The organism is Streptomyces flavofungini (assembly GCF_014650815.1).
Taxonomy (GTDB): Bacteria; Actinomycetota; Actinomycetes; order Streptomycetales; family Streptomycetaceae; genus Streptomyces; species Streptomyces flavofungini.
Genome location: NZ_BMVR01000005.1, coordinates 503,484 through 561,154, shown reverse-complemented (window position 1 = coordinate 561,154; position 57,671 = coordinate 503,484). Strand labels below are relative to the sequence as shown.

Genomic DNA, 57,671 nt, shown 5'->3' with positions numbered 1-57,671 from the left:
CAGCCGTCCGACGGGGGGCCAGCTGTCGGCCGGGGCCGGGCCGGGGATGGCGGCGGTGTGGACGGTGACGTCACCCGCGATGGTGCCGGCCTGGATCACCGGGCCCGCCGAGTCGCCGATGACGGTGTTCCGCGTCACGGTCTGCAGCGGTACGGCAAGCGGATGCCCGGACGGATGCGGTCCGGTGGCCGGGCGGTTGAACGCCGGCACGTTGATGTCGTAGCCGCACTCCGTGCAGAGGTTGTCGTCGTCCGACTCCTCTCGGCACTCCGGGCAGTACACCGTCGCCTCCTCGGGCCGCAACTCCCGCTCAGCGGGGCCGGATTCGGCTGCGCGAGCGAGCCCGGAACGCCCCCAGGAAGCAACCGTACTAGGGCGTGTCCGATGGTTCGGCGTGGAGGAAGGAGCCGGACAGGCCCTAAGCCCCGGGCGCCTCCACCGCGCGTACCGCGTCCCGATACGCGCGGGCCGCCGCCCGCAGTGCCGCCTCCGGGTCCGTGCCCTCGGCCTCCGCGCGGACGGCCATCGCGAGCAGTTCGTACCCCACGCCCTCCCCCGTGGGCAGCGGGACGTCGAGGCCTGCCGTGCGGACGCGGGAGGACAGCTTCGCGGCGAGGGCCAGGCCGGGCTGGCCCAGGGGGATGCCCTCGGTGACGGAGTCGCGTTGTTTCTCTATCGCCTTGGTGCGCAGCCAGTGCGCCTTGACCTCTTCCGGCGTGGTCGCCGTTTCGTCGCCGAAGACATGGGGGTGGCGGTGGATCAGCTTGTCCACGATGGTGCCCACCACGTCGTCCACGGAGAACGGCTCGTCCTCGTCCTCCTCGGCGATCCGCGCGTGGAAGACCACCTGGAGCAGGACGTCGCCCAGCTCCTCGCGGAGCTCGTCCCTGTCGCCCTCCTCGATGGCCTCGACCAGTTCGTACGCCTCCTCGATGCCGTACTTCGCGAGGCTCTGGTGGGTCTGCCGCGACGACCAGGGGCAGTCGGCGCGGATGCGGTCCATGACCTGGACGAGGTCGAGGAGGCGGGCGCCCGGCAGGTCGTACGAACCGGGGAGCAGTTCCAGGTCCGGCATCTGCACCCGGCCCGAGCCCGCGAGCCGTGCCAGGCCGTCCGTGAGCGGGCGGTCGCCCTCGGCCGTGGCGATGACCAGGACCGTGCGGCCGCCGGCGCACGCCCGCACCAGTTCCTCGGCGGTCGGCGACGCCTGCTTGACCTCGACGCCCGCCTCCCGCAGGTACGGAAGCTGCGGGTGGGTCGCGTCGGCGCACAGGACCTCGTCCGCGTCGTGCAGCAGCCGCCAGGCCGCCCAGGACAGCAGGCCGGGGGCGACACGGTGACTGGTGGTGAGCAGCACCACTCGGCCGGGCTCGGTCTCGATCTCGTTCACGTCCCGAACGTAACCCAACCCACTGACATTGCCGCCGTTGCCGCCAACGCCGACAGCGCTGTCGGTCGCTACGCCGCTGCCCGTGCCGTCCCGCCGCCCGACACCTCGCGCACCCACGGCGTCCGGAGGTCCGCGCGCTTGCTGGTCTTGACGTCCCAGGTGCCGTAGCGCGGGTTCAGGTCGACGTCGAGCTTCTTGGAGGTCTTGGACAGGGTGGCCCAGAAGGCGTTCTGGCCGTCCTGGGCGTTCATGTCCGCGCCCAGTTCGCGGGCGAGCTTCTGGGCCTCGATCTCGGTGCGGATGCTGTCGTCGAGGTGCTTGGGCGCGACGCTGTACTGCTGCAGCCAGCCCGCCTCCAGGGCCTTCCTGCCGCCCGCCTGCTGTTCCAGTTGCCCGCGCATGGTCTGGATCTCCTTGCGCGTGACGCTCACCCCGGCGTCCCGCGCGGCCCGGTGCAGGACCTTGTCGAGGACCATGGTGTGCAGGGTGCTGCGGGTCAGGCCGCCGGTCTTGGCGATGACCTGCTCGTACTGCTTGTCGTCCGGCAGGGCGTCCCGCTGTGCGGAGCGCACCTCGTTCACCCGGTTCTCCAGTTGCGCGACCGTGATGCGCTGGTCGCCGACGACGGCGGCGGCACCGGGGTGCGCGTCGTTGCCGCAGGCGGTCAGGAGCGGGGCCGCGACGAGGGCTGCGGCGGAGAGGACGAGCGCGGAGCGACGGCGGCGGTGCAAGTGGGCCTCCCGGTGGAGAGATTGTGCTTCGCTGCACAAAGTCTTGCGGTGATCGATGGTAGGCAGTGGTGGTCGGCTCGGCCACCCATTCGACCAACGATTCGCAAGGAGTTGGGGCACCGGCTGGGGACCGATCCACCGGACGGGTCCCGGATGCCGCCGTCACCCGGCAGGACCCGGCCCGCCCGCGAGCGACCCGACCTACCCCCGCACCTGCCCCAGCCACTGCAGCGTCCGCCGGATCTCCGCCGGAAACGGGTGGCCGATGCCGTGCACCCGCTCGGCGTCGAGGACGAGGCGGCCCAGGGTGTCGTGCGCGGCGGAGCGGTCGCCGAGGGCGAGCAGGAGCTGGCCGATGCGGCGGCGGATCTCCAGGGACTGGCGGATGTCGTCGGTGGCGTACTGGTTCTCGTAATAGGGGAGCAGCGTGCGGTACTCGGCGAGGGCCGCCGCCGGTTCGCCGAGCTGTTCCAGGCACTGGGCGGCCTCGTAGCGGAACTGGAGGGACTGCGGGTCGGCGTGGCCGGACTCGGCGGCGCGCTGGTCGGCGAGGCGGCGCAGCTCGGGCAGGGCGCGGCGGTACTGGCCGTCGTCCATGAGCGTGGCCGCGTACTGCTTGCGCAGGGTGCGCACGACCGGGGAGTGCTCGCCGTGCTGGGCGGCGGCGGCCGGCAGGATCGCGCCGAGGGTGTCGACGGCCTGGGTGATGCGGCCCTCGCCGAGGAGGCGCTTGACCTCGTCGACGGCGGCGGCGACGTCCTGGCCGCGGGCGGGGCCCGGCGGCTGCGGCTGCGGGGCGGGCGCGGGGGTCGCGGCGCGGTCGGGCCAGGGGGCGTGGGGGCGCAGGAACGGGCGGGTCGGGTCGAGGGGGCGGCCGGTCGGCACGGAGCGGCCGGGCAACAGCGGCACCAGGTCCTCGTACACGTCCTGGGCGCTGGCGGGGCGGTGTTGCGGGTCCTTGGCGAGCATCCGCAGGACGAGGGATTCGAGGGCTTCGGGGACCTCGGGGCGCAGCCTGCGCACCGGCAGGGGCGGCTCGTAGAGGTGGCGGTGGAGCACGCCGAGCGCGGTGGAGCCGGAGAACGGCACGTCGCCGCTGAGGAGTTCGTGCAGCAGCACGCCGAGCGCGTACAGGTCGGTGTACGGGCCGACGGCGCCGCCCATGGCCTGCTCCGGCGCCATGTACGAGGGGCTGCCGATCGGGGACCCGGTGTGGGTGAGGCGGGTGGTGTCGGTGTCCAGGACGGCGGCGATGCCGAGGTCGAGGATGCAGAGGGTGCCGTCCTGGCGGACCATCACGTTCCGCGGCTTCAGGTCGCGGTGCACGATCGGCACGGCGTGCACGGCGGAGAGCACGGCGCACAGTTGGGCGGCGACGGCGACGGCCCACTGCCAGGGGTAGGGGGTGTGCTCGGCGAGGTGGTCGCCGAGGTCCGCGCCGTCGACGTACTGCATGACCAGGTACAGGTCCTCGTCCTCGGTGCCCGCGTCGTGCACGGTGACCAGGCCGGGGTGGTCGACCTGCGCGGTGACGCGGCACTCGCGCAGGAAGCGGCGGCGCAGTTCGTCGGCCTCGGCGCCCGCGACCTTGTCCGGGCGGAGCAGCTTGACCGCGACCCGGCGGTCCAGGCGCTGGTCGTAGGCCGTCCACACCTGGCCCATGCCGCCCTGGCCGATGAGCGTGGAGAGTCCGTAGCGACCTGCGATCAGGCGGTGGTCCGTCCCCCCTGCCACGGTCAGTTGCCGCCTTCCTGCTTGCGCAGGTAGTCACTCAGCTCGTCCAGCTCCGCGCGGACCTGGTGGATGCGGGCGGGGGCGGGGCGCGACGGCGGCGGGGGCGTGTGGGCCGGCGGCGCGGTGTGCGCGGGCGGGGACGGCAGCGGGCCGGGGTGCGGGGCGGCGGGGCCGGGGTGCGGGACGGGGCCGGTCTGCTGCGGGTAGCCGTACGCCTGCTGAGGGCCGGTGGCGTAGCCCATGGCCTGCGCCTGGTGGTACCTCATCCGGGCCTGCGCGTCGGCCCGCTGGAAGTGGCGGATCTCCAGGATCAGGTAGTACGTCACGGCGGCCACGAGGGTGCCGAGGAGCAGGCCCACGCCCAGCTCGCCGCGCCAGGTGGTGATCTCCTCGCCCGGGTCGTTGGCGACGAGGGCGACGGCCGCGACGTCGAGCGTGACGACGGCGCCGAACGCCGCCCAGTCCCGCGTCCTGCGGGTCACGAGCGCGAGCCGCAGGATCGGCGCCGCCGCGAGGAAGCCGCAGGTCACGACCGAGAGCACCACGAACATGACGCGCAGCGTCACCGTCGGTCCGCCGGAGGGGGCCGACGGGTGCTGCGGCCCGTAGCCGTGGCCGTGCATGGCTGCTCCTGATACCTGACGCGGCCGTACGCGGGCACCGGGGCGGCGCCCTGGGCGCGCCCCGGAAACGTACGGCCGACAAACGAACGAGTGCAGAATCGAGCGTATAGGCCGACCCGGACAACCGGTCCCGGGTTGTACCGAACCGTTGTCGTACTGGTCATGTCACTACAGCGCCACGCGTCCCTTCACTCCGGGGACCGGCTCCCCTTCACTGCGGCGCCACGCTTCCGTCGGTCTGCGGCGCCATGTTCCCGTCGGTCAACGGCGCCACGTTCCCACCGGCCTACGGCGCCACGCTCCCGTCCGTCAGGCCGTCGTGCATGCCGCGCACCAGTCGCTCGCCGAGGCGGCCCGCGAGGCGCAGCGCGTCCTCGAAGGCGGCGAGGGCCCGGAACCGCTCGCCGTAGCCGCGCTGTTGGGCGGGCGGAAGCCGGGGCAGTTGCAGGCGGCGCACATCGAGCCGGGCAGAGGTGGAGGCGTAGCTGCTGGCCTGCCGGTTGTTGGCGGTGCCGCGCAGGAATCCGGCGAGGAACCAGGGGTCGAGGGCGTCCTGGTCGGGGCGGAGCAGGTCACCCCGCAGAGACCGCCTCACCTCACAGGGCGTGCCGCACCCACACGTTCGGCTCCACGTACACCGCGTAGCCGCGCCCGGGCTCGCAGTGCACCGGCACCAGCGCCCCCGGCACCTCGACGAGCCCCTCCTCGTCCAGCGGCAGGCCCGTCCACTCCCGCCACCGCTCCAGCGTGCCCGACACCGTCATCGACGCCGGGGCCACCTTCTCGATGACGCCGCCCGCGCGGACGTGGACGCGCAGCCACGGGTCGTGCGGCAGGCCGTCCGGCCGCGTGCGCCGCGCGTACTCCTCGATCGGCGTCGCGGGCTCCAGGTGCTTGGCGTTGGGCCGCACCGGGGCGACGACCTCGGCGAAGCCGCGCCCGCGCGCGTTCTCCCGCAGGGCCGCGAGTACCTGCCCCGAGACGCCGTGCCCCTGCGCGTCCGGGGCGACCGTGATCTCGATGGCGCTGACGGTGTCGGGCTCCCGGCCCCGCTTGAGGTCCGAGAACGCCCACAGCATGACCGCGTCCCAGCCGCCGCCGGGCAGTTCCCCGCGCCCTTCGGCCCTCAGCGCGAACGGCACACTGAACGCCCGCGCCACGACCTTCCCCCCGGCGTCGGTCGCGACCAGGACGTGCTCCGGCCACTCCACCGGGATCCTCGTCATCAGCGACCAGGCGACGGGGTCGTACTGCACGAACTCGGCCCAGGTGTCGTCCATCGCCCACATCGGGTCGGTGAGTTCGGGCCGCTCGGCGAGCGAGGTGATCTTCAGGTCCATGCGCGCACGCTAACGGCCGGGGCGCGGCCCGGAAACCGAATTAGCCCGCGGCCGCCCGGAGTCCGGCCGACGCACCGCCGCACGGGCGAAGCCGCAGGTCACGGCGACCGAGCCACGGGGCACGGCCGGCCGAGCCGCACCTCACCGCACCCCGCCCCCTCACCGGGCCCGGAACCGCTCCGGCGCCGCCGTCGGGTTCCCGCCGCCCGGCAGCTTCTCCTGCGGGCAGCGCGCGAGCACCTTCCGCATCGCGTCGCGCTCGGCGGCGGTCACCCACAGCCCGTACTTCTTCTTCACGGCGACCTGCCGGGCCACATACGCGCAGCGGTACGACTTGTTCGCGGGCAGCCACGTCGCCGTATCGCCGTCGCCCTTGCCGCGGTTGGGGCCCGCGTCGACGGCGAGGAGGTTCAACGGGTCGTTGGCCAGGGCGATGCGCTTGCTCGGGCGCCAGCTCCCCGCGCCCTTCTGCCAGGCGTCGGAGAGGGCGACGACGTGATCGATGTCGACACGGCTGCGCCCGCGGGTGAACGCCACGTCCTTGCCCGTGTACGGGTCCGGGGCGAGGGTGCCCGACACCACCGTGCAGTCGCCGCCCCGGAACTTCGTCCCGTCCAGGTCCCGCTTGAGTATGTCGTCGCGGGTGCCGCAGCCGTTGGAGTCGGTGTCGGCCCAGGGGCTCCCGAACCGGGCGCGGTCGTAACCGGTCTTCGGGGCGCGGCCCTTGACGGCGAGCGAGTCCACGGCGGCGAGCGCGGGGCCGCCCCGGGCGCCGGAACCAGGCGCCCCGCCCTCGCCCTCGCCGCTCCCGTCACAGGCCGTCAGACCGCCGAGCACGGCGACGAGTACGACACCACAGCCCAGCGCACGCCGCCTGGGGACCCCGAGCATCACGCAGTTCCCTCCCCTGCCCGGCGCACACCGCCGGACGTCCGGTCGGCCGCCACCACGACGGCCAAGTGGTCCAGACCATACCGTCCGCCAGCGGGCAAGCCGACCAAACCAGACGTATCGTCGGCCTTGAATCCCTCCCCCACCCCCCTGAAGGGGCCCCACCGTGGGCATCCTCGACCGTTTCAAGGGCCGGGCCAAGGACGTCTCCGTCGTCCGCGGCCTGGGCGCCCGGGACTTGGAGCAGGAGGCGCTACCCCCGCAGACGCGGGGACCACGGCGGACGGCCCGGAGTTCGCAGCTCTGGGCCGGGGCCGCCCCGGAGCACGGGGACCACATGCCGCGCGCGTACACCCACTTGATCACGAAGGGGTCATCCCCGCACGCGCGGGGACCACTACCCCTCGCCGCGCTCCAGGTGGTGCAGCCGGGGACCACCCCCGCACCCACGGGGACGAGCGACCTCCAGCCACCTCCCGAGAAACCGGCAACCTGGTGCAGGCCACGCGCTCCCTCACCTGCCGTCGCAGCGCCTGCACGGCACCCTAGCAACGCCCTTACAGCACCCAGGTGTTGCCAACGTGCGCGCCCGCACCGCCCGCCATTACCCGCAAAGTAATCGACGCCCCACCTCCTCCCCCGGCATCCTCAAGAACGTCTGCAGGGCCCCGCGCACAAGCAGGGCCAGCCGTACGTAAACGAGGGAGTCGTCCATGTTCACGGAGTCCACGGAAACCGCCGAGACCGCCGCGTCCACCACCGTCGAGGACGCCACCCGGGCGACCGCCGACGCCTTCCTCGCCGCTACCGCCGCGCGCGACTCCGCCCGTCTCGCGGAGCTGTTCGCCGACGACGTCGACTGGCTGCTCGCCGAGAACCCGGCCTGCCCCTGGATCCGCCCACGCGCCACCGGCGCCGAGTGCGCCACCCAGGCCGAGGACCTGGCGCGGTACACCGTCGCGGAGGACGCCCGCGCCAGCGTGGACACGTACCTGGTGACCGGGCAGGACGCCATCATCATGGGGCACCTGTCCGGGACCGTGCGGGCCACGGGGAAGTCCTTCGAGGGCCCGTTCGCGCTGCGGCTGACCGTCGAGGGCGGGCGGATCACGCGGCACCACCTCTACGAGAACAGCCTCTCGGTCGCGGCGGCCTGCACCCCCTGACATCTTGCCGCCCGGCGCGGTGCCGACCCGCCCCCGGGAATAGCCGGAGCCCGACTCCGCTTGAGGGCAGTGACCTTGCCGGAGGCTCCGGACGGGACACGGAAAATGGGGGCGGGACACATGACGGGACGCATCAGGTCCAAGGGTTCGGCGCGCCGCACGGGCGCCGCGTTGCTCGCGACGGCCACGCTGGCCGCACTGCCCGTCGTCGGCGCGCAGGGGCTGACCGGCTCCTCCGGCGCCGCGGCGGCCGAGGCGACCGGGGCGACCGGGGCGACCGGGGCGACCGGGGCGACCGGGAAAGCCGGGCACGACACCACCACGTACAGGAGCAGACACGACGCCCCCAAGGTCGGTGCCTGGCAGGGCGGTTGGGCCGCCTCTCCGCAGGCGCCGACCGAGATCTTCGCGCCGAACTGGTCCCAGCAGGGCTTCGCGCAGCACACCGTCCGGCAGGTCGTCCGGGTCAGCAAGGGCGGCACCAAGGCCCGCATCGAGCTGTCCAACCGGTACGGCAGGACGCCGCTGCGCATCACCGGCGCGACCATCGCCCGCACGGCCGAGGGCGCCGCGGTCGAGGGCGGTTCGGTGCGGAGGCTCGCCTTCGGCAAGGACGGGTCGGTGACGATCCCGGCGGGCGGCAAGGTCCACAGCGACGGCGTCCCGTTCTCCGTCAAGGCGTTGGAGTCCCTGACCGTCACGCTGTACCTGGCGGAGCCGACCGGACCCACCACCTTCCACATGCAGTCCTCCGCCACCAGCTACCGCGCCCAGGGCGACCACACCGCCGACCGCGACGGCGCCGCGTTCACGGAGACCAGCGACTCCTGGTACTACCTCTCCGGCGTCGAGGTCAGCGGCAAGGGGACCGCGCGCCGCGACTCCGTGGTGGCCTTCGGCGACTCCATCACCGACGGCACCGGCTCCACCGTGAACACCGACAACCGCTACCCCGACGAGCTGGCCGAGCGCTTCGCCGCCGCGGGCAGGCCGCGCAGCGTCCTCAACCACGGGATAGCCGGCAACCAGGTCACCAACGACACCACCTGGGCCGGTGAGAAGGGCGTCGTCCGCTTCAAGAAGGACGTCCTGAGCGAGCCGAACGTCGGCACCGTCATCGTCCTCGAAGGCATCAACGACATCGGCGGCAGCGGCCCGGGCTACCCCGGCGGCCCCACCCCCGAGGTGTCGGTCCGGGCGCTCATCGACGGCCACCGCGCCCTGATCCGCCAGGCCCACGCCCGCGGCATCAAGGTGGTCGGCGCCACGCTGACCCCCGTCAAGGGCTCCTTCTACGACACCCCGGCCAACGAGGCCAAGCGCGACGCGGTCAACGACTGGATCCGCACCTCCGGCGCGTACGACGAGGTCGTCGACCTCGACCGCGCCCTCGCCGACCCCGCCGACCCGGACCGCATCGCGCCCGCCTACGACTCCGGCGACGCCCTGCACCCGAACGACGCCGGATACCGGGCGATGGCCGCCGCCGTGGACCTGCGCACCTTCTGAGCCCGTCGGGCCCGGCCGGGTCCCGCCGGACTCCGCCGGGCCGCGCGCCCTACCCCAGTACGGACGTCAGGAACTCCCCCACCCAGGCAAGGAGTTCGCGCCCGACCAGCGGCTTGCCGCCGACCTTCGCGGTCTTCGGGCGCGGCACCAGGACCTGGTGGGTGGCGGGCTTGATGACCGTGCCGGGGTAGAGGCGCTTGAGGCGCAGCTCCTGGGACTCCGCCAGCTCCACGGGCGCGAAGCGGATGTTGGTGCCCTGCAGGACGATCTCGCCGACACCGCACGCCCGGGCCAGCATCCGCAGGCCCGCCACCAGGAGCAGGTTCTCCACCGGCTCCGGCAGCTTGCCGTAGCGGTCGGTGAGCTCCTCGCGCACCGCCTTGATGTCCGCCTCCGTGTTGGCGGAGGCGATCGCGCGGTACGCCTGGAGGCGAAGGCGCTCGCCGGGGGCGTAGTCGTGCGGGACGTGCGCGTCGACCGGCAGCTCGATCTTGACCTCCAGCGGCGGCTCCTCCTCCGCCCCGCCTTCGAGGGACGCGCGGTAGTCGGCGACGGCCTCGCCCACCATGCGGACGTAGAGGTCGAAGCCGACGCCCGCGATGTGGCCGGACTGCTCGCCGCCGAGGAGGTTTCCGGCGCCGCGGATCTCCAGGTCCTTCATCGCCACGTACATGCCCGCGCCCATCTCCGTGTGCTGGGCGATCGTCGCGAGCCGCTCGTGGGCGGTCTCGGTCAGCGGCTTCTCCGGCGGGTACAGGAAGTACGCGTACCCGCGCTCGCGGCCACGCCCGACGCGGCCGCGCAGCTGGTGCAGCTGGCTCAGACCGAAGTTGTCGCCGCGCTCCACGATGAGGGTGTTGGCGTTGGAGATGTCGATGCCGGACTCGACGATCGTCGTCGAGACGAGCACGTCGAACTTCTTCTCCCAGAAGTCCACGACGACCTGCTCCAGGGCCTGTTCGGACATCTGGCCGTGGGCGGTCGCGATGCGCGCCTCCGGCACGATGTCGCGCAGCCGGGCCGCCGCCCGGTCGATGGACTCGACCCGGTTGTGGATGTAGAAGACCTGGCCCTCGCGCAGGAGTTCGCGCCGGATGGCCGCGCCGATCTGCTTCTCCTCGTACGGCCCGACGAAGGTCAGCACCGGGTGCCGCTCCTCCGGCGGGGTCGTGATCGTCGACATCTCGCGGATGCCGGTCACGGCCATTTCGAGCGTACGGGGGATGGGCGTCGCCGACATCGTCAGGACGTCGACGTTCGCGCGCAGCTTCTTCAGCTGTTCCTTGTGCTCGACGCCGAACCGCTGCTCCTCGTCGACGATGACCAGGCCCAGGTCCTTGAACTTGGTCTCGGAGGAGAACAGGCGGTGGGTGCCGATGACGATGTCGACGGCGCCGTCCTTCAGGCCCGCCAGGGTCGCCTTGGACTCGGTGTCGCTCTGGAAGCGGCTCAGCGCCCGTACGTTCACCGGGAATTGCGAGTACCGCTCGGAGAACGTGCCGAAGTGCTGCTGCACCAGGAGCGTCGTGGGCACGAGCACCGCGACCTGCTTGCCGTCCTGCACCGCCTTGAAGGCCGCGCGGACCGCGATCTCCGTCTTGCCGTAGCCCACGTCGCCGCAGATCAGCCGGTCCATCGGGACCGACTTCTCCATGTCCTCCTTGACCTCGGCGATGGTGGTGAGCTGGTCGGGCGTCTCCGCGTACGGGAAGGCGTCCTCCAGCTCGCGCTGCCAGGGCGTGTCCGGGCCGAAGGTGTGGCCGGGGGCCGCCATCCGCGCGCTGTACAGCTTGATCAGGTCGGCGGCGATCTCCTTGACCGCCTTCTTCGCGCGCGCCTTGGTCTTCGTCCAGTCGGCGCCGCCGAGGCGGTGCAGGGTCGGGGCCTCGCCGCCCACGTACTTGGTGATCTGCTCCAGCTGGTCGGTGGGGATGTACAGGCGGTCGCCGGGCTGGCCGCGCTTGGCGGGGGCGTACTCCACGACCAGGTACTCACGGGTCGCGCCCTGGACCGTGCGCTGCACCATCTCGATGTAGCGGCCGACGCCGTGCTGCTCGTGGACGATGTAGTCGCCCGGCTCCAGGGTCAGCGGGTCGATGGTCTTGCGGCGCCGGGCGGGCATGCGCTGCCCGTCCTTGCCCGCCGCCTTCTGGCCGGTGAGGTCGGTCTCCGTCAGGACGGCCAGCTTCAACGCCGGGTCGACGAAGCCGTAGTCGATGGAGCCGCACGCCACGTGCACCACGGACGGGGTGAGCTCGGTGAGGTCGGCGTCCAGGCGGGCCGCGATGCCCTCACCGCCCAGGACCTCGGCGGTGCGGGCGGCCGGGCCGTGGCCCTCCGTCACGTACACCGTGCGCCAGCCGTCGGCGAGCCAGCCCTTGGTGTCGGCGAGGGCCTTCGCGGTGTCCCCGCGGTACGTCTCCGGGGCGTGCATGCCGAGCTTCAGGGTGTCGGCGTCCGCCAGGTCCTGCGGATCGGGCGTCTCGTCGGCGGCGAACGGGCTCACCGACCACCACATCATGCCCAGCTCGCGGGCCCGGTCCCGGACGTCCGCGATGCCCCACAGCGAGGCCGCGCCCACGTCGATCGGGGCCTCACCGCCGCCGGCCGTCGCGGCCCAGCTCGCCTGCAGGAACTCCTGGCTGGTCGCCACCAGGTCCGCGGCCCGCGTCCGTACCCGCTCCGGGTCGCAGACCAGCGCCATCGAGCCCTTCGGCAGCACGTCGAGCAGCAGCTCCATGTCGTCCACCAGGACCGGTGCCAGGGACTCCATGCCCTCCACGGCGATGCCCTCGGCGATCTTCCCGAGCAGCTCGCCGAGCTCCGGGTGCTGCTCCGCCAGTGCCGCGGCCCGTCCCCTGACCTCCTCGGTGAGCAGCAGCTCGCGGCACGGCGGCGCCCACAGGCCGTGCTCCGCGATCTCCAGGGAGCGCTGGTCGGCGACCTTGAAGTAGCGGATCTCCTCGATGTCGTCGCCCCAGAACTCCACCCGCAAGGGGTGCTCCTCGGTGGGCGGGAAGACATCGAGGATGCCTCCGCGGACGGCGAACTCGCCGCGCTTCTCGACCAGCTCCACGCGCGCGTACGCCGCCGCGGCCAGGGCCTGGACCGTCTCGTTCAGGTCCGCCGACTCGCCCGTGCGCAGCGCCACCGGCTCCAGGTCCCCGAGCCCCTTGACCTGCGGCTGCAGTACGGAGCGCACCGGCGCCACCACCACCGACACGGGGCCCGTCTCCGGGTCCGCCGCGTCGTCCAGGCGCGGGTGCGCCAGGCGGCGCAGGACCGCGAGACGGCGGCCCACCGTGTCCGAGCGCGGGGACAGCCGCTCGTGCGGCAGCGTCTCCCACGACGGGTACTCCACGACCCCCTCCGGCGGCAGCACCGTCCGCAGCGCCGCGGCCAGGTCCTCCGCCTCGCGGCCCGTGGCCGTCACCGCGAGGACCGTCCGGCGGGCCTCCCGGGCGAGCGCCGCCACGGCGAAGGGGCGGGCGGCCGGGGGGCCGACGAGGTCGATGTGATGCCGGTTGCCGTCGGCCGCGGCCTTCACCGCTTCGGTGAGGGCCGCGTCCTCGACGACGACGTCCAGCAGTCCGTGCAGGCTCATGAAGGGGCATCCAGTCCGGGGCAGAGAACGATGCGAACAACGCGAACAGCCCGACTCGTCGCACGGGCCGGGGGTGTCCAGGGTACGTCGGCGCGGGGGCGATCACCTTTCCGAACGACCGGCTCGGGATGGGCCCTGCCCGGGGCTCCCCGATCCCGCCCCTTCCCGAAACCAGAGGGCTGCCGCCCCCCGGGCCCGCCAAACGCCGCTCCGCGGCTCCCGGAGGGCCGATGAGGCAGGGGAAAGGGGCGCAGCCCCCTATGCCGAGGGCCGGGGTCAGGGGGAATGTTCCCCCTGACCCCGGCCCTCCCCCGTTCCCCCGTTCCCCCGTCGCAGTGGCTATTCGGTGGCGATCGCGTTCAGGACGTTCATCCGGCCCGCCCGGAACGCGGGCACCAGCGCGGCGAACAGGCCCACGAAGGCCGAGCCGATGAAGACCGTGATGATCGTCGTCCAGGGGATCTCCAGGACCTTCAGGCCCTCCAGGGCGAGCAGCTTCTGGGCCGTCGCGCCCCAGCCCATGCCCAGGCCGAGGCCGAGGAGGGCACCGAAGAGGGCGATGACCACCGACTCCAGTCGGATCATGCGGCGCAGCTGGCGGCGGGAGAGCCCGATGGCCCGCATCAGCCCGATCTCGCGGGTCCGCTCGACCACCGAGAGGGCCAGGGTGTTCACGACTCCCAGGATGGCGACGATGATCGCGAGGCCGAGGAGGCCGTAGACCATGTTCAGCATCTGGCCGACCTGGTCCTTCAGGCTCTGCTTGAAGTCGGTCTGGTCCTGCACCTTGTACTGCGGGTAGGTCTTCAGGGTGTCCTTGAGGGCCTGGTAGGCCTGCTCCTGCTTGCCGTCGACGGCCTTGGCGAAGGCGATCTCGGTCAGCGGCATCCGGTTGGCGGGCACGTACTGCTCGACCGTGGCGATGTTCACGTACATCGCGCCCTTGTCGAACGACCCGTCCTCCGACGTGATCGCGGCGAGCTTCAGCTCGGCGGTGCGGCCGTGGTCGAAGTCGACCTTCAGCTTGTCGCCGACCTTCAGGTGGTGCTTCTTGGCGAAGTCCTCGCCCACCGACATCGCGCCCTTGCCGTAGGCGGCGGACTGCTCACCGGCGACGGTGTCGCGGCGCAGGTCCTTCGCGTACGTCGGGTCGGCGGCGCTGAGCTCCGCGTCCTTGCTGGTCTTGCCGTCCGGCAGGGTGAGGTCGGCGTTGATCTCCTTGTTGCGGGTGAAGTGCGAGATGTACGGAGTCTTCTTCAGCTTGTCCTCGGCCTTGGCCGTGAGGCTCTGCGAGCCGGCCTGGATGATGAAGTCCGCGCCCACCGACTTGTCCAGCTCGTCCGTGGCCGAGGCGACCATCGAGGAACCGACCACGGAGAGGCAGGCCACCAGGGCGAGGCCGATCATCAGGGCGGCGCCCGTGGCACCCGTACGACGCGGGTTGCGCAGCGCGTTCCGCTCGGCCATGCGGCCGACGGGGCCGAACATCCGCAGGATCAGCGCGCTGATCACCCGGACCACGAAGGAGGCGAGGACCGGGCCGATGACCACGAAGCCGATGAGGCTGAGGACGACGCCGCCGCCCAGGAGCAGGGAGCCCTCGCTGGCCTTGTCCGCCTGCCCGGCGGTGTAGAGGGCGAAGCCTCCGGCGCCGGTGAGGACGAGTCCGATCAGGGCCCGCAGCGCGCTGGCCTTGCCGTCGGCCGGCGTACCGGCGTCGCGCAGCGCGGCCATCGGGGAGACCTTGCCTGCCCGGCGGGCCGGGAGATACGCGGCGAGGACGGTGACGATGATGCCGAGCGCCAGGCCCACCACGGGGGTCGTCCAGGCGATGGTGAGGTCCTTCGTGGACAGCTCCATGCCCACGCCGGACATCAGCTTCATCAGGCCGACCGCGAGGCCGATGCCCGCGCCGACGCCGAGGATCGAGCCGACCACGCCCAGGAGCAGCGCCTCGACCAGGACCGAGCGGTTGACCTGCTTGCGGCTGGAGCCGATGGCCCGCATCAGGCCGATCTCGCGGGTGCGCTGGGCGACCAGCATCGAGAAGGTGTTGATGATGAGGAAGATGCCGACGAGGAAGGCGATCCCGGCGAAGCCGAGCATCGCGTACTTCATCACGTCCAGGAAGCCGCCGACGGACTTGCGGTCGTCGTCCGCGCTCTCCTTCTGCGTCTTGACCTTGTACGCGGCGGCGTCACCGGCGAGCGTCCTGGTGACGTTGTCCTTCACCTGCTGGTCGCTGAAGCCGCTCGCGGCGTTGATGCTCAGGTGGGTGAACCGGCCGGTGGCGCCGAGCAGTTCGCGCTGGGCGGTCTCGGTGTCGAAGTAGAAGACGGCCGCGCCCGGGTTGGTCACCTTGAAGGTGGCGATGCCTGAGATCTTCGCCTTGAAGTCACCGGCGGCGGTGATGGTGCGCAGCTCGTCGCCGATCTTGAGGTCGTGCTTGTCGGCGGTGTCGGCGTCGACCATCACCTGGGTGGGTCCGCGCGGGGCGTGCCCGGAGGTGATCTCCATGGAACGCAGGTCGTTCTTCGTCCAGTTGCCCGCGAGGGTGGGGGCGCCGCTGGACGGGCCCATGTTCTTGTTCCTGGAGTCGGCGACTGTGACGCTGTCGCTGGTGATGCCGCCCTCGACGGACTTCACGCCGTCGGCCTTCTTGACCTGGGCGATCACGGAGGCGGGCAGCGTCTCGGGCTTGCCGGTCTTCGGCCCCTCGTCGCCGCCGTCCCCGGCGTCCTTGGGCTTGACGGTGACGTCGGAGGACGTCGCCGCGAAGAGCTTGTCGAAGGTGGTGCTCATCGTGTCCGAGAAGACGAGCGTGCCGCACACGAAGGCCACCGAGAGGACGACGGCGACCGCGGAGAGCGCCATGCGTCCCTTGTGCGCGAGGAAGTTGCGCATCGAGGTCTTGAGGACGGTCATGACGTGCGCCCCCGGGCGTCGAAGTGCTTCATGCGGTCCAGGACCTGGTCCGCGGTGGGGTTGTACATCTCGTCGACGATGCGGCCGTCCGCGAGATACAGCACCCGGTCCGCGTACGACGCGGCGACCGGGTCGTGCGTGACCATCACGATGGTCTGGCCCAGCTCGGTCACCGAGCGGCGCAGGAAGCCGAGGACCTCGGCGCCCGCGCGGGAGTCCAGGTTTCCGGTCGGCTCGTCGCCGAAGATGATCTCCGGGCGGGACGCCAGGGCGCGGGCCACGGCGACGCGCTGCTGCTGGCCGCCGGACAGCTCGGTCGGGCGGTGCTTGAGGCGTCCGGCGAGGCCGACGGTCTCGACGACCTGGTCCAGCCAGCCGCGGTCGGGCTTGCGGCCCGCTATGTCCATCGGGAGCGTGATGTTCTCGATGGCGTTGAGCGTCGGCAGCAGGTTGAACGCCTGGAAGATGAAGCCGATCCGGTCCCGGCGCAGTTGCGTGAGCTTCTTGTCCTTCAGGCCGGTGATCTCGGTCTCGTCCAGATAGATCTGCCCGGAGGAGACGGTGTCGAGGCCCGCGAGGCAGTGCATCAGCGTGGACTTGCCGGACCCGGACGGGCCCATGATCGCGGTGAACTGCCCGCGGGCGATGTCCACGTCGATGTGGTCGAGGGCCACGACGCGGGTCTCGCCGGTGCCATACGCCTTGACGACCTGGCGTGCCCGAGCCGCCACGGCCGTACGCCCTCCAGTACCCCCGTGCCTGGGAGTGGTCACAGCCGTTGTCACGGTAAGTCTCCTATGTCGGTGATGAGATGAGCCCGGTGCCGCACTGCCTGCTGCGCTTGCCCGACCGCCCGCCGGGCCGCCGGTCGTACCCCTTGCTCACGTGGATCAGTCTGGTCCGCGGGGGTACTCCGACGCCCTGGTGCAGAGCGCAGTCTTTTGCTGGGGAAAACCCCACCCCCGAAGCTGAGGTTCGTCTCAGTGCTCGGGGCCCGTGCTCCGGCCCCGCGGCATAAAGCCAATCTAAGGACCAGGTCAGACGCTCTCGTCCTCCGCCGGTACCAACGTCTCCCTGTCCGTAGTACGGAGGTCCCCCTAGGGGATCTCCACCCGGCGGTGGAGCGCTTCTCAGGGTCGCTCCACCCTCTCGCCGACCGGGATCCCCTCCTGTCTGCCGAGAGAACCTCCACCCTCCCCTCAGGGGCCCGACCGGTGAGAAGGTGACCCGAGGCAATAGGTGCAGGGGGAAGGAATCTTGGGATGCCGCAGGACGAGGCGGGGACACCCGGGCCGGACCACGTGCACGACCGCCGCCCGGACCGGCGCGGAGCCGTCGTCGCCGCGCTCATGCTCGTCATGGCGCTCGCCGCCCTCGACGCCACCATCGTCTCGACGGCCGTCCCGCAGATCGTCGGCACCCTCGGCGGCTTCTCCGTCTTCTCCTGGCTGTTCTCCGGCTATCTGCTCGCCGCGACGGTCACCCTGCCGGTGTACGGCAAGCTCTCCGACACCTTCGGCCGCAAGCCCGTCCTGATCGCGGGCTGCGTCCTGTTCCTGCTCGGCTCGGCCCTGTGCGCGCTCGCCTGGAACATGGGCGCCCTGATCGCCTTCCGCGTCGTCCAGGGCCTCGGCGGCGGCGCCCTCCAGGGCACCGTCCAGACCCTCGCCGCCGACCTGTACCCGCTCAAGGAGCGCCCGAAGATACAGGCCAGGCTGTCGACGGTGTGGGCCACTTCGGCGGTCGCGGGCCCCGCGGTGGGCGGCCTCATCACCGCGTACACGGACTGGCGCTGGATTTTCCTGATCAACCTGCCGATCGGTGCGCTCGCACTGTGGCTGATCGTTCGCCACCTGCACGAACCCGCCCGTACGGCCGGGGCGCCCGGGTCGCGCGGCGAGGTGTGGAAACGTATCGACTGGCCCGGAGCGCTCGCCGTCTTCGCCGCCGGGGGCGTGCTGTTGACCGCGCTCGTGCAGGGTGGGGTCGCCTGGGGCTGGCTGTCCGCGCCGTCGCTCGCGCTGTTCGCGGGCGGGCTGTCGTGCGTCGTGGCCGTCGTCGTCATCGAGCGGCGCGCGGCCGACCCGATCATCCCGGGCTGGGTGTGGCGGCGCCGCCCCATCGCCGCCGTGAACCTCGCGCTCGGCTCGCTCGGCCTGGTGATGGTGGCGCCCACGGTCTTCCTGCCGACGTACGCCCAGTCGGTGCTCCAACTCGCGCCCATGGCCGCCGGTTTCGTGCTCTCCGTGATGACCCTGAGCTGGCCGGTGTCGGCGGCGCTCAGCCAGCACGTGTACCGGCGCATCGGCTTCCGCAACACCGCGATGCTCGGCATCGGCGCCGCCGCGTGCGTCCTGTTCGCCTTCCCGCTCCTTCCCTACCCCGGCTCGGCCTGGCAGCCCGCCCTGCTCATGCTGCTGCTCGGCGCGGCGCTCGGCCTCTTCCAACTCCCGCTGATCGTCGGCGTCCAGTCGACCGTCGGCTGGGCGGAGCGCGGCACGACCACCGCCTCCGTCCTGTTCTGCCGCCAGATCGGCCAGACGGTCGGCGCCGCGCTGTTCGGCGCGGTCGCCAACGGGGTGCTCAGCGCGAAGCTCGGCGGCGCGGGCTCGCTGGACGCGGTGGCGAAGGCGCTGGACGACCCGGACTCGGTGGCGGACGCGGACCGGCTGCGGCGCGCGGTCGACGCGGCCGTCGACGCCGTGTACGTGGGCGCGGCGTGCGCGGCGGTGGTGTGCCTGCTGGTGCTGCTGTTCGTGGCGCCGCGACGGTTCCCCGTCATCCAGGAGGCACCGGCGGAGTCGGGGGCACCGGAGGGGCCCGGCGCGCCCAGCACGCCCAGCGCCCCCGGCACGTCCAGCGCCCCCGGCACGACCGATACACCCGGCACACCCGGCTGAAACTCGGTGCCCCTGACACTCAACACCCGTCCCAAAAGCCCTGGTTGACCCATTCGCCGCCCGCCGAGACCCCCACCGAACCCATACCGACCGACCAGTATGGCGAAAACCCCGCGCGCCCCCTCTACCAGCAAGTAGCGTTCTCGCCCCTCGCTCCCTCGCGGTCCGCACCGGACCGAAGCCGCGCTTGGAGAGGAGAACCGGGATGACCCGCCCTCCGCACGACTCGTCCCCGTCGTACGCCACCTACCCCTGGCAGCCCGTCCCCCCACCGCCACCACCCCCACCCCGCTCCGCACCCCGCCACCCCGCGCTCGGCAACCACCGTGACCTGCGCGTCCTGCGCACCGCCTACCGCCGCCAGCGCCGCGTCGCCACCCTCACCGCGCTCGGCTACTTCACCCTCTTCCTCACCCTGTCCGGCTGCGCGCCGTCGCTCATGAACAGCGAGGTCTCCGGCGGCCTGACGACGGGGCTGCTGCTCGGCCTCGTACAACTGCCGGTGATGTGCGCCGCCATAGCGCTGTACGAGTTCACGGCGCGGCGACGGCTCGACCAACTCGCCGCGCGCCTGCGCAAGCTGGCGGAACTGGAGGCGAGCCGTGACGAGCGCCGCTGACACCGCGCAGAGCATGTCCCTGGTGGCCTTCACCGCCGTCGTCACGCTGACGCTGCTGCTGTGCGTGATGACGGGCCCGGACCGCGACGGGCTCGGCGAGTTCTACACCGGGTACGGCAGCCTCACGCCGCTGCGCAACGGCCTGGCCATCGCGGGCGACTACATCTCCGCCGCGTCCGTGCTCGGCACGACCGGCGTGATCGCGCTGCTCGGCTACGACGGCGTGGTCCTGGCCCTGAGCACGTCGCTCTCCCTGATGCTCCTGATGTTCCTGCTGGCCGAACCGCTCAGGAACGCGGGCAGGTTCACGATGGGGGACGTACTGGCGCGCCGGATGCCGGGCCGGGTGGTGCGCGCCACCGCCTGCGCGGCGACGCTGGCCGCCCTGCTCCCCCTCATGCTGGTCCAACTGGCGGGCGCGGGCGATCTGCTGGCGTTCATCCTGGGGTTCTCGAGCCCCGGCCTGAAGACCGGGTGCGTGATCGCGCTCGGGGCGCTGATGATCAGCTACGCGGCGATCGGGGGCATGAAGGGCACCGCGCTCATCCAGATCCTCAAGATCGTGATCCTGCTGGGCTCCGGCACGGTCGTCGCCGTACTGATCCTGCGCCGCTTCGACTGGGACCCCGGGGCGCTGCTCGCCGCCGCGCAGCGCGGCAGCGAACTGGGGCCCGCGTACCTCCGGTCGGGGCTGCAGTTCGACGGCGGGGCGGCGCCACGCCTGGACATGATCAGCTCCGAGCTGACGGTGGTGCTCGGCGGGGCGTGCCTGCCGCACATCACGATGCGCATGTACACGGCCCGCAGCGCCCCCGAGATACGGCGCTCCTTGTCCTGGGCGGTGTCGTCGGTCGCCCTCTTCGTCCTGATCATCACGGTGATCGGTTTCGGTACGACGGCGATGCTCGGGCGGGCGGCGGTGTCGGCGCACGACGCGCAGGGGAACACGGCCTATCTCCTGGGTACGCGGGCGGTGTTCGGCCCGGACGCGTCGACCGCGGAAACCCTCCTCTTCACCACAGTGGCCACCGCGATCTTCCTCACCCTGCTCGCCTCGGTGGCCGGCATGATCCTGGCCTGCGCCAACTCCCTCGCACACGACGTGTTCGCGGCCTGCCGCCGCGACCTGCCGCCCCGCAAGGAGATGACGCTCGCCCGCGGCTGCGCCCTGGCCGTGGGCGCCCTGGCGATCACCCTCGCCGTCCTCATCCAGGACCGCAGCCTCCAGCCGCTGGTGACCCTGTCGTTCTGCCTGGGCGCGTCGGTACTGGCCCCCGCCCTGATCTACACCCTGTTCTGGCGCCGCTTCACCCGGGCGGGCCTCCTGTGGACCCTCATCGGCGGCACCGTCGGCTGCGTCGTCCTCATGACCGGCACCAACCTGGTCTCCGGCTCCCCCAACGCCGCCTTCCCCGCCCACGACTTCAACTGGTTCCCCTTCACCACCACCGGCCTCGCCTCCATCCCCCTCGGCTTCCTCCTGGGCTGGCTCGGCACCGTCACGTCCCGCCCCCCGGTCCAGCGCGAGCAACGGGCCCGCTACGAGGCGGTGGAGCCGTTCATCCTGGCGGGGGCTCGCGGGGCGCGTGGACGGTAGGCGGTGACCACGGGCCCGGGTCAGGAGTCCGTGCCGGAGGCGGGGCCCGGGACCGTGCCCGGGCCGTCGTCCGGGGTGCGGTCGGGGTCGTCCTGGGGGCCACGGCCGGTCAGGGCGGCGAGGCTGCTGCGCACGTTGTCCATGTGGGCGCGGGCCTCGTCCCGGCGTTCACCGTGTTCGCGGAGGGTGCGTTCGGTCTCGCGGACGATGCGTTCCTCGCGCATGCGGGCGCGGGCGAGCAGGTCCGCGGCGCGGGCCTCGGCATTCTCCTGGCCGTGCCGGGTGGCCTCCTCGGCCTGTGCCTTGGCCCGTTCGGCGGCGGCGAGGCGGGCCTCGGCGGCGGCGACGAGGGAGGCCTCGTGGGCCTCGGCCTCGGCTTCCCGCTCGGCGATCTCGCGTTCGGCGGCCTCCCAGCGTTCGGTGTGCTCCTTCTCCAGGTCGGCGAGGAGCCCGCTGGTGCGCTGCCGCATGTCGCGCAGCGCGGCAAGCGCCTCGCCGCGCCACTCCTTGGCATCCGTACGGGCGCCGAGCCGCACCTCGTCGGCGGTGGCGCCGTCCGCGAGCAGCCGCTGCCGGGCCCGTTCGTCCGCCTCGCCGCACACCGAGTCGGCGTACGCCCGCGCGGACTCGGCGAGCGCCGCCGCCCCGGCCGCCGCGGCCTCCTCGGTCTCGCGCGCCGCGGCCGCCGCCGCGTCCCGTACGGCCGCACCCTCCTCCTCGGTCAGCACGAGGAGGTACTGCGCGCGCTGCCCCAGCGTCTCGTACGTCTGCGGAGCGAGCCGCGCGACGACCTCGCGCATGCGCGCGGCCTCCGCGTCCATGTCCCTGGCGAGGACGGTGAGGCGGGCGGCCCGCTCCCACGCCGCGTCGCGGTCCTGGGACAGCGCGTCGGCGTAGACCTCCACCTGCCCGGGACGGTAGCCGCGCCCGCGCACGGCGACGAAGCCATGAGGTGATACCGACACACCGCTGCCGCTCATCCTTGATCCCCTCTTTCGCCCACACAGACTCTCGCCGTCGCGCCGACCGCGTACAACGCGATTGGCGCACATCTTGATGGATCAAGCGGAAGTGGTCATAACGCGACACTCCGCCCATCCCATCCGGTCAAGGATGCGTCAATTGGCGCCAGAAGTCGGAATCGGGTTGTCGTCAAGCAGTACGACGAAGCTCTGAGCGAGCTCGGCGAGCCACCCGCGTACGCGAGCGCGCACGAGCGAGGCGCCCGACCTGTTCCCCAGGTCGGGCGCCTCGTTCAGCTGTTTTCCCGTGCCTCGTACGGGTTACGGGAGCCGGCTCGGGCGGATCACAGGAGTCCGTCCCACATCTGCTCCAGGAGCACCGACCACCAGCTCTCCGGCGAGGCGAGCGCGGCCGGGTCGAGCGCGGCGAGCTGCGTCTGGAAGTCGACGGTCCAGCGGCCCGCCTGCTCCTGGTTGAGCCCGTAGCGCAGCCGCCACATCCGGCCGAGCAGCCCGAGGCAGCGGACGAACTCGGGCAGGCCGGTGTTCACGAACTGCGGCGGCACCGGCGCACCGCCGGGGCCCGCCTCGACCGGCACGGCCACGATGTTCGCGGTGCCGTACTGGACGCAGATCGCCCGCCCGAAGTCACTGCCCATGACGAGGTACGAACCGGAGTCCGACGCGGGCTGCACACCCCGCTCCTGCGCCATCTCGGCCAGCGTGGGCACCGGACGGCCCGGCTGGGCCTGCGCCCAGAAGAACGGCCCGAAGTCGACGGGAAGACCCGCCACGACGAGCGTGTGCGCCACCACGTCCGGCACGCCCTGGCGGGACACCGACCGCTGGTCGAACCGGAAGACCCCCGGGCCGAACGCCCCGGCCAGCTCCTGGGCCACACCCTCCGGCGGCACCGCGGGCGCGGGCGGCACCTGCGGCAGCGGCGCGCGCACCGGCGCGGGGCGCGCCGGGCCGTCCGCGACCTGGTGCAGCTCGCCCTGGTGCGCGAGCAGTTGGTGCATGCCCCCCTGCCGCGAGGCGTGGTCCTTGCCGTACGGCGCGATCGAGGTGATGCGCGCCTGCGGCCAGGTCTCCCGGATCATCCGCGCGCAGTACGCGCCCGGCAGATCGCAGGACTCCAGCTCGGTGTGCAGCTCCAGGACCTGGTCCGGCGGGATGTTCATGGAGCGCAGCTCGTGGAAGATCTGCCACTCCGGGTGCGGCGTACCGGGCGCCGAACGCCGGATGACCTGCTGCTCGGACCCGTCGGGCGCGCGGTAGCGCAACACGGCCTGGTAGCCGGGGCCGACGGTGGGCTGACCGGTCGGCGGCTGAGGGTAGCCGTACGGCTGGCCGGGGGCCATGCCCTGGGCGGGCGGGGGCATGCCGGGGGCACCCGGGCCTCCGGGTACGCCGGGGGGCAGGGGGGCGCCGGGCATACCGGGGGCGCCGGGAGCGCCGGGCGGCATGGGTGCGCCGGGGCCGCCGACGGCCGGGCCCGCGAGCATGGTGGCGGCGTGGTGGACGCCGCCACCCGGGGCTCCGGGGGCGCCGGGAGCGCCAGGCGCACCGGGGGCTTGCGGGGCACCGGGCGCACCAGGGGCTCCGGGCGGGCCGGGGGGCTGCGGGGCGCCGGGCGCGCCAGGGGCGCCAGGCGGCTTCAGGCCACCGCCCAGGCTCGGGTCGGCCAACATCGTCGCCGCGTGATGCACAGCACCGGGGGGCGTACCCGGCGCACCGGGAGCACCGGGAGGCTGCGGGGCGCCAGGGGCGCCAGGCGGACCGGGAGGCTGCGGGGCCCCGGGGGCACCAGGAGCACCCGGCGCGCCCGGCGGCTTCACGCCGCCACCCAGGCTCGGGTCGGCCAACATCGTCGCCGCGTGATGCACACCACCGGGGGGCGTACCCGGCGCACCGGGAGCACCCGGAGGCTGCGGGGCGCCGGGAGCCGCGGGCGCGGCAGGCGCACCAGGAGCCCCAGGGGCACCCGGAGCCTGGCCGTCCGGCCCGAGCGGCGACATCAGCTGCGTCGGTACGTATCCACCCGCGGGCGCACCCGCACCCGGAGCAGCCGGAGCACCGGGAGCACCCGGAGCACCCGGAGCACCCGGAACAGGCTGGGCACCCGGAGGCGGCGTACTCCCGGCGGGAACGCCAGGCGCACCACCCGGGACACCCGGCGCACCCGCGCCGGACGCGTCCGGACCCTGCGGATACCCGTACGGAGACGGAGCGCCCGCCCCCGAACCACCGGGCGGCGGCGGCAGGTGGGGACCGCCCACCGCCGAACCAGCCGGAGGCGGCGGCATGGTGGCCCCGCCGACCGGAGACCCGGCGGGCGTGTACCCCGCGGGCGGCGGCAGGTCGGAACCGGGCACCGCGGCACCCGCGGGCGGCGGCGGCAGGTCCGGACCCGGCGCACCGGTCCTGGGCTCGTCCAGGGCGGGCGCGATCGCCGTCCTCGGGAGCTGGCTGCCGCCGGACATCAGCGCGGTCTTGGCCTCCGGGGGCACCGAGGGCGGCTGCTCCTCGTTGCCGTCGCCGCCGTCGAACGTCAGCGGCGGCGAGAACACCGTCGCGGGCAGCGGCACCGCCACGTCGTCGGCGTCCGTGTTCGTGTCCGTACCGGCCCACGGCGTCGCCGACGCGGGCACCCCGGGCGCCGCCGCCCCGGCACCGGCGCCGGAGCCCGACGCGCCACCCGGCGCCCCGGCCGAGGGCCACGGCGTACCGCCGTCGGGCACACCGGGGGCGGCCTGCGCGGCCGGAGCCTCGGGCGCGGCCGCCGGACCCGGCCCGGCCATGGTCGGAAGCGGCTCGCCCACCGACGGCCCGGAAGCCCCCGCAGCGGCAGCGACGCCGGCACCCGCACCGGAACCGGCGCCAACTCCCGTACCGGAACCGGCATCGGCAGAATCACCAGCACCGGCCCCAGCACCACCTTGGGCGCCCCCACCAGTGTCCCCACCGGATCCCCGACGATCCGGAATCCCCAGCTTGTCCGCCGCCTCCTGGAGCCACTCCGGGGGGCTCAACAGGAACGACGTCTGGTTCAGGTCCATGCGCTGGGGCGGCTCGGGAGCCGGATCGGGTGCCGACTCCGGCACGCCGTACTCCTCTTCGTAGCGGCGGATCACCTCGCCCACCGGCAGGGCGGGCCACAGGGTCGCCTCGCCGCTGTCGCGGGCGATGACGAGCCGCTGGTGGCCGCCGTCCGAGCGGGGGCCGCCCTCGCGGTCCTCCGCCCACACGACGAAGCCGAGCTCGAACTCCCGCACCCGCACCTCGCGGTGGCCGGGCGCGGCCACGTCACCGTTGATCCATTCCTCGGCGCGCTCCTGCGCCTGCGCGAAGGTCACCATTCGGAGCTCACTCCCCCACCGGGACGGCGCGCGCGAAGCCGCCGTCCACCATCAGGTTCGCCACGGTCTCCAGCTCGGGCGGGCTGCCCGCGAGCCGGGAGAGGAAGGCGTCGAAGTCGTCGCCGCACGGCAGCAGCAGCCGCTGCACGCGCTCGGCGGGCGCCCAGGAGGCGTCCACGTCCCGTACGTCGTCGTACGCGCAGAACCACACCGAACCGATCCGGTCGCCCTTGACCTTCACGGCGAGCAGGCCGCCCTGGACGAAGCCCACGCCCAGGTAGTCCTTGGTGAGGTGGTCGCGCAGGCACTTGTTGACGTACAGGATGTCGTTGATCGCGGCCTCGTCGCGGACCGTGAAGAACGGCTGGTCGACGAGGAGCCCCAGCTCCGCGTCGAGGGCCGTGCCGACCGGGGCGCAGCCGCCGGCCGCCTTCAGGAAGGAGCGGTAGGCGCCGGGCAGGCGGTAGCCGAGGTCCTCCTCGACACCCGCGATCTGGCCCTCGGTGACGGCGACGGCCGTCTTCGGCAGGGCCAGGTGCGCGGGCCGGGTCTCCTGCAGCGGGCGGGTGCCGCGCTTGTCCTGGTCGACGGGCGCCGTGGCGATGCCGCCGTGGTGCCGGAGCAGCGCCTTGACCTCGACCGGGACCAGCTGCAGGCGGCGGCTGTCGCGCGCGTGGTGCCAGGTCCAGCCGTGCGGGGTGGCCACCGCGGGGATGGTGTCCCACAGCTCGTGGCCGGACGCGGCGAGCGCCGCGTTCGCCGAGACGTAGTCCGTCAGCCGCAGCTCGTCCACGCCGAAGCCCGCGGGCGGCTCGGCGATCTCGGCCGCGGCGCGCGCGTACGGCGCGAAGTCCGGGAAGCCGTCACCGTCCACCCGCACCCCTCTGGGGTGCCGGGCGGCCCGCACCGGGTCCGGGAAGTGGACCACCTGCCCGGCGTAGGCCGCGTTCGGCGGCGCGGCTTGCTGCCCGAGCCGACCTGGCCCACCTTGCGTCATGGCGGATGCCCTCCTGCGGCACTGTGAGGTTCACGGACAGCGACAGCCTAAGCGTAAGAACGGCACCGGTCACCGGGCCCCGGATCCGTGACCACCCGCCACGAACCCGTCACCCAGAGGCGAAACCCAGGCGTGTCGTACAGCCCCAGCTTCCGCACCACGCGCCCCATTTGGCAGTCTGTTCCCGCAACGCGGGGGCGTGGCACCGGCGGCTGACACCGCGGGCACGGGGAGGGAAACACCACATGCACACGGCACCAACCGGCATGTCCAACGCGAACGGCACACCTGTCACCAGCTCCGGAACCACCCGCACGACACCCGGCCCGGCGCCCGGCTCGACCGCCACCGCCGACCCCGGCGACCCGCGCGTCGGCTGGAGCAGCGAGCCCGTCGGGGCCCCGGTCCTGCACCACCGCCGCGACGGCATCCTGCCCACCGTGGCCGCCGCCCTTTCGGTCCGCGGCACCACCCTGACCAGCACCCCGAGGCGCGGCGAGGACCTGCCCGACCTGCATCCGCTCGTCCAGGACTTCCTCGACGCCCTCACCAGCGGCCAGCGCGAGCGCTTCACGGGGCGCTGCGCGGAGGCCGTCCTCATCTCCCGGCACCTGACCACCGCCGACGCCGGGCGTTCCAAACGGGCCTCGCGCAAGCCGATGACCAACGGCGAAGCGCGCAAGGCCCTCAAGCACGCCAAGCTCACCACCCGCCGCATCCGCGAGGACGGCGACCCCCTGCACGGCGCCTTCGCCCGCCCGTGCCGCTCCTGCACCGCCCTCACCGCGCACTTCGGCGTCCGCGTCGTCGACCCGACCGCGCCCGACGCGTGACGCGGGCCGCCAGCCCGCTGACGACCCCCGGTGCCGCGCGCACCGGCCGCCGCCATCCGCACCCGCACCCGCACCACGAGGGCAATGCCATGCACACCGAGAACTCCACCCGCTTCCCCGTGCCCGTCGACGCCGCCCTGCGCACCGCCGGCTGGCGCCCGGGCCGCTGGGACATCAAGCAGGCCGAGATCTGGGCCGACGTCCTGCGCCGGCACACCTCGCCCGCGGGCCACCAGCACGCCGTGTTCCCGGCGGCCGTGGAGGCCTGGGCGGAGTTCGGCGGGCTGCACGTCACGCCGCAGGGGCCCGGCCGCCAGATAGCCCCGGCGACCCTCCACCTGGACCCGATGTACGGCCTGCACATGGCCCGCACCCTCGGCGACCTGGGGCGCGCGCTCGGCACGGAGGTCTGTCCGATCGGCGAGGAGACCCAGACACAGGCGCTGCTCGCCATGGACGCGGAGGGCCGGGTCTACAGCCTCGACCACAGCGGCGACTGGTTCCTGGGCCGCCACCTCGACCAGGCGCTCACCACGCTGGTGGCGGGCACACAGCCGGTACGGCTCACGACGGGCTGACGCCCCGCCCCCGCACCCGTATGAGGAAGATCACTGACCGGCCGACGCCGGCAGCACCGCCGACACCTTGAACCCGCCCGCGTCCGTCGGCCCCGACACGAACACGCCACCGAGCGCGGTCACCCGCTCCTTCATGCCGACCAGGCCGTTGCCGCCGCTGGGCAGCAGCACCTCGGCCGGGCCGGCCTCCGGGGGCGGGCCGTTCTCCACCTGCATGGCGATCTCGGCGTCGCGGTGCGCGAGCCGCACATAGGTCTTCGCACCCGCGGCGTGCTTGTGGACGTTGGTGAGGGCTTCCTGGACGACGCGGTACGCGGTCTCCTCCACGTCGGCCGCATAAGCCCGGGTGTCGCCGTCCACGGACAGGTCGACGGCCATGCCCGCGGCCCGCGACTGGTCCACGAGCTCGTCCAGCTCGGCCAGGCACGGGCCTTCGGGAAGCTCGGGGGCGGCGGCGCCGGGGCCCGCGACGGGCCCGGCGCGCGAGGCGGCCCGGTCGGCGGCCTCACCGACGGCGGCCAGCGGGACGGGCGCGGGGGCGGGCGCCGGTTTCGGCGGGGTGTCACCGGCCCGCAGCACGCCCAGCATCTGGCGCAGCTCGGTCAGGGCCTGGCGGCCCATGTCGCCGACCAGGGCGGCGTTCTTCACGGCCTTCTCCGGGTCCTTGCGGGCCACGGCCTGCAGCGCCGCCGCGTGCACGACCATCAGGCTCACCCGGTGCGCGACCACGTCGTGCATGTCGCGGGCGATCCGGGTGCGTTCCTCGCCGCGGGCCCACTCCGCGCGCTCCTCGGCGCGCTCCGCGAGCAGTTGCAGCTCCCGCTCCAGGCTGTCGGCGCGCTCGCGCAGGGACTCCATGAGGCGGCGGCGCGCGCCCACGTACAGACCGAGGAGGACCGGCGGGGCGGTGACGCCGAGGGAGGTGCTGATGGCGATGAACGGTATGAAGCCCTCGCCGATGGTCAGGTCGCCGTTGGCCATGTCCTGGTTGGTGCGCACGAACGTGACGATCAGCGTGCCCGCGAGGGACATGCCCGCGAGGGCGCCGATGATGCGGCGCGGCAGCTCGGAGGCGGCGAGGGTGTAGAGGCCGACGATGGCCATCAGGATGCCCATGCGGGCGGGCGTGATCGCGACGGAGATCAGCACGACCGCGATCGGCCAGCGGCGCCGCAGCACGAGGGCGGACCCGGCGAGCACCCCGAAGGTCACGCCGACCGCGACCGGGATGCCCGCGTCGTCGGCGAACTGCACGCCCTCGACACCGCACTCGGACGCGGACGCGAGGCCGAGCCCCACGTCCAGGACGGCACTGCGCCGCCTCTCCCACCACCACGGCCCGGTCCTGGCCGCGGTGTCGCTTTCCCCCGTCGTGGTCATGCCTTCCAGCGTACGGGCGTCGGCGTCGCGTTTTCCGGTGAGTTTCGGGCCCGGCGGCCCCGGGCTGCGCGGGGACGCACCGGACGGCGCGGGGATGCACCGGGTCGCGCGCCGAGTGGTGCACCGGGCCCAGGGCGCCGACTCGTACCGTCGCACCGGAGGCAGGCCGTACGGCATAGTGTTAGCCGCACGCCGAGCCGGTGATCCCACCGGGGCGGCGCGCGGCCCATTCCCGGGTCGTCTAATGGCAGGACAAATGGTTTTGGTCCATTGAATGAGGGTTCGATTCCTTCCCCGGGAGCAGTACGCCGAGCGGGTCCCCACCATCACGGTGGGGACCCGCTTCGCGTGTGCGGGCCCGCGCGCGGGTCGGCGTTCCCCGGGCGGCTGGTCCGGGCTTGCCCCGGGGCATGCGGCCGCCCCACTACGCCCCGGTATCCTGCGGATGACCACTCCCCAAGCATCCGAAGCCGAAGGGCACCCCTGTGAGCGCCAATCGCCCGGCAGCCGTCGTCGTCCTCGCAGCGGGTGAGGGCACCCGTATGAAGTCGGCCGTGCCGAAGGTCCTGCACGAGATCTGCGGCCGTTCCCTCGTCGGACACGTGCTCGCCGCCGCCCGCGAGCTGTCCCCCGAGCGCCTGGTCGCCGTCGTCGGGCACGAGAGCGAGCGCGTGATCGCGCACCTCGCCGGGATCGACCCCGAGGTCCGCACCGCCTTCCAGGCCCAGCAGAACGGCACGGGCCACGCCGTGCGGATGGGCCTGGAGGAGCTGGGCGGCGCCCCCGGCAGCATCGACGGCACCGTCGTCGTGGTCTGCGGCGACACCCCGCTGCTGACCGGCGCGACGCTCACGAGCCTGGCCGCCACGCACTCCGCCGACGGCAACGCCGTGACCGTTCTGACCGCCGAGGTGCCCGACGCGACGGGCTACGGCCGCATCGTGCGCGACGGCGCGTCCGGCGCCGTGACGGCGATCGTCGAGCACAAGGACGCGACGGACTCGCAGCGCGCCATCCGCGAGATCAACTCCGGTGTGTTCGCCTTCGACGGGCAGCTCCTCGCCGACGCCCTCGGCAAGGTCCGCACCGACAACAGCCAGGGCGAGGAGTACCTGACGGACGTCCTCGGCATCCTGCGCGAGGCCGGGCACCGCGTCGGCGCCTGCGTCGCCGGGGACCACCGCGAGATCGCGGGCATCAACAACCGCGTCCAACTCGCCGACGCCCGCCGGGTCCTGAACGACCGGCTGCTCACCGAGGCGATGCTCGCGGGCGTCACCGTCGTCGACCCGGCCTCCACCTGGATCGACGCGGGCGTCACCGTCGAGCGCGACGCCGTGGTGCACCCGGGCACCCAGCTCCAGGGCCGCACGCACCTGGGCGAGGGCTGCGAGGTCGGCCCCAACACCCGGCTGAAGGACACCACGGTGGGTGCGGGCGCCCGCGTGGACAACACCGTCGCGGACAACGCCGAGGTGGGCGAGCAGGCGAGCGTCGGCCCGTTCGCGTATCTGCGGCCGGGCACCCGGCTCGGTCTCAAGGCCAAGGCGGGTACGTACGTGGAGATGAAGAACGCGACGATCGGCGAGGGCACCAAGGTCCCGCACCTGAGTTACGTGGGCGACGCGACGATCGGCGAGTACTCCAACATCGGTGCCGCGAGCGTGTTCGTGAACTACGACGGTGAGGCCAAGCACCACACGACGGTGGGAGCGCACTGCAAGACGGGTTCGGACAACATGTTTGTGGCGCCTGTCACGATCGGCGACGGCGCCTACACCGCCGCGGGTTCCGTGATCACGAAGGACGTGCCGGCCGGTTCGCTGGCCGTCGCCCGTGGCCAGCAACGGAATATCGAGGGTTGGGTGGCCCGCAAGCGGCCGGGCAGCGCGGCGGCGCGGGCCGCCGAGGCAGCCGCCCGAACCCCTGAGACCCCGGCCGGCGAAAGCTGACCGGAAACAGGTGCGCCTGACACCGCGTACCGTGATAGGTGCACAAAGCTGATAGGTGCACGAAATCGGCTGGTTCGCGCGAGTACACCTCGCGACCAGGGAACACGTCTGAGGAGACTGTGCTGTGAGCGGGATCAAGACGACCGGCGAGAAGAAGATGATGTTCTTCTCCGGCCGCGCCCACCCCGAACTGGCCGAGGAGGTCGCGCATCAGCTGGGCATCGGCGTCGTGCCGACCAAGGCCTTCGACTTCGCCAACGGCGAGATCTACGTGCGGTACCAGGAGTCGGCGCGCGGCGCCGACTGCTTCCTGATCCAGAGCCACACGGCTCCGATCAATAAGTGGATCATGGAGCAGCTGATCATGATCGACGCTCTGAAGCGGGCCTCCGCGCGGAGCATCACCGTGATCGTGCCGTTCTACGGCTACGCCCGCCAGGACAAGAAGCACCGCGGCCGCGAGCCCATCTCGGCCCGCCTGGTCGCCGACCTGATGCAGGCAGCGGGCGCCGACCGCATCGTCACCGTCGACCTGCACACCGATCAGATCGTCGGCTTCTTCGACGGCCCCGTCGACCACCTCTTCGCGCTGCCGATCCTCGCGGACTACGTGGGCGCCAAGGTCGACAAGGACAAGCTCACGGTCGTCTCCCCGGACGCCGGGCGCGTGCGCGTCGCCGACCGCTGGTGCGACCGCCTGGGCGCCCCGCTCGCGATCGTGCACAAGCGCCGCGACAAGGACGTGGCCAACCAGGTCACCGTGCACGAGGTCGTCGGCAACGTCGAGGGCCGCGTCTGCGTCCTGGTGGACGACATGATCGACACCGGTGGCACGATCTGCGCCGCCGCCGACGCGCTGTTCGCGCACGGCGCCGAGGACGTCATCGTGACGGCCACGCACGGCGTGCTGTCCGGCCCGGCCGCGGACCGCTTGAAGAACTCCAAGGTCAGCGAGTTCGTGTTCACCAACACGCTGCCGACGCCGAACGAGCTGGAGCTCGACAAGATCACGGTCCTGTCGATCGCCCCGACGATCGCCAACGCGGTCCGGGAGATCTTCGAGGACGGCTCGGTGACCAGCCTCTTCGAGGAGCAGAGCGGTCCCGCGTAGCCGTTCCGCCCGGTCCTCCCGGGCGCCCCGCAAGATCCTTTTGGGTGCGGCCTTCCTTCCGAGTAGACTGTGTGAGTTGCTCGGCGAGGGAGGCCGCATTCGCGTTCGTAGGAACGCAGTCTGCGGCGGTCCGTTATCGACGCGCTCTTCGTAGCAGGCCAGTCGTGGCCGGGTGACCACATCAGTTCACCTTTTCTACGAGGAGTGCACCATGTCTGAGGTCAAGCTCAGCGCCGAGATCCGCACCGAGTTCGGCAAGGGCGCCGCCCGCCGCGTCCGCCGCGAGGACAAGGTCCCCGGCGTCCTGTACGGCCACGGCACCGACCCGGTCCACATCACCCTGCCCGGCCACGCCCTGCTCATGGCCCTGCGCACCTCCAACGTCCTGATCTCCCTGGACATCGAGGGCAAGACCGAGCTCGCCATCCCGAAGGCCGTCCAGCGCGACGCCCTCCGTCAGGGCATCCTCAAGCACGTCGACCTGCTCATCGTGAAGCGCGGCGAGAAGGTCAACGTCGAGATCCCCGTGGTCGCCGAGGGCGAGCTCGCCCCGGGCGCCAACCTCCTGGAGCACGTCCTCAACGCGCTTCCGGTCGAGGCCGAGGCCACCCACATCCCCGAGTCCCTGAGCGTCTCCATCGCGGGCCTGGAGGCCGGTGCCTCCGTCCTCGCCAAGGACATCACGCTGCCCTCGGGCGTCTCCCTGGCCGTCGAGGACGACACCGTCGTCCTGCAGGTCCTGGCCGCGCAGGCCGAGGAGGCCCCGGCCGAGTCCGCGGACGACGCGGCCGCCGAGGCCTGATCCTCAAGACCGGCAGTACCGACCGCCGCTCAGCGCCCTGGCGCTGGGCGGCGGTTGCGCTATGAAGGTGCCATGAAGGAGACACACAGATGACGACGGACCCCAGCGCACCCTGGCTGATCGTGGGTCTCGGCAACCCCGGCCCCGGCTACGCCATGAACCGCCACAACGTCGGCTTCATGGTCGCCGACCTGCTCGCCGACCGGATCGGCGGCAGCTTCAAGCGGGCCGCCAAGGCGCAGGCGCACGTCCTGGAGGGCCGCATCGGCCCGATGGGCCCCGGCAGCCGCCGCGTCGTCCTCGCCAAGCCCGCGTCGTACATGAACCTGTCGGGCGGCCCCGTCACCGGGCTGCGCGACTTCTACAAGGTGCCGACGGCCAACATCGTCGCCGTCCACGACGAACTCGACATCGACTACGGCGTGCTGCGCCTGAAGCTGGGCGGCGGCGACAACGGCCACAACGGTCTGAAGTCGATGACGAAGGCGATGGGCGCCGACTACCACCGGGTCCGCTTCGGCATCGGCCGCCCGCCGGGCCGGATGCAGGTCGCCGACTTCGTCCTCAAGGACTTCTCGTCCGCCGAGCGCAAGGAACTCGACTACTTCGTGGACCGCGCCGCGGACGCGGTGGAGTGCCTGGTGACCGAGGGCCTGGAGCGGGCGCAGAGCGCGTACAACTCCTGACGCGCGGCGCCGCCCGGCGCGCGCGTTTGCGACGTTCGCGGACGTACGCGGGTGAATCAACGGCCCGCATCCCGGCCGGTGTTGACTGACTGCAGTGCTTTCCCCAAGGATCGCCGCCATGCCCGCCTACCTGCTGCGGGCCGCGGCGACGCTCCTCGCGGCCCTGATCCTGACCGCCGGTGTCTGGGCGTCGTGGGGGACGGCGCGGCACGTGATGGTGCCCGAGGACGGGCAGCAGCGGGGCATGCTGTCGCTCGCCCGCTGCGGCGGCGACGAGTGCACCGGCCCGTACGCGCCCGCGTCCGGCGGCAGACCCCGGGACCGCGTCGTCATCGACAAGTCGGTCGCGACCCACAAGGGCGAGCGCATCCCGGTCGTCGTCAAGCCCGACTCCGACGAGGCCGTCCGCACCGGCGGCCCCGGCTTCCTGCACGCCTGGCTGCCGCTGGGCGGCTCGCTGCTGCTCGCCGCGGTGGTGGTGGCCGGGGGCCTGCGGCTGAACCGGGTGGCGGCGGTCCTGGCGCTGGCGGGCGGGATCCAGCTGACGGCGGCGTTCGCGGCGCTGACGCTCTGACTCTCCGCCACGGCCGCTGTGACGCGGCTTCCTCAGCACAGCCGAGGACCCCGCACCCGTGACACAGCCGAGGGCCCTGCATCCCTTACACGGCCGAGGGCCCCGCACCTTCTCCCGGTGCGGGGCCCTCGGCCTGAAGTGCGCGGCTGTCAGCCGGTGTTGCGCAGCCCCGCCGCGACCCCGTTGACCGTGAGCAGCAGTGCCCGCGCGAGCAGCGGGTCGGCCTCGTCGCCCGCGGCCGCCGCGTCGCGCTGCCGCTTGAGGAGCGCGACCTGGAGGTAGGAGATCGGGTCCAGGTAGGCGTCGCGGATCGAGAAGGTCTGCTGGAGCACCGGGTTGGAGTCGAGCAGCCGCTCGCCGCCGGTGACGCGCAGGACCTCGGCGACGGTGAGCGCGTGCTCGGCCTCGATGGCCTCGAAGACGTGCTTGAGGTCCTCGGGCACCAGCGTGTCCACGTAGTGCCGGGCGATGCGCAGGTCGGTCTTGGCGAGCGTCATCTCCACGTTGGAGATGAAGTTCCGGAAGAAGTGCCAGTGCTCGTGCATCTCGTCGAGGACGCCGTCTCCTCCCAAGGTGGCCGTCAGGCCCGCCTCGCGCAGCGCCTTGAGACCGGAGCCCACACCGAACCAGCCGGGCACGATCTGCCGCGACTGGGTCCAGCCGAACACCCACGGGATGGCGCGCAGGCCGTCGAGCGAGACGCCCGAGCCGGGGCGGCGGGAGGGCCGGGAGCCCAGGTGCAGGTCGGCGAGCTGGTCGACCGGCGTGGAGGCGAGGAAGTAGGTCGGCAGGTCCGGGTCCTCGACCAGCTCGCGGTACGCGGCGTGCGCGGCGTCGGACACGACGTCCATCGCGGCGTCCCAGCGGGCCAGGGCCTCGTCGGACTGTCGGGGCGCGGTGTGCAGGGCGGAGGCCTGGAGCGTGGCGGCGACCGTCAGTTCCAGGTTCTCCCGGGCCAGGGACGGCACCAGGTACTTGTCGGAGATGACCTCGCCCTGCTCGGTCACCTTGATCTCGCCCTCCAGGGTGCCCCAGGGCTGGGCGAGGATCGCGTCGTGCGAGGGGCCGCCGCCGCGGCCGACGGTGCCGCCGCGGCCGTGGAAGAGCCGCAGGCGGACGCCGTAGCGGTGCGCGACGTCGCGCAGGCGGCGCTGGGCGCGGTGGATCTCCCACTGCGAGGTGGTGATGCCGCCGAACTTGGAGGAGTCCGAGTACCCGAGCATGACCTCCTGCACGTCCCCGCGGAGCGCGACCAGCCTGCGGTACGACGGGTCGGCGAGCATCTCGTCGAGGATGACGTCGGCGGCGCGCAGCTCGTCGGTGGTCTCCAGGAGCGGCACGATGCCGATCTTCGCCCAGCCCGCGTGCAGGTCGACGAGTCCGGCCTCGCGGGCGAGGACGGCGGCGGCGAACACGTCGTCGGCGCCCTGGCACATGGAGATGATGTACGACTCGATGACCTCGGGCCCGAACACGTCCAGGGCCTTCTTGACCGTGCCGAACACCCCGAGCGTCTTCTCCCCGGCCGCGTCCAGGGGCGCGGGCGAGGGGGCCAGCGGGCGGCGCGAGCGCAGCTCCTTGGCGAGCAGCTTCTGCCGGTACTCGCGCGGCATGTCCGCGTACCGCCAGGACTCCTCGCCGAGCCGGTCGAAGAGCTGGCCGAGGGCGTGGTGGTGGGCGTCGGCGTGCTCGCGCACGTCCATGGTGGCGAGCTGCAGGCCGAAGGCGGCGAGCGTGCGGATGGTGCGGTTCATGCGGCCGTCGGAGAACAGGCCGCCCTTGTGGGCGCGCAGCGACGTCTGGATGAGCGTGAGGTCGTGCAGCAGCTCGGCCGTGCCCAGGTAGTCCCGGCCCGGCTCGTGCGCGGTGCCCTTGGCCAGGCGCTGCTTGGTGTTCTCCAGCTTCTGCCGGACGCAGGTGGCCTTGAGGCGGTAGGGCTCCTCGGCGTTGAGGCGCTTGTAGCGGGGGCTGATCTCCGGGAGCAGCTCCAGGTCGCACTGGAGGGAGTCGAGCAGTTCCTCGGTGGCTCCGGTGTAGCGGATGGAGTTGGAGAGGAAGCCGCGCAGCTCGTCGATCAGCTCCAGGGCGTCGTTGATGCCGTGCTCGTGCTGGAGGATCAGGACTTCCCAGGTGACGTCGGGCGTCACGTTCGGGTTGCCGTCGCGGTCGCCGCCGATCCAGGTGCCGAAGGTCAGCGGGCGGGTCCCGCTCGGCAGCTCCACGCCGACCCGCTCCAGCTCGGCGGTCAGGTCCTCCAGGACGTCGCCGACGGCGCCGGCGTGCAGCTCGTCCAGGTAGTAGATGGCGTTGCGGGCCTCGTCGGCGGGCTCGGGGCGGACCACGCGCAGCTCGTCGGTCTGCCAGACGAGGTCGATGTTCTCGGCCAGACGGGTGTCGTGGCGGCGCCGGTCGGACTCGATGACCGGGGTCTCCAGGAGCTCGGCGACGCGGCGCAGCTTGTTGAGCACGGAGCGGCGGGCGGCCTCCGTGGGGTGCGCGGTGAAGACGGGGCGCACGTTCAGGTGCTCGACGGTCTGGCGCAGGTGCTCGGGGTCGGCGTCCTTGAGGCGGTCCGCGGTGCGGGCGAGCAGGCCGCCCTCGGCGGCGCGCCGGGCCCGCAGCTCGCGGCCGCGGTGCACCTGCTCGGTGACGTTGGCGAGGTGGAAGTAGGTGGAGAAGGCGCGCACCAGCTTCGCGGCCGTCTCCAGCTCGGTGCCGCCGAGGAGGCGGGCGGCGGCCTCACCGTCCTCGCGGGTCAGGCTGCGGACCTTCTCCACCAGGTCGAGGAGTTCGGGGCCCTCCTGGCGTACGAGGGTCTCGCCGAGGAGGTCGCCGAGGCGACGGATGTCGGCGCGCAGCTCGCTGTTCGCACCGGCCGAGGCGGTCGTGGTGCTCGCGGTGGCGGCGGTAGCGGTCTGGTCGTCGGCACTGCTCACAGGTGCGGCTCCTTGCGGTGAATCCCGCCGGTTGGCGTGGCGGAAGACTGGGTGGGCACGTCTGGGAGGGGTCCCGGCGGTGGAACCGGGGGAGATACAGAGCGGACCGCGCTGTCCGACCGATCCAAGGATAGGTGTCGACGGTCCGGGCCGATTCGCTGCCTCTTGCCGCGATGTCGCGCACTGCGATACTTACGAGGCCGTAACCTACGGTCCCGTAGCCACGTGTGTGAGCGGGCCCTGCCATGGGCACCCGCCCGTCCGGCGCCTTCCCACCCGGCACACGTCGACACCTCCGAATCTCCCGCACGCCGAAGTTCCCGCAGTCCCCATCCCAGCAGCCCGCATCTCCCGCAGTCCCCATCCCGGCAGTCCGCATCTCCCGATTTCCCGCGGTCCGCATTTCCGCAGTCACCCTCGACCCCCCAGGGGAAGCCCCTATGACCACGAGCCCCGACGTCATCGACGAAACAAAGGGGGCGCCGGCCGGCGCCCCGCCCTCCTCCGCGACCCTGGGCGGTGAACAGAAGCGCTCCGTGGAGCAGCTCGCGCTGCTCCTGTTCATCACCGTCCCGTTCCTGGCCCTGGTGGCGGCCGTGCCGCTGGCCTGGGGCTGGGGGGTGAGCTGGCTGGACCTCGGCCTGATGGTGTTCATGTACTACCTGGGCTGCCACGGCATCACCATCGGCTTCCACCGCTACTTCACGCACGGCTCCTTCAAGGCCAAGCGCCCGCTCCGGATCGCCCTGGCGATCGCCGGGTCCATGGCCGTCGAGGGCCCGCTGGTCCGCTGGGTGGCCGACCACCGCAAGCACCACAAGTTCTCCGACGCGGACGGCGACCCGCACTCGCCGTGGCGCTTCGGCGAGACGGTCCCGGCCCTGATGAAGGGCCTGTGGTGGGCGCACATCGGCTGGCTGTTCGACGAGGAGCAGACGTCGCAGGAGAAGTACGCGCCCGACCTGATCAAGGACTCGGCGATCCGGAACGTCTCGCGTCAGTTCGTGCTGTGGACGGTCGTCTCGCTCGCGCTGCCGCCGGTGGTCGGCGGCCTGGTCACGATGTCCTGGTGGGGCGCGTGCACGGCCTTCTTCTGGGGCTCACTCGTGCGGGTGGCGCTCCTTCACCACGTGACGTGGTCCATCAACTCGATCTGCCACGCGGTGGGCAAGCGCCCCTTCAAGTCCCGCGACCGCTCCGGCAACGTGTGGTGGCTCGCGGTCCTGTCCTGTGGCGAGTCCTGGCACAACCTGCACCACGCCGACCCGACGAGCGCGCGCCACGGTGTGATGCGCGGCCAGCTCGACTCGTCCGCGCGGCTCATCCGCTGGTTCGAACAGCTCGGCTGGGCGTACGACGTGCGGTGGCCGTCACAGTCCCGCATCGACGCCCGCCGCAAGGCGCCCGAGGGAGCCGAAGGGGCCGGTGCGATTCCCGCCCCGGGCAAGCCCCAGGCCGCAGACGCGGCATGATGGACCACGTGGCGACCGACCCCAGCAATCCGAGTACGACGCGCTCCGCGCGGGCCCCGCAGGGCTCCGCGAGTTCGAACAACGACAAGCCCCGGCGGGCCCGCCGGACCCGGATGACCGGCGCCGAGCGCCGTGAGCAACTGCTGGACATCGGCCGCACCCTCTTCGCCGCCAAGGGCTTCGAAGGCACCTCGGTGGAGGAGATCGCGGCCAAGGCCGGTGTCTCCAAGCCCGTCGTCTACGAACACTTCGGCGGCAAGGAAGGCCTGTACGCGGTCGTGGTGGACCGCGAGATGCGCCAGCTCCTCGGCATGGTCACCGGCTCCCTCACCGCCGGGCACCCCCGCGAGCTCTGCGAGCAGGCCGCCTTCGCCCTCCTCGACTACATCGAGGAGTACACGGACGGCTTCCGCATCCTGGTCCGCGACTCCCCCATCCCCCAGTCCACCGGCTCCTTCGCCTCCCTCATCTCCGACATCGCCACGCAGGTCGAAGACATCCTCGGCCAGGAGTTCAAGACCCGCGGCTTCGACCCGAAACTGGCCCCCCTGTACGCCCAGGCCCTCGTCGGCAGCGTCGCCCTCACCGGCCAGTGGTGGCTCGACGTCCGCAAGCCCAAGAAGGCCGAGGTGGCCGCCCACCTGGTCAACCTCGCCTGGCACGGCCTGGACGGCCTGGAACCGAAGCCGCGCCTGATAGGGCACCGCAAGTCCTGACGGCCCCTGCCCCGGCGAGCGGGGCCGTCACGTCCGGGTGACGTCATCCCCGATGGCCAGGCCCTTGGCGGGGCCTTCGGGGATGACGGCGTCCTTGCCGTACGGGATGCGGTGCTCGTCGGTGTATTCGGCCTTCTTGGGCTCCGGTGAAGTGAGGACCGTGATGGCACCGTCGCCGTCATGGTCATCGACGACGACATACACCGGGATGCCCGCGCGGGCGTATTCGCGGCGCTTGCGGACACGGTCGCGCTCGATGTCGCGGCGGCCCGGAGAGGCGACTTCGACGATCATGGATACGCCGGACGCGTCGACACCGAGGTCGTCCTCGTCGGGAATCTCGTCGAGCTCCAACGGACCGACGAAGAGGTCCGGGATCCAGGACCTGCGGTGGTGGATGACGTCGACATCCTGATGCGCCGCGTCGTCACCGCCCGCGAGGTGCGCGTCGAGCGCCCTGCGGAACCGACTGATGAGCACGGCGTGACGACGGCGGCCGGTGGGCGACACCTCGATGGCTCCCTCGATGATCTCGGCGCGGTAGCCCTCGGGGAGCGCCATGGCCTGCCAGGTCTGCCACAGGTACTCGTCCAGGTCGAAGGACTGGTCCAAGCCCAGGGACTGGCTGCCGTCCTCTGCGGCACAAGCGACGCAAGGACCGTACGAACGTGCGTCGCCCGGCCGCAGGCATATGCCCATGGCCCGCCCGAAACGAGTGAGGTCAGTCGTCAGACGCTGCCCAGGGGCTCCAGGAACTCCAACCGGTTCCCCACCGGGTCCTCGGAGTAGAAGCGCCGGTGGCCGGGGAGGTGGTCGTCCCAGGTGACGCGCGCGCCGAGGGCGGCGACCCGGGCCGCGTACGCCTCGATGCCGCTGACGAGCAGGCCCGGGTGCGCCTTGCGGGCGGGCCGGAAGTCGGCCTCGATGCCGAGGTGCAGCCGGACGGCCCCCGCCTCGAACCAGCATCCCCCGCGCCCCGCGAGAACAGGCGGCTTCAGCACCTCGGCCATCCCGAGCACGTCCACGTAGAACGCCCGCAGCGCGCCCTCGCTGCCGGGCGGAGCGGCCAGCTGCACGTGGTCGACGGCGGCGAGCATCAGGCCGCACCGCCTTTGCGGGCCACCGCGAAGAGCCGCCGGAAGGGGAACACGGTCCCGTGCGCCCCGGCCGGATAGGCCACGCGCAGCAGGTCGCGGTACTCGCCCAGGAACGCGTCCCGAGCCTCCGGGTCGTCGGCGAGGGCGGTGAGGACGGGCCGCAGGCCGGTCCCCTTGACCCAGTCGAGGACGGGATCGGCGCCGGTGAGGAGATGCTGGTACGTGGTCGACCAGACGTCCGCCGCACAGCCGAGCCCGGTGAGCAGCTCCAGATAAGCGGTGGGCTCCAGGACGGCGTCGGCGTGCCGCAACACCCCGTCGAGCCGCCCGCGCCAGCGCGAACTCCCGCACAGCTCCCGCATCAGGGCATGGCTGGGCGCGTCGAAGTTGGCGGGCATCTGGACGGCGAGCACCCCGCCGGGCCGCAGCGCGGCCACCCAGTCGGGAAAGCGGTCGACGTGCCCCGGCACCCACTGGAGCGTCGCGTTCGACAGGATCAGGTCGTACGTCCCGGGGCCGGGCGCCCACGCGCCCGCGTCGGCGCCCGCGAACTCCAGGCGGCCACCGCCCGCCGTGGGCCCGGCGAGGGCCTGGGCCTGGCGCAGCATCTCCGGCGAGTTGTCGTAGCCGGTGATGTGCGCCTCGGGCCAGCGCTCGGCGAGCAGGAGGGTGACGTTGCCGGGCCCGCAGCCCAGGTCGGTGATGCGGGGCGCGGGGGCGGTGGGCAGCGCGGGCACCTGGGCGAGCAGGTCCCGGAAGGGGCGGGCACGGTGGCCGGAGTGACGCAGGTACTGGTCCGGGTCCCAGGTGGGCGACGCGGTGGACGGCATGGGTGCTCCTCTGCGTACCGAAGGGTTCCCCTTGCGTACCGAAGGATTTTCCTTGCGTACCGAGGGGCTCCTCTTCATCCTCGACCCCGAAGTATCTTGACGTCAAGAGACTTCATGTCGAGGGACCCCCTACACTGATCGTCATGGAGGACGAGGTCGACCGGCTGGTCGCTGCATGGCGTCGGGAGCGCCCTGACCTCGACGTGGAACCGCTCGAGGTGCTGAGCCGCGTGAGCAGGCTGGCGCGCCACCTCGATCGCGCGCGTCGACTGGCGTTCTCCGAGCACGAGCTGGAGCCCTGGGAGTTCGACGTGCTGACGTCGCTGCGGCGCGCGGGCGCGCCGTATCAGCTGTCGCCGGGCCAGCTCCTCACCCAGACCCTGGTCACATCCGGCACGATGACCAACCGCATCGACAGGCTCACGAAGAAGGGCCTGGTGGAGCGGCTGCCCGATCCGAGCGACCGCCGCGGCGTGCTGGTGCGGCTCACCGACGAGGGCCGTGACCGGGCCGACCAGGCCCTCGCGGGCCTGCTCGACCAGGAGCGGGCGATCCTCGGCGAGCTCTCGCGCGCCCAGCGCGGTGAACTGGCGGCGCTGCTACGCCAGTTGACCGCCCCGTTCGACAACGTCCCCGGCTAGGTCGGCGGGGCCGACGCCCGCCCTGCGGGCGAGGGCGACGGCGGCGAGCGTGGAGTGCACGCCGAGCTTGCCGAGGACGTTCTGCATATGGGTGCGGACGGTGTGCGGCGAGAGGAACAGCCGCTCGGCGACGGCCTTGCGGCCGAGCCCCGCCACCATGCACCGCAGCACTTCGCGCTCACGCGGGGTGAGGGACTCCACGAGCCGCTCACTCTCCGTACGGTGCTTGCGGGCCGCGGTCAACTCGCGCAGCACCCCCGTGAGCAGGGCGGGCGGCAGATGCGTCTCGTCGCGCAGCACGCCCCGGATGACCGTGAGCAGCCGCGACAGCGAGCAGTCCTTCGCCACCCAGCCGGACGCCCCGGCGCCGAGCGCGAGCGCCGCGCGCCGCGGGTCGTCCTTCTCCGCCAGCACGACCGTACGCACGGCGGGCTGGCCCGAACGCACGCCCGCCACCAGCGAGATGCCGTCCACGAGCCCGTCGGCCTGGCCGTCGTGCACCGGCACGGCGGGGCGGACGCCCTGCAGTGCCGACGCGGAGCTGCCCAGGTCGGCGTCCACGAGCAGGACGTCGTACCTGCGGCCCTCCGCGGCCGCGCGGTCCAGGCAGCGCAGGGCCGCGGGGCCACTGCCCGCGGCGGACACCTCCACATCGGGCTCCGCGGCGAGCGCTGCGGCCAGCGACTCGGCGAAGATACGGTGGTCGTCGACGACCAGGACTCGGATTCGAACCACGGAAACCCCCACAGGTCGGAGAGCGACCGACGCGGATGCGGTACCCGGAGCGGGGACCACGCAGCCGCACGGCCGCCGCCGTGCCGTGCCTGCCACCCCCACGCCGGGCGTCGCACCCGACTGTCTCGCCCCCTGATCGGCGCCGGCCCCCACCGGCGCTGCCCTTCAGAGTACGGACGGGGGCCCCGAGCGGAAGTGGATTCGCAGAACTGATTGGCCAGCGCGTTTATGGTGGGCCGTATGTTTCGTATTGAGACAGGAGTCGACAAAGAACGTCTTCGTCTGCTTCGGGGGCGGTTGCGGGACGCCAACAGGGACGCCTCGGCGGCGCTTCGCGCTCTTCAGGGCACGCCCGAGGAGCGGGAAGAGCCGCTCGGCGTCTGGGCGTTGGACGACAGGGGTGAGCTGGTCGGGGGGCTCTCGGGGTACACCTGGGGGCGGTGGCTGCATGTGAGTCTGCTGTGGGTCGCAGAGGACTGCCGGGGGGCGGGGCTCGGGGGGCGGCTCCTTGCCGAGGCCGAGCGCTTCTGTGTCGCCGAGCGCGGGTGCCTCAACTCCCGCCTGGAGACCTGGGACTTCCAGGCTCCCGCCTTCTACCGCCAACAGGGCTACGAAGTCGTGGCCGTGATCCCCGACTACCCCGAGGGCCACAAGGAGTTCACCCTGACGAAGCGCCTGGGGTGACCTTCGCGGGGCGCCCCGGTCCCGCCCCTTCCCGAAACTGGGGGCGCTGCCCCCCAGACCCCCGCTCCTCAAACGCCGGAGGGGCTGTCTCTAGCCCGTCGTGGGGGTCCCCCTGCTCCTTAAGAGCTTGGGGGAGATTGAGGACGAGGCGCGGAGCGCCGACAAGCGGGGGTCCAGGGGGCGGCAGCCCCCGGTTTCGGGGAAGGGGCGGGACCGGGGCGCCCCGCGACGGCCTACGCCTCGCCCTCCGACGCCGGGGCCGTGACCGGCCGCAACTTGAGCCAGATCAGGAAGAACAGGCCGAGGGCCAGCATGCCCAGGCCGGTCCAGAGGTTGATGTTGATGTCCTCCGCCTTCTTGAGGTCGGCGTCGGACGCGGTGATCCCGGCGATGGTGACGATGACGCCGTAGACGACGAACAGGCCGCCGATGATGCGCCGGATGTCGAAGAGACGTGCGGCCGTCGCGGACTTCCGCTCCAGCTCGGAGACTTCCTTCTGCAGGTCGGACATGATTCCTCGGGATGTGAGTAGAAGGGGCCGGTTCAGAACGAGAACGGGACGTAGCACGCGGCGGCCAGCACCACCGCGCCCCATCCGAGCAACGCGGGCTTGCGGTACCAGGCGTCGTCCCCCGCCTCGACCGCGTCGCCCTCCGCGCCCGGGGACACGGTCCCGTACACGAGCCCGGCCAGCTCGGCCTCCGGCTTGGGCGCGGTGAAGAGGGTGACCACCACCATGACGACCGCGCCGGCGACGAAGCCGACGATGGCGGAGACGAAGTTGGCGCCCTGGTCGGTGGGGATGTCGATGACGCCTTGCTTGTAGATCCAGAAGTAGTTGACCATCGCGGCGGTGGTACCGGCGAGGAGCCCCCAGACGCCGGACTTCATGGAGGCCCGCTTCCAGAACATGCCGATGATGAAGACGACGAACATCGGGACGTTGAAGAAGGAGAAGAGGGTCTGGAGGTACCCCATGATGTTGGAGAAGGACGAGGCGATGAAGGCGGTGCCGATGGAGGCGAAGACGCCGATCGCGGTGATGAGCCGCCCGAACTTCAGGTAGTACCCGTCCTCGCGGTCCTTGACGACGTACTTGGCCCAGATGTCGTACGTGAAGACGGTGTTGAAGGAGGAGACGTTGGCCGCCATGCCCGCCATGAAGGCGGCGAGGAGACCGGTCACCGCGATGCCGAGCACGCCGTTGGGCAGCAACTCCTGCATCAGGTAGGGGATCGCGTCGTTGTATGTCAGGTCCGAGCCGGAGGTGCCGATCTTCGGGACCAGGACGGCGGCGACCAGGCCGGGGATCATCACCAGGAAGACGATGAAGATCTTGGGGAAGGCGGCGATGAGCGGCGTGCGCTGGGCGGCGGAGAGGTTCTTCGCGGACAGCGCGCGCTGCACCTCGGCGAAGTTCGTCGTCCAGTAGCCGAAGGAGAGCACGAAGCCGAGGCCCAGGATGATGGTGAGCCAGTTGGCGCCGAGCGGATTGGCGTCGCCGATGCCGGTGCCGCCCCAGGCGGTCATGAAGTTGTCGCCGTGCTGCTTCTCGATGGAGCCGGTGAGCCCGTCCCAGCCGCCGACCTTCTTCATGCCGATGACGCAGATCGGGATGAGCGCGGCGAGGATGACGAAGAACTGGAGCACTTCGTTGTAGATCGCCGAGGACAGGCCGCCGATGGTGATGTAGGCGAGCACGAAGAACCCGGCGACGACGATGGCGACCCACTGCGGCCAGCCGAGCAGCGCCTCGACGACGATCGCGAGGGCGTAGAGGTTCACGCCCGCGATGAGTACGGCGGCGAAGGCGAACAGCGCCGAGCTGAGCAGATGGGCGGACTTGTCGAAGCGCTGGAGCAGGAACTCCGGCACGGAGCGGACCTTGCTGCGGTAGTAGAACGGCATCATGACCAGGCCGAGGAAGACCATGGCCGGGATGGCGCCGATCCAGTACCAGTGGACGACGGCGACGCCGTACTGCGCGCCCGTGGCCGCCATGCCGAGGATCTCGGTGGCGCCGAGGTTCGCGGCGACGAAGGCGAGGCCGGTGACCCAGGCGGGCAGGGAGCGCCCGGAGAGGAAGAAGTCGAGGCTGGTCTTCACGGAGCGCCGGGCGGCGAATCCGATGCCGAGGACGACCACGAAGTAGATCGCCAGGATCGCGTAGTCCAGCCCGTTGGTGGGCAGCCGAAGCCCTTCGGCGAGGGTGATGTGCGTAGGGGACTGCATGTGAACTCGCTTCGTCGCGCGAACTGATCAGACCGGAACCTACGCCTCGCCCTTCAGTAAGTGAACAGTTCTGTTGATGTTCTTTGTTTGATTGTGATCGAGTCCATGATCGTTTTTTGTTGCGGATCATCGGGTGAGCTGGGCGAGAGCGAGACGCCCCGGCAGGCGTCACGGGCATTGACGAGCTTGTTGGCTTGTGGTTTGTTGTGTTCGGTTCTGTTGGCGGGCGGTGTAAGGAGCCCCGAACGTGAAGAAGACCTCGACTCGTCTCGCCGACGGTCGTGAGCTCATCTACTACGACGTGCGCGACGACGCCGTCCGCACGGCGGTCGACAGCAGGCCCCTGGACCCCGTGGCCACCACCTCCGAGGTCCGCCGCGACCCCCTCCTCGGCGACCGGGTCGCCATCGCCTCGCACCGCCAGGGCCGCACCTACCACCCCCCGGCCGACGAGTGCCCCCTGTGCCCCTCCGCGGGCGGCCGCCACACCGAGGTCCCCGACTCCTCGTACGACGTCGTGGTCTTCGAGAACCGCTTCCCTTCCCTCGCGGGCGACGCGGGCCGCTGCGAGGTGGTCTGCTTCACCCCCGACCACACGGCGTCCTTCGCCGACCTCACCGAGGAGCAGGCCGCGCTCGTCCTGGAGGCGTGGACGGACCGCACCGCCGAGCTGTCGCACCTGCCGTCCGTCGAGCAGGTCTTCTGCTTCGAGAACCGGGGCGCGGAGATCGGCGTGACCCTCGGCCACCCGCACGGGCAGATCTACGCCTACCCCTTCGTCACCCCGCGCACGGCCCTGATGCTGCGCTCCCTGGCCGAACACCGGGCCAACGCCGGCGGCCGCAACCTCTTCGACGACGTCCTCGCCGAGGAGCGCGCCGGTGAGCGGGTCGTCCTGGACGCCGAGCACTGGGTGGCCTTCGTGCCGTACGCCGCGCACTGGCCCTACGAGGTGCACCTCTACCCCAAGCGCCGCGTGCCCGACCTGCTCGGCCTGGACGACGCGGCTCGCACAGAATTCCCCAAGGTGTATCTGGAACTGTTGCGACGCTTCGACCGGATCTTCGGCGAGGGTGACCGCGAGGGCGGCGGCGAGCCGCCGACGCCGTACATCGCGGCCTGGCACCAGGCCCCGTTCACGGCGCTCACGGAGTACGACGGCGTCAACCGCGACGACTTCGCGCTCCACCTAGAGCTTTTCACCATTCGCCGCACTTCCGGCAAGCTGAAGTTCCTCGCGGGTTCCGAATCCGGCATGAGTGTGTTCATCAACGATGTGCCGCCGGAGACCGCGGCCCAGCGACTGCGAGAGGTAGCGAGTTGATGAGTGGGAAGTACCTGGTCACGGGTGGCGCCGGCTATGTCGGCAGCGTGGTGGCGCAGCATCTGATCGAGGCCGGGCACGAGGTGACGGTCCTCGACAACCTCTCCACGGGCTTCCGCGAGGGCGTCCCCGCGGGCGCGGCGTTCGTCGAGGGCGACATCCGCGACGCCGCCAAATGGCTGGACTCCTCCTACGACGCGGTGCTGCACTTCGCCGCCTTCTCGCAGGTCGGCGAGTCCGTCGCCAAGCCCGAGAAGTACTGGGACAACAACGTCGGCGGCACCATGGCGCTGCTCGCCGCGATGCGCGACGCGGACGTCCGCAAGCTCGTCTTCTCCTCGACGGCCGCGACCTACGGCGAACCGGTGAACACCCCCATCACCGAGACCGACCCGACCGCCCCCACCTCCCCCTACGGCGCCTCCAAGCTCGCCGTCGACCACATGATCACCGGCGAGGCGACGGCGCACGGACTCGGTGCCGTCTCCCTTCGGTACTTCAACGTGGCGGGCGCGTACGGCAGTTGCGGCGAGCGGCACGACCCCGAGTCGCACCTCATCCCGCTCGTCCTCCAGGTCGCCCAGGGCAGGCGGGAGGCGATCTCCGTCTTCGGCGACGACTACCCGACGCCCGACGGCACCTGCGTCCGCGACTACATCCACGTCGCCGACCTCGCCGACGCCCACCTGCTCGCCCTCGACGCGGCCACCCCCGGCGAGCACCTGATCTGCAACCTGGGCAACGGCAACGGCTTCTCCGTGCGCGAGGTCATCGAGGCCGTCCGCCAGGTCACCGGACACCCCGTCCCGGAGGTCGTCGCGGGCCGCCGCGGCGGCGACCCGGCCACCCTCGTGGCCTCCGCCGCCACCGCCCGCGAGCGGCTCGGCTGGAACCCGACCCGCGCGGACCTCGCGGGCATCATCACCGACGCCTGGGCCTTCGCCCAGCAAAGGGGGTAACCCGTCCATGTCCGCCGCCACGAAGCCGGCCCCGCCGATCCGCGAGGCGTTCACCGAGCTGTACGGCCACCGGCCCGCCGGGGTCTGGGCCGCGCCCGGCCGCGTCAACCTCATCGGCGAGTACACGGACTTCAACGAAGGCTTCGTGATGCCGCTGGCGCTGCCGCACACCGCGGTCGCGGCAGTGGCCCGGCGCGACGACGGGATCCTGCGGCTGCACTCCGCCGACATCGAGGGTCCCGTCGTCGAGCTGGCGGTGGACTCCCTCACCCCGCTGTCCGACGGGGGCTGGGCCGCGTACCCGGCGGGCGTCGTCTGGGCGCTGCGCGACGCGGGGCACACCGTCGGCGGCGCGGACGTGCACCTCGCGTCCACCGTCCCGACCGGCGCCGGACTCTCCTCCTCCGCCGCCCTTGAGGTCGTCACCGCCCTCGCCCTCAACGACCTCTACGAACTCGGCCTGCCCCGGCGCGAGTTGGCCCTCCTCGCCCAGCGCGCCGAGAACGCCTTCGTCGGCGTGCCCTGCGGCGTCATGGACCAGATGGCGTCCGCCGCCTGCGCGGCCGGGCACGTCCTCCACCTCGACTGCCGCGATCTGTCCGTCCGCCAGGTCCCCTTCGACCTGGCCGGGGACGGCCTGACGCTCCTCGTCGTCGACACCCGCGTCAAGCACGCGCTCGGGGACGGGGCGTACGCGGAGCGGCGGGCCGGGTGCGAGGCCGGGGCCCGGGCCCTCGGCGTCTCCCACCTCCGTGACGTCCCGTACGCCGAACTCCCCGCCGCCCTCCCCCGGTTGGCCGACGACACCGTCCGGCGCTACGTCCGCCACGTCGTCTCCGACGACCACCGGGTCGAGCGCGTCATCGCCCTCCTCGACGCGGGCGACGTCCGCGGCATCGGGCCCGTCCTCACCGAGGGCCATGCCTCCCTCCGGGACGATCTGCGCATCTCCTGCCCGGAGTTGGACCTCGTCGTGGACACGGCCTGCGCGAGCGGGGCGCTCGGCGCCCGCATGACGGGGGGCGGCTTCGGCGGCTCCGCGATCGTCCTGGCGGAGGCGGCGGACGCCGAGTCCCTCACCAAGTCCGTCACCGAAGCCTTCGCCGCGGCGGGTCACGCGGCCCCCCGGGTGTTCCCGGCGGTGGCGTCAGCGGGGGCGCGGCGGCTGTAGGCCCTAGTGCTCCGCGGGCGCGTCCGGGGCCGGGTCGGGGCGCTCCGCGCGGTCGAGGAGGCCGGTGCGGGCGGCGAGGGCGGCGGCTTCCAGGCGGGAGCCGACGCCTAGCTTCATGAGGACACGCTGGACGTGGGTGCGCGCGGTGCTGGGCGCGATGCCCATGCCGGCGGCGATGAGCCGGGTGTCCTCGCCGTCGGCGACCCGGACCAGTACCTCCACCTCACGCGGTGTGAGCATCTGCAGCAGCCGCTGCCCCTCGTCATCGGGCTGGGCGGCGGGGTTGAGGAGTTCGCTGAAGGCGCCTTGAAGCAATTGGGGCGCGACGGCGGCCTCCCCGGCGCGCGCCTTCATGATGGCGCGCTCGACTCCTTCGATGCGCTCGTCATGACGTACGTATCCGGACGCGCCGGAGGCGAACGCCGCAGCGATGCCCCGCGGTGACGGCACCGGCCCGAGCACCACCACGGCAACCTGCGGCCGCTCCCGCTTGATCCGCACGACCGGGTCGAACATGCCCGGCTCCGCCGGTGTGGCCGTGCCGAGCAGGCACACCTCCGGCGCCCGGCTGATCACCAGGTCCGCCGCCCCGGCGGCGGGCGCCGCCGCGGCGAGCACCCGGTGCCCGCGCAGCTTCAGCGCCGAGGCGAGTGCCTCGGCGAGCAATCGATGGTCGTCGACCACCATGAGCCGCACACCCACAGCGCAACCCCCCCAAAGTCCCCCACGGATTCCCCCAATGATCCCCCCACGGATCGGGGGCCCCGGCCCTCCATCCCCCGGAAGCTACACGCTTGTTCGACATTGCGCTGCCCCTACCGTGCAGATGCAGCCCTGGATGCCGAAATCACTGCCTTTGGGGTAGCGGCAGTACGGAAGTACGGAGAGTGAACGACCCCCGGGACGGGAACGGCCCCGGACCGCACGGTCCGGGGCCGTTGGTGGCGGTGCGTGACCAGTGCCGGTGCGCATCCGCGTAGGGGAACGCCGACACAGCATCGGCCCGGCCGGGCCGCGGGCCCCTACCGCGTCACGCACTGCCGTGCCACGGGTTCCCGCAGGGATCGCGAAGGACTTAGAAGTAGGGATTCCCCACCTTCCCGGATGTCTGGCAAACCTTGTTGCTGCCCTTGACGCGGCACACCTGAACTCGAAGCGAGCGGATGCCATTCTCGTCTTCGGAGTTATAGCTGTCCGCGATCTTTTTACCCTTGCCGCTGACCTTGAGCCACGAGGACCACCTGACATTCCCTCGTCGATCGGTGGCCTGTATGCGCCCCTCCGCACGGGCGCCATCAGCGGCCGTATCGGTCACCGTAATCTTGACCCCGGCCGTGTACCTGCTCCTCCAATCGACGTTCAGCACTGCGGAGCCCCCCGAAACGTTCGCCTTGGTTCCGGCGCCCGCAGAAGCTGTTCCTGTGACAGCCACGAGCAGAGCCACGGCCCCGGCACCCACCGGTATTGAACGTGCGAACTTCATAAGCGTCCTTCCGTACACGCGAAGAGGCTTGATGCCTCAAATGATCACCCTAACAACCTGGTTTGACCACTGCACAGCGGAAAGCCTCCGACGGAAACGGCCTTTAGTAAGAGACCGCCCCGTCAGAGGCTTTGTCTATCCGCCCTTCCAACCATCCGGCCTGAACGGCTGGTTGAACGGTTCACCTACTTCAGTCGACAGTGAAGCCCAGCGCGATGAACTCCTTGTCGTCCTTGGAGTACGGCTTGCTGATCAGCTTCTTGCCGAAGAACAAGTTGCCGCCGGTGTAGAGGAGTTCGTTGGACTTCGGCACCATGCCGCTGATGGCGCGGCTGACCGATTCGGTCGCGGGCGTCTCCAGGAGCGTGGTCTCCTTCATCGACTTGCCGTCGAGCGAGACGACCTTGGCGCCCTTCTTGTAGCTGCCGCCCTTGTACGCGAGGAGGTTGCCGCCGTCCATCCGGATCGGGAACATCTCGCCGTCCTCACCGGCGTCGGCGCGGTCACCGGTGGTCTTTCCGGTGGCCAGCGAGAACGAGATGATCTCGTTGGTGAAGCCGTAGCCGGAGCCGCCCGCGTCGTGCTGGCGCGTGGGCACGTACAGCTTGTCGTTGCCGACGACGATGGCGCTGCAGCTCGCCCACTTGTTGACCTCGCAGTCGTGGGAGTACTTGCCGTCCTCCAGCTTGATGCGGGCCCGCAGCTTGCCGGCGTTGCTGAGCGAGAACACGTCCGTGGCGCCGCTCGCGGTGATCTCCTCGGTGTCCTGGCCGAAGACGATCGGGTTGGTCGAGATGATCTTGGCGTTGTCGACGCCGGCGGTCAGCGGATAGGTCCACTTGTCCTTGCCGGTCTTCGGGTCGAGGAGCTGGATCTTCAGCTTCTCGTCGCCGTAGCCGCCGCACTTGCGGACCGCGACGAGCTGGTCGCCGCCCGCGTAACCGGCGTCCTTGCACTCCTCGCCGATCTTCGGCTTCCACAGCAGCTTGCCGGAGAGGCTCCAGGCGGCACCGGTGCCGCCGGTGCCCGCGCCCGCGGCGACGGTGTCGCCGGAGATGGCGATCTCCTCGAACTCCACGGGCGAGCCGCTGCCGGAGACGCTCTCGGTCCACAGCTTCTTGCCGGACTTCAGGTCGACCGCGGAGACCTGGCTGCAGTCGGGGTACTTGTTCGCCTTGGTGGACTTGGCGTCCTTGTAGACGACCGCGGCGATGCCCTCGTCGGTGACCTCCTTGGAGACCGCGCAGGTCTCACCGGCCAGCGGGATCGTCCACTGCTGCTTGCCGGAGGCGGGGTCGTAGGCGATGAGGGCGTGGTCCTTGTCCTTGCCCACGTAGCCGCTCTTGACGTACGCGTCGTCGGTGAGCCAGGAGCCCGCGACGCTCCACACGCTGTCCTTGGGCACCTCGGGCGCCGGGACCTGGAAGCCGACCTTGGCGCTGGTGTTCCCCGGCACCTTCTCCTTGGCGGGGCCACCGGCGGCGGGCGGGCCGTCGGAGCCGCCCTTCTTGCCCTTGCCGCCCTTGCCGTCGCCGCCGTCGGCGCTGTTCTTCTTGTCGTCGTCCTTCTTCGAACCGGCGTAGATGACACCGCCGCCCACGATGAGGCCGATGGCCGCCACGGCCGCGACGATGATCAGCATCTGCTTGTTGGGCTTCTTGCCGCCGCCACCGCCCGGCTGGGACTGCATCGGCATGGTCGGCGGCTGCGGGAAGCCGTAGCCCTGCTGCGCGGCGGGCTGGCCGGGCTGGCCCGGGTAGCCGTAGCCGGGGGGCTGCTGGCCCACGGCCGGGAAGGCCGCCTGCGTCGGCTGGGCGTAGGAGGGCGGCGGGGTGCCGGGCGCAGCGGGCGGCGGGGTGCCGGGGGCGCCGGGCGCCTGCGGGTAGCCCTGGTTCGGCTGGCCCTGCGGGGGCGGCGGAGGCGTCTGCGGGGCCGCCGGAGCCGCGGGCGGCGGGGTCTGCGGGGGCTGCGGCGCCTGCGGGTAGCCGTAGCCGGGCTGCTGGGGCGGCTGGGGAGCGCCGAACCCGCCGGGCGGGGGGTCCTGGGGGGCGCCGAACCCACCCTGCGGCGGCTGGTTGGGAGGCTGGGGCGGCTGTGTCATGACGTCTTTCCTTGGGGGGACGAAAAGGGGTAACTAAGCGGTGGGGCGGGTCACTTGCCGTAGGCCAGCATCAGCTTCTCGCGGCCTTGAGCGGTGCCGGAGAGCCGGGTGGTGGAGAGGTAGAAGCGCCCGTCCACGTAGTCGACCGCCTTCGAGTAGAAGCCGTTCTCGATCTTCGACGTCCCCGCCGGGTGCTGCAGCAGTGTCGTCGGTGTGTGGGAGCCGCTGGTCCCGATGGACACGACGCGGCCGCCGGAGTCGTACGACGGCTCGACGTACGCCACCAGATCGCCGTTTTGCGTCTTCATCGGCACCATCGAGGTGTCCAGAGGGGACTTCACCCGCCAGGCCTCCTTGCCGCTGGCCAGGCTGATCGCGACGATCTGGTTGGCGCCGGACGTCTTCTTGGTCGGCAGGTAGAGGTACTTGTCGTCGGCGACGGCACCGGAGCAGGCCTGCAGGTCACCGCCGAGGCCGCCCCAGCCGCACTCCGGCGCGAAGTCCTCGTTCACCTGGACCTCGGAGCGGGTCTTGCCGCTGCCGGACTTCAGCGTGGTGATGTTCCACTGCTTCTTGTCCTCGTTGGTGGCGTAGAGGACGGTGGGGCTGGTGGAGTAGACGTGCTCAAGACGCCAGCCCTTGGGGAACTTCTTCGTCCACTGGATCTTGCCGGTCCTGGGGTTCAGCTCCACGACCTCGTCGTGCTCGGTGGGCGTGCTCGCCCCGCACGAGAACTTCATCAGCATCCGGTCGCCGCCGGTGAACCCGGCCGGGAAGCAGGTGCCCTCGTCCTTCTTCTCCGCGTCGAACAGCTTGTCACCGTCGCTGATGCTGTAGGCGGTGCCGGACTGGGAGCGGCCGACCATCAGGGTGTCGCCGGTGATGCTCAGCTCCAGGCCGGTGGTGAAGTCGAAGAAGCCTTTCTCCTTGGTCTGCTTCTGCCAGCCCTTCTTGCCCGTCTTCAGGTCGATGACCTGCAGCTGGTCACACTTGGCATCCCGCTTCAGACCGGCCTTGTACGCGACGACGACCTTGCCGTCGTCGCTGACCTGCGGGGTGGCCGCGCAGATCTCCTGCGGCAGCTTGATCGCGTCCCAGGCGGGCTTGCCGGAGTCCACGTGGTAGGCGAGGAGTTCCTTGTACGCGGCCTTGACCGCGATGCCGTCCTCGACCCACATGCCGGGGGCCTCGGCGCCCTTGCCGGGGGCCTTGGGGGCCTCCTTGTACCAGAGGACCTTGGCCTCGCCGGACTGGCGGCCCTCGTTGAGGTCCTCCTTGCCCTCGTGGCCGTCGCCGCTGCCGTCGCCCGGGTTGGCCGGGGCGGAGGACTTGGGGTTCTTGTTCTTCGACTCGGACTTCTTCTTGTCGTCGTCACCGCCGTTGAGCGCGAAGACGACGCCGCCCGCGACCAGCAGGGCGGCCACGGCCGCGGCGATGATCACGACGGTCTTGCCCCTGAAGGGGCCCTTGCCGCCGCCACCGGCGGGCGGGGTGCCCTGGGCGACGGTGGGCATCTGCTGCGGGTAGCCGTAGCCCGGCTGCTGCCCGTAGGGGCCCGGCTGGCCGGGCTGCGTGGGCTGGCCGTAGGGGCCGGGCTGCTGGGGCTGGGTGGGCTGCCCGTAGGGGCCCGGCTGCTGCCCGTAGGGACCGGGCTGGCCCGGCTGCGTGGGCTGGCCGTACGGTCCCGGCTGCTGCGGGTAGCCGTAGGGGCCTGCCTGGCCGGGCTGCTGCTGCGGGTAGCCGTAACCGGGCTGCGGGGCGGCGGGCGGCGGCGTCTGGGCCGGTCCGCCCGCGGGCGGCGGCTGCTGGCCGGGCTGCTGCGGGTGCGCGCCCTGCTGTGGATCCTGTGGAGCTCCGAAGCCGCCGTGCGGCGGCTGGTTGGGCGGCTGAGTCATCAGCGCTTCCCCCTTCACTGATTTTTCGGCACGCCAAGCGGTGCTCAGGCTGCCCTTTCTATCACTCCGATCCAGCCATCGCCGGGGCCGGTCCTGCCCCTGTTCCCAAGGGAGGACCGGCCTGTAATGCGTCTGTTACGGGAAACTCACGCATCCTCCGCGAGTTCCAGCCAACGCATCTCCAACTCCTCGCGCTCGCCGACAAGTTCGCGCAGTTGAGCGTCCCATTTCGCCACCTTTTCGAAGTCTGTGGCGTTATCGGCGATCTGCGCGTGCAGCTTGGTTTCCTTCTCGGAAATCTTGTCCAGCTGCCGTTCGATCTTCTGCAGTTCCTTCTTCGCGGCGCGCGCGTCGGCGGCCGACACGGCCTTCGTCCCGTCCGGGGCAGCGGCGGCGGGCGCCGGGGCGACCGAGGCCGCCGCGGCCTCCGCCATCCGGTTCCTGCGCTCCAGGTACTCGTCGATGCCGCGCGGCAGCATCCGCATCGTCGCGTCACCCATGAGAGCGAACACCCGGTCCGTGGTGCGCTCGACGAAGAACCGGTCGTGGGAGATCACGACCATCGATCCCGGCCACCCGTCGAGCACGTCCTCCAGCTGCGTCAGCGTCTCGATGTCGAGGTCGTTGGTGGGCTCGTCGAGGAAGAGGACGTTCGGCTCGTCCATGAGCAGGCGCAGCAGTTGCAGCCGTCGCCGTTCACCGCCGGAGAGGTCCCCGACGGGCGTCCACTGCTTCTCCTTGCTGAACCCGAACGTCTCGCAGAGCTGCCCCGCGGTCATCTCCCGGCCCTTGCCGAGGTCGACCCGCTCCCGCACCTGCTGCACGGCCTCAAGGACGCGGAGCGTCGGCTTCAGCTCGGCGACCTCCTGCGAAAGGTAGGCGAGCTTGACCGTCTTCCCCACCACCACCCGCCCCGCGGCGGGCTGCGTCTCACCGTCCGAGCGCGAGGCATCCGCCATGGCGCGCAGCAGCGAGGTCTTGCCCGCGCCGTTCACCCCCACCAGACCGATCCGGTCGCCCGGGCCGAGCTGCCAGGTCAGATGCTTCAGCAACAGCTTCGGCCCGGCCTGGACGCTCACGTCCTCCAGGTCGAAAACGGTCTTCCCGAGCCGGGTGGTCGCGAACTTCATCAGCTCGCTCGTGTCCCGGGGCGGCGGCACGTCCTTGATCAGCTCGTTGGCCGCCTCCACCCGGAACCGGGGCTTGGACGTGCGCGCCGGGGCGCCGCGGCGCAGCCACGCCAGCTCCTTGCGGACCAGGTTCTGCCGCTTGACCTCCTCGGTCGCGGCGATGCGCTCGCGCTCGGCGCGCGCGAACACGTAGTCGGAGTACCCGCCCTCGTACTCGTAGACCGTGCCCTTCTGCACGTCCCACATCCGCGTGCACACCTGGTCGAGGAACCACCGGTCGTGGGTCACGCACACCAGCGCCGAGCGGCGCTCGCGCAGGTGCCGGGCGAGCCAGGAGATGCCTTCCACGTCGAGGTGGTTGGTGGGCTCGTCGAGGACGATCAGGTCCTGCTCGGCGATCAGCAGCTGCGCGAGCGCGATCCGCCGCCGCTCACCGCCCGACAGCGGCCCGATGACGGTGTCGAGGCCCTGCGGGAAGCCGGGCAGGTCGAGCCCGCCGAACAAGCCCGTGAGCACGTCCCGGATCTTCGCGTTGCCCGCCCACTCGTGGTCGGCGAGGTCGCCGATGACCTCGTGCCGCACGGTGGCCGCCGGGTCGAGCGAGTCGTGCTGCGTGAGCACCCCGATCCGCAGCCCGCCGCTGTGCGTGACGCGCCCGGTGTCGGCCTCCTCCAGCTTGGCGAGCATGCGGATGAGGGTCGTCTTCCCGTCACCGTTGCGCCCGACCACGCCGATCCTGTCCCCCTCGGACACACCGAGCGAGACACCGTCGAGCAGCGCGCGGGTGCCGTACACCTTGCTGACTGTCTCGACATTGACCAGGTTGACGGCCATTTCTCTCCTGACGACGGAATGCGATCGATCGTCCAGCGTAGTCGGGCCCCGGGGCCTTCGGCGGCGGGAGCCCGCTGGGCGATACGCCGCCGACGCTACGGGCGCGGTTCGATCACCGTCGCGCCCGGTGCGGGCGCCTCGGCGACGCGGGCCGCGCGGCAGGTGCCCGAGGCCAGGAGGGCCTCGGCGACGCGGTGCGCCGACTCCTTGTCCTTCGTGAGGAAGGCGGTGGTGGGGCCGGAGCCGGAGACGATGGCGGCGAGGGCGCCCGCGGTCGTGCCGGTGCGGAGGGTGGCGGTGAGGGAGGGGAAGAGGGAGAGGGCCGCGGGCTGGAGGTCGTTGGCCAAGGTGTCCGCGAGCGCCGTGGCGTCGCCGGTGCGGAGGGCTTCGAGCAGGGGCTCGGACGCCTCGGGGGCCGGGGCCCGCGGGGTGAGGCGGTCGAACTCGCCGTACACCGCCGGGGTGGAGAGGCCGCCGTCGGCGACGGCGAACACCCAGTGGAAGGTGCCGCCGACCGTCAGCCCGGTCAGCCGCTCGCCCCGCCCGGTGCCGAGGGCCGCGCCGCCGACCAGACTGAACGGCACGTCGCTGCCCAACTCCGCGCAGATGTCCAGGAGTTCCGCGCGCGAAGCCCCCGTACCCCACAGCGCGTCGCACGCCACCAACGCGGCCGCGCCGTCCGCGCTGCCGCCCGCCATGCCGCCCGCCACGGGGATGTCCTTGGCGATGTGAATGTGCACGTCGGCCCGGCGGCCGTACCGCGCCGCCAGCGCCTCCGCCGCCCGCGCCGCCAGGTTCGTCCGGTCCAGGGGGACCTGGTCCGCGCCCGGCCCCTCGCACGTCACCCGCAGCTCGTCCGCCTCGGTCACCGTGACCTCGTCGTACAGGCCGACGGCCAGGAAGACGTTCGCGAGGTCGTGGAAACCGTCGGGGCGCGCGGCGCCGACGGCGAGCTGGACGTTGACCTTGGCGGGGACGCGGACGGTGATGCCGCGGGGTGCGGTGGTGCCGGGGGGTGCGGTGGTGCCGGGGGGTGCGGTGGTGCCGGGAGGCGTGGTCACTGGCGGGGGTCCTTGTTTGCCTTGTCTTCGGCTGGCTTCGGCGGTGGTTTTTGGGGGGTGGTTTTGGGGGGGGGGTGGTTTTTTTGGGGGGGGGGGGGGGTTT

Annotated in this window: 46 protein-coding genes, 1 tRNA gene and 1 pseudogene (1 of these 48 only partly in view); 20 read left to right on the top strand and 28 right to left on the bottom strand. The window is 72.0% G+C overall.

Annotated features, from left to right (window positions below):
- The 8 genes and pseudogenes from IE274_RS15920 to IE274_RS15885 all read right to left on the bottom strand — a co-directional run.
- Nucleotides 1-282: the 5' portion of a tetratricopeptide repeat protein gene (locus tag IE274_RS15920; RefSeq protein WP_190116365.1), read on the bottom strand. 1,530 nt of this gene lie to the left of the window's left edge; 282 of the gene's 1,812 nt are visible here — the first part of the coding sequence; its start codon is at nucleotides 280-282; the stop codon falls past the left edge of the window.
- A gap of 136 nt (nucleotides 283-418) precedes the next feature.
- On the bottom strand, nucleotides 419-1,390 hold the full coding sequence (locus tag IE274_RS15915) for a nucleoside triphosphate pyrophosphohydrolase (protein ID WP_190116364.1): 972 nt from the start codon (nucleotides 1,388-1,390) through the stop codon (nucleotides 419-421).
- Between the two features lie 68 nt (nucleotides 1,391-1,458).
- Nucleotides 1,459-2,121: a SurA N-terminal domain-containing protein gene (locus tag IE274_RS15910; protein ID WP_190116363.1), complete on the bottom strand. Its 663-nt coding sequence runs from the start codon at nucleotides 2,119-2,121 to the stop codon at nucleotides 1,459-1,461.
- Between the two features lie 201 nt (nucleotides 2,122-2,322).
- Nucleotides 2,323-3,861 (bottom strand): serine/threonine-protein kinase, encoded by a 1,539-nt coding sequence (locus IE274_RS15905; protein WP_190116520.1) that lies wholly within the window; start codon nucleotides 3,859-3,861, stop codon nucleotides 2,323-2,325.
- Nucleotides 3,858-4,478, bottom strand: a complete 621-nt coding sequence (locus IE274_RS15900) for a hypothetical protein (protein ID WP_190116362.1) — start codon at nucleotides 4,476-4,478, stop codon at nucleotides 3,858-3,860. Before IE274_RS15900 ends, IE274_RS15905 begins: the two co-directional genes overlap by 4 nt.
- A 286-nt stretch (nucleotides 4,479-4,764) precedes the next feature.
- A pseudogene (locus IE274_RS15895) lies at nucleotides 4,765-5,049 on the bottom strand (restriction endonuclease subunit S domain-containing protein); the annotation flags it as partial.
- A 25-nt stretch (nucleotides 5,050-5,074) separates the two neighbouring features.
- A complete protein-coding gene (locus IE274_RS15890) occupies nucleotides 5,075-5,818 on the bottom strand; it encodes a GNAT family N-acetyltransferase (RefSeq protein WP_190116361.1) in 744 nt (247 codons plus the stop codon).
- A 159-nt stretch (nucleotides 5,819-5,977) separates the two neighbouring features.
- Entirely contained in the window at nucleotides 5,978-6,709 is a 732-nt protein-coding gene (locus tag IE274_RS15885) for an HNH endonuclease family protein (protein WP_190116360.1), read from the bottom strand.
- A gap of 713 nt (nucleotides 6,710-7,422) precedes the next feature.
- On the opposite strand from IE274_RS15885, the gene IE274_RS15880 reads away from it, so the two are divergent.
- Nucleotides 7,423-7,875, top strand: coding sequence for a nuclear transport factor 2 family protein (locus IE274_RS15880; RefSeq protein WP_190116359.1), 453 nt, complete (start codon nucleotides 7,423-7,425; stop codon nucleotides 7,873-7,875).
- Nucleotides 7,876-7,995: 120 nt separating this feature from the next.
- Nucleotides 7,996-9,384, top strand: coding sequence for an SGNH/GDSL hydrolase family protein (locus IE274_RS15875; protein WP_190116358.1), 1,389 nt, complete (start codon nucleotides 7,996-7,998; stop codon nucleotides 9,382-9,384).
- A 49-nt stretch (nucleotides 9,385-9,433) separates the two neighbouring features.
- Here IE274_RS15875 and mfd read toward each other — a convergent pair whose 3' ends face one another.
- The 3 genes from mfd to IE274_RS15860 all read right to left on the bottom strand — a co-directional run bounded on the left by mfd (nucleotide 9,434) and on the right by IE274_RS15860 (nucleotide 16,698).
- Nucleotides 9,434-12,988 (bottom strand): transcription-repair coupling factor, encoded by a 3,555-nt coding sequence (gene mfd / locus IE274_RS15870; RefSeq protein ID WP_190116357.1) that lies wholly within the window; start codon nucleotides 12,986-12,988, stop codon nucleotides 9,434-9,436.
- A 339-nt stretch (nucleotides 12,989-13,327) separates the two neighbouring features.
- On the bottom strand, nucleotides 13,328-15,913 hold the full coding sequence (locus tag IE274_RS15865; protein ID WP_190116356.1) for an ABC transporter permease: 2,586 nt from the start codon (nucleotides 15,911-15,913) through the stop codon (nucleotides 13,328-13,330).
- Nucleotides 15,910-16,698, bottom strand: a complete 789-nt coding sequence (locus IE274_RS15860) for an ABC transporter ATP-binding protein (protein WP_030360651.1) — start codon at nucleotides 16,696-16,698, stop codon at nucleotides 15,910-15,912. Before IE274_RS15860 ends, IE274_RS15865 begins: the two co-directional genes overlap by 4 nt.
- 477 nt (nucleotides 16,699-17,175) lie before the next feature.
- Here IE274_RS15860 and IE274_RS15855 point away from each other — a divergent pair, with 477 nt between their 5' ends.
- From IE274_RS15855 to IE274_RS15845, 3 genes are all read left to right on the top strand, one after another.
- Nucleotides 17,176-18,813, top strand: a complete 1,638-nt coding sequence (locus tag IE274_RS15855; RefSeq protein WP_229909566.1) for an MFS transporter — start codon at nucleotides 17,176-17,178, stop codon at nucleotides 18,811-18,813.
- A 205-nt stretch (nucleotides 18,814-19,018) separates the two neighbouring features.
- Nucleotides 19,019-19,432: a DUF485 domain-containing protein gene (locus IE274_RS15850; protein ID WP_190116355.1), complete on the top strand. Its 414-nt coding sequence runs from the start codon at nucleotides 19,019-19,021 to the stop codon at nucleotides 19,430-19,432.
- Between the two features lie 13 nt (nucleotides 19,433-19,445).
- Nucleotides 19,446-21,029: a sodium/solute symporter gene (locus IE274_RS15845; RefSeq protein WP_190116518.1), complete on the top strand. Its 1,584-nt coding sequence runs from the start codon at nucleotides 19,446-19,448 to the stop codon at nucleotides 21,027-21,029.
- 20 nt (nucleotides 21,030-21,049) lie between these two features.
- On the opposite strand, the gene IE274_RS39505 is transcribed toward IE274_RS15845, so the two are convergent.
- The 3 genes from IE274_RS39505 to IE274_RS15830 all read right to left on the bottom strand — a co-directional run bounded on the left by IE274_RS39505 (nucleotide 21,050) and on the right by IE274_RS15830 (nucleotide 26,350).
- Nucleotides 21,050-22,009, bottom strand: a complete 960-nt coding sequence (locus IE274_RS39505; protein WP_229909565.1) for a cellulose-binding protein — start codon at nucleotides 22,007-22,009, stop codon at nucleotides 21,050-21,052.
- 326 nt (nucleotides 22,010-22,335) lie between these two features.
- The gene (locus tag IE274_RS15835; protein WP_190116354.1) at nucleotides 22,336-25,353 is read right to left on the bottom strand and encodes an SUKH-4 family immunity protein; all 3,018 of its coding nucleotides are present in this window, start codon (nucleotides 25,351-25,353) and stop codon (nucleotides 22,336-22,338) included.
- Nucleotides 25,354-25,360: 7 nt separating this feature from the next.
- Entirely contained in the window at nucleotides 25,361-26,350 is a 990-nt protein-coding gene (locus IE274_RS15830; protein WP_190116353.1) for an SMI1/KNR4 family protein, read from the bottom strand.
- Between the two features lie 266 nt (nucleotides 26,351-26,616).
- Between IE274_RS15830 and IE274_RS15825 the strand changes: the two genes are divergently transcribed.
- A complete protein-coding gene (locus IE274_RS15825) occupies nucleotides 26,617-27,183 on the top strand; it encodes a YwqJ-related putative deaminase (RefSeq protein WP_190116516.1) in 567 nt (188 codons plus the stop codon).
- Nucleotides 27,184-27,272: 89 nt separating this feature from the next.
- Nucleotides 27,273-27,761, top strand: coding sequence for an SUKH-3 domain-containing protein (locus IE274_RS15820; RefSeq protein WP_190116515.1), 489 nt, complete (start codon nucleotides 27,273-27,275; stop codon nucleotides 27,759-27,761).
- A 30-nt stretch (nucleotides 27,762-27,791) separates the two neighbouring features.
- Here IE274_RS15820 and IE274_RS15815 read toward each other — a convergent pair whose 3' ends face one another.
- Entirely contained in the window at nucleotides 27,792-29,141 is a 1,350-nt protein-coding gene (locus IE274_RS15815; RefSeq protein WP_190116352.1) for a sensor histidine kinase, read from the bottom strand.
- A gap of 230 nt (nucleotides 29,142-29,371) precedes the next feature.
- Between IE274_RS15815 and IE274_RS15810 the strand changes: the two genes are divergently transcribed.
- The 6 genes from IE274_RS15810 (at nucleotide 29,372) to IE274_RS15785 (ending at nucleotide 34,266) form a co-directional block, all read left to right on the top strand.
- Nucleotides 29,372-29,442: transfer RNA gene (locus IE274_RS15810), tRNA-Gln, on the top strand.
- A gap of 184 nt (nucleotides 29,443-29,626) precedes the next feature.
- A complete protein-coding gene (gene glmU, locus IE274_RS15805) occupies nucleotides 29,627-31,093 on the top strand; it encodes a bifunctional UDP-N-acetylglucosamine diphosphorylase/glucosamine-1-phosphate N-acetyltransferase GlmU (protein WP_190116351.1) in 1,467 nt (488 codons plus the stop codon).
- 124 nt (nucleotides 31,094-31,217) lie between these two features.
- Complete coding sequence (locus IE274_RS15800) at nucleotides 31,218-32,204, top strand: ribose-phosphate diphosphokinase (RefSeq protein ID WP_190116350.1); 987 nt, start codon at nucleotides 31,218-31,220, stop codon at nucleotides 32,202-32,204.
- Between the two features lie 211 nt (nucleotides 32,205-32,415).
- Nucleotides 32,416-33,006, top strand: coding sequence for a 50S ribosomal protein L25/general stress protein Ctc (locus tag IE274_RS15795; protein WP_190116349.1), 591 nt, complete (start codon nucleotides 32,416-32,418; stop codon nucleotides 33,004-33,006).
- Nucleotides 33,007-33,095: 89 nt separating this feature from the next.
- Complete coding sequence (pth, locus tag IE274_RS15790; protein WP_190116348.1) at nucleotides 33,096-33,692, top strand: aminoacyl-tRNA hydrolase; 597 nt, start codon at nucleotides 33,096-33,098, stop codon at nucleotides 33,690-33,692.
- Nucleotides 33,693-33,810: 118 nt separating this feature from the next.
- Entirely contained in the window at nucleotides 33,811-34,266 is a 456-nt protein-coding gene (locus tag IE274_RS15785) for a hypothetical protein (protein WP_190116347.1), read from the top strand.
- 149 nt (nucleotides 34,267-34,415) lie between these two features.
- Here the strand turns inward: IE274_RS15785 and ppc are convergent, their stop codons facing one another.
- Nucleotides 34,416-37,202 (bottom strand): phosphoenolpyruvate carboxylase, encoded by a 2,787-nt coding sequence (ppc, locus tag IE274_RS15780; RefSeq protein WP_372446989.1) that lies wholly within the window; start codon nucleotides 37,200-37,202, stop codon nucleotides 34,416-34,418.
- A gap of 440 nt (nucleotides 37,203-37,642) precedes the next feature.
- Here ppc and IE274_RS15775 point away from each other — a divergent pair, with 440 nt between their 5' ends.
- Together IE274_RS15775 and IE274_RS15770 are read left to right on the top strand one after the other, a co-directional pair.
- A complete protein-coding gene (locus IE274_RS15775; protein ID WP_190116346.1) occupies nucleotides 37,643-38,674 on the top strand; it encodes an acyl-CoA desaturase in 1,032 nt (343 codons plus the stop codon).
- Nucleotides 38,671-39,390, top strand: a complete 720-nt coding sequence (locus IE274_RS15770; protein WP_030360634.1) for a TetR/AcrR family transcriptional regulator — start codon at nucleotides 38,671-38,673, stop codon at nucleotides 39,388-39,390. The genes IE274_RS15775 and IE274_RS15770 overlap by 4 nt, the downstream gene beginning before the upstream one ends.
- Before the next feature lie 27 nt (nucleotides 39,391-39,417).
- Here IE274_RS15770 and IE274_RS15765 read toward each other — a convergent pair whose 3' ends face one another.
- From IE274_RS15765 to IE274_RS15755, 3 genes are all read right to left on the bottom strand, one after another.
- Entirely contained in the window at nucleotides 39,418-40,002 is a 585-nt protein-coding gene (locus tag IE274_RS15765) for a Uma2 family endonuclease (protein ID WP_229909563.1), read from the bottom strand.
- A 116-nt stretch (nucleotides 40,003-40,118) separates the two neighbouring features.
- Nucleotides 40,119-40,487: a VOC family protein gene (locus IE274_RS15760; protein WP_190116345.1), complete on the bottom strand. Its 369-nt coding sequence runs from the start codon at nucleotides 40,485-40,487 to the stop codon at nucleotides 40,119-40,121.
- Entirely contained in the window at nucleotides 40,487-41,317 is an 831-nt protein-coding gene (locus IE274_RS15755) for a trans-aconitate 2-methyltransferase (RefSeq protein ID WP_190116344.1), read from the bottom strand. Before IE274_RS15755 ends, IE274_RS15760 begins: the two co-directional genes overlap by 1 nt.
- Nucleotides 41,318-41,460: 143 nt before the next feature.
- On the opposite strand from IE274_RS15755, the gene tamR reads away from it, so the two are divergent.
- Nucleotides 41,461-41,958, top strand: a complete 498-nt coding sequence (gene tamR / locus IE274_RS15750) for a MarR family transcriptional regulator TamR (RefSeq protein ID WP_030359481.1) — start codon at nucleotides 41,461-41,463, stop codon at nucleotides 41,956-41,958.
- On the opposite strand, the gene IE274_RS15745 is transcribed toward tamR, so the two are convergent.
- Nucleotides 41,917-42,693, bottom strand: coding sequence for a response regulator transcription factor (locus IE274_RS15745; RefSeq protein WP_190116343.1), 777 nt, complete (start codon nucleotides 42,691-42,693; stop codon nucleotides 41,917-41,919). The genes tamR and IE274_RS15745 overlap by 42 nt on opposite strands.
- 240 nt (nucleotides 42,694-42,933) lie before the next feature.
- On the opposite strand from IE274_RS15745, the gene IE274_RS15740 reads away from it, so the two are divergent.
- Nucleotides 42,934-43,377 carry a GNAT family N-acetyltransferase gene (locus IE274_RS15740; RefSeq protein ID WP_229909562.1) on the top strand — a complete coding sequence of 148 codons (444 nt, stop codon included), beginning with the start codon at nucleotides 42,934-42,936 and terminating at the stop codon, nucleotides 43,375-43,377.
- A 233-nt stretch (nucleotides 43,378-43,610) separates the two neighbouring features.
- On the opposite strand, the gene IE274_RS15735 is transcribed toward IE274_RS15740, so the two are convergent.
- Complete coding sequence (locus IE274_RS15735) at nucleotides 43,611-43,889, bottom strand: hypothetical protein (protein ID WP_190116342.1); 279 nt, start codon at nucleotides 43,887-43,889, stop codon at nucleotides 43,611-43,613.
- 32 nt (nucleotides 43,890-43,921) lie between these two features.
- The gene (locus IE274_RS15730; protein ID WP_190116341.1) at nucleotides 43,922-45,610 is read right to left on the bottom strand and encodes a sodium:solute symporter family protein; all 1,689 of its coding nucleotides are present in this window, start codon (nucleotides 45,608-45,610) and stop codon (nucleotides 43,922-43,924) included.
- A gap of 247 nt (nucleotides 45,611-45,857) precedes the next feature.
- Between IE274_RS15730 and galT the strand changes: the two genes are divergently transcribed.
- From galT to galK, 3 genes are read left to right on the top strand one after another with little or no spacing between them, the layout of a single operon-like run.
- Nucleotides 45,858-46,934, top strand: a complete 1,077-nt coding sequence (gene galT / locus IE274_RS15725; protein ID WP_190116340.1) for a galactose-1-phosphate uridylyltransferase — start codon at nucleotides 45,858-45,860, stop codon at nucleotides 46,932-46,934.
- A complete protein-coding gene (galE, locus tag IE274_RS15720) occupies nucleotides 46,934-47,893 on the top strand; it encodes a UDP-glucose 4-epimerase GalE (RefSeq protein WP_190116339.1) in 960 nt (319 codons plus the stop codon). Before galT ends, galE begins: the two co-directional genes overlap by 1 nt.
- 7 nt (nucleotides 47,894-47,900) lie before the next feature.
- Entirely contained in the window at nucleotides 47,901-49,064 is a 1,164-nt protein-coding gene (gene galK, locus IE274_RS15715) for a galactokinase (RefSeq protein WP_190116338.1), read from the top strand.
- Between the two features lie 3 nt (nucleotides 49,065-49,067).
- On the opposite strand, the gene IE274_RS15710 is transcribed toward galK, so the two are convergent.
- From IE274_RS15710 to IE274_RS15685, 6 genes are all read right to left on the bottom strand, one after another.
- Entirely contained in the window at nucleotides 49,068-49,751 is a 684-nt protein-coding gene (locus tag IE274_RS15710) for a helix-turn-helix transcriptional regulator (RefSeq protein WP_229909561.1), read from the bottom strand.
- A 388-nt stretch (nucleotides 49,752-50,139) separates the two neighbouring features.
- Nucleotides 50,140-50,547 carry a hypothetical protein gene (locus IE274_RS15705; protein WP_190116336.1) on the bottom strand — a complete coding sequence of 136 codons (408 nt, stop codon included), beginning with the start codon at nucleotides 50,545-50,547 and terminating at the stop codon, nucleotides 50,140-50,142.
- Nucleotides 50,548-50,737: 190 nt separating this feature from the next.
- Nucleotides 50,738-52,648 (bottom strand): outer membrane protein assembly factor BamB family protein, encoded by a 1,911-nt coding sequence (locus IE274_RS15700; protein WP_190116335.1) that lies wholly within the window; start codon nucleotides 52,646-52,648, stop codon nucleotides 50,738-50,740.
- A gap of 50 nt (nucleotides 52,649-52,698) precedes the next feature.
- Nucleotides 52,699-54,543 (bottom strand): outer membrane protein assembly factor BamB family protein, encoded by a 1,845-nt coding sequence (locus IE274_RS15695; protein WP_190116334.1) that lies wholly within the window; start codon nucleotides 54,541-54,543, stop codon nucleotides 52,699-52,701.
- A 146-nt stretch (nucleotides 54,544-54,689) separates the two neighbouring features.
- A complete protein-coding gene (locus IE274_RS15690; protein WP_190116333.1) occupies nucleotides 54,690-56,507 on the bottom strand; it encodes an ABC-F family ATP-binding cassette domain-containing protein in 1,818 nt (605 codons plus the stop codon).
- A 95-nt stretch (nucleotides 56,508-56,602) separates the two neighbouring features.
- Entirely contained in the window at nucleotides 56,603-57,568 is a 966-nt protein-coding gene (locus IE274_RS15685; protein ID WP_268255572.1) for a 4-(cytidine 5'-diphospho)-2-C-methyl-D-erythritol kinase, read from the bottom strand.
- Between the last annotated feature and the right edge of the window lie 103 nt (nucleotides 57,569-57,671).

Bases quoted from the DNA above. Each gene is read 5' to 3' on its own strand.
- IE274_RS15755 (WP_190116344.1), bottom strand. From the start codon at position 41,317: ATGCCGTCCACCGCGTCGCCCACCTGGGACCCGGACCAGTACCTGCGT.
- IE274_RS15825 (WP_190116516.1), top strand. From the start codon at position 26,617: ATGTCCAACGCGAACGGCACACCTGTCACCAGCTCCGGAACCACCCGC.
- IE274_RS15700 (WP_190116335.1), bottom strand. From the start codon at position 52,648: ATGACACAGCCGCCCCAGCCTCCCAACCAGCCGCCGCAGGGTGGGTTC.
- IE274_RS15845 (WP_190116518.1), top strand. From the start codon at position 19,446: ATGTCCCTGGTGGCCTTCACCGCCGTCGTCACGCTGACGCTGCTGCTG.
- IE274_RS15760 (WP_190116345.1), bottom strand. From the start codon at position 40,487: ATGCTCGCCGCCGTCGACCACGTGCAGCTGGCCGCTCCGCCCGGCAGC.
- pth (WP_190116348.1), top strand. From the start codon at position 33,096: ATGACGACGGACCCCAGCGCACCCTGGCTGATCGTGGGTCTCGGCAAC.
- tamR (WP_030359481.1), top strand. From the start codon at position 41,461: ATGGAGGACGAGGTCGACCGGCTGGTCGCTGCATGGCGTCGGGAGCGC.
- IE274_RS15735 (WP_190116342.1), bottom strand. From the start codon at position 43,889: ATGTCCGACCTGCAGAAGGAAGTCTCCGAGCTGGAGCGGAAGTCCGCG.
- IE274_RS15890 (WP_190116361.1), bottom strand. From the start codon at position 5,818: ATGGACCTGAAGATCACCTCGCTCGCCGAGCGGCCCGAACTCACCGAC.
- galK (WP_190116338.1), top strand. From the start codon at position 47,901: ATGTCCGCCGCCACGAAGCCGGCCCCGCCGATCCGCGAGGCGTTCACC.
- IE274_RS15865 (WP_190116356.1), bottom strand. From the start codon at position 15,913: ATGACCGTCCTCAAGACCTCGATGCGCAACTTCCTCGCGCACAAGGGA.
- IE274_RS15770 (WP_030360634.1), top strand. From the start codon at position 38,671: ATGATGGACCACGTGGCGACCGACCCCAGCAATCCGAGTACGACGCGC.
- galE (WP_190116339.1), top strand. From the start codon at position 46,934: ATGAGTGGGAAGTACCTGGTCACGGGTGGCGCCGGCTATGTCGGCAGC.
- mfd (WP_190116357.1), bottom strand. From the start codon at position 12,988: ATGAGCCTGCACGGACTGCTGGACGTCGTCGTCGAGGACGCGGCCCTC.
- IE274_RS15695 (WP_190116334.1), bottom strand. From the start codon at position 54,543: ATGACTCAGCCGCCCAACCAGCCGCCGCACGGCGGCTTCGGAGCTCCA.
- IE274_RS15835 (WP_190116354.1), bottom strand. From the start codon at position 25,353: ATGGTGACCTTCGCGCAGGCGCAGGAGCGCGCCGAGGAATGGATCAAC.
- IE274_RS15850 (WP_190116355.1), top strand. From the start codon at position 19,019: ATGACCCGCCCTCCGCACGACTCGTCCCCGTCGTACGCCACCTACCCC.
- IE274_RS15855 (WP_229909566.1), top strand. From the start codon at position 17,176: ATGCCGCAGGACGAGGCGGGGACACCCGGGCCGGACCACGTGCACGAC.
- IE274_RS15730 (WP_190116341.1), bottom strand. From the start codon at position 45,610: ATGCAGTCCCCTACGCACATCACCCTCGCCGAAGGGCTTCGGCTGCCC.
- IE274_RS15710 (WP_229909561.1), bottom strand. From the start codon at position 49,751: ATGGTGGTCGACGACCATCGATTGCTCGCCGAGGCACTCGCCTCGGCG.
- IE274_RS15820 (WP_190116515.1), top strand. From the start codon at position 27,273: ATGCACACCGAGAACTCCACCCGCTTCCCCGTGCCCGTCGACGCCGCC.
- IE274_RS15785 (WP_190116347.1), top strand. From the start codon at position 33,811: ATGCCCGCCTACCTGCTGCGGGCCGCGGCGACGCTCCTCGCGGCCCTG.
- IE274_RS15705 (WP_190116336.1), bottom strand. From the start codon at position 50,547: ATGAAGTTCGCACGTTCAATACCGGTGGGTGCCGGGGCCGTGGCTCTG.
- IE274_RS15740 (WP_229909562.1), top strand. From the start codon at position 42,934: ATGTTTCGTATTGAGACAGGAGTCGACAAAGAACGTCTTCGTCTGCTT.
- IE274_RS15880 (WP_190116359.1), top strand. From the start codon at position 7,423: ATGTTCACGGAGTCCACGGAAACCGCCGAGACCGCCGCGTCCACCACC.
- IE274_RS15885 (WP_190116360.1), bottom strand. From the start codon at position 6,709: ATGCTCGGGGTCCCCAGGCGGCGTGCGCTGGGCTGTGGTGTCGTACTC.
- IE274_RS15815 (WP_190116352.1), bottom strand. From the start codon at position 29,141: ATGACCACGACGGGGGAAAGCGACACCGCGGCCAGGACCGGGCCGTGG.
- IE274_RS39505 (WP_229909565.1), bottom strand. From the start codon at position 22,009: ATGAGCGGCAGCGGTGTGTCGGTATCACCTCATGGCTTCGTCGCCGTG.
- IE274_RS15795 (WP_190116349.1), top strand. From the start codon at position 32,416: ATGTCTGAGGTCAAGCTCAGCGCCGAGATCCGCACCGAGTTCGGCAAG.
- IE274_RS15900 (WP_190116362.1), bottom strand. From the start codon at position 4,478: ATGCACGGCCACGGCTACGGGCCGCAGCACCCGTCGGCCCCCTCCGGC.
- IE274_RS15875 (WP_190116358.1), top strand. From the start codon at position 7,996: ATGACGGGACGCATCAGGTCCAAGGGTTCGGCGCGCCGCACGGGCGCC.
- IE274_RS15775 (WP_190116346.1), top strand. From the start codon at position 37,643: ATGACCACGAGCCCCGACGTCATCGACGAAACAAAGGGGGCGCCGGCC.
- IE274_RS15690 (WP_190116333.1), bottom strand. From the start codon at position 56,507: ATGGCCGTCAACCTGGTCAATGTCGAGACAGTCAGCAAGGTGTACGGC.
- IE274_RS15830 (WP_190116353.1), bottom strand. From the start codon at position 26,350: ATGACGCAAGGTGGGCCAGGTCGGCTCGGGCAGCAAGCCGCGCCGCCG.